Here is a 57,671-nt window from a genome sequence, read left to right on the forward strand (position 1 = left end):
GGTCCGACCGAGTCGACCGTGCATGCCCTCACCCGGCCGCTGGCCGGCGTGGACCGTCCGGTGCTGGGCCGGGTCGTCGCGGGGACGGCCGGGTATGTGCTGGACGAGCACCTGAACCCGGTGCCGCCGGGTGTGGCGGGGGAGTTGTACCTGGCGGGTTCCGGTCTGGCCCGCGGCTACCTGGGCCGTCCCGTCCTGACCGCCGAGCGCTTCGTCGCCAGCCCGTTCGTGGCGGGCGAGAGGATGTACCGCACCGGTGACCTGGTCCGACGTGCCCGTGACGGCGAGCTGGAGTACCTGGGCCGCACCGACGGCCAGGTGAAGATCCGTGGTTTCCGGATCGAACTCGGCGAGATCGAGGCCGTGTTGGCGGCCCACCCGGCCGTCCGCCAGGCCGTGGTGACCGTCCGGGAGAGCGACGACGGGGACCGTCGACTGATCGCCTACTGCGCGGTGGCCGAGGACGCCACCCCCGAACTCGGCAACGTGCTGCGCCGGTTCGCCGCCGAGTCATTGCCCGGCTACATGGTCCCGGCCGCCGTGGTGACGCTCGACGCCCTGCCGCTGACCGCCAACGGCAAGCTGGACCGGGCCGCGCTCCCGGCCCCCGACTTCGCCGCGCTGGCCGGCGGACGGGCTGCCCGGACCCCGCAGGAGGAGATCCTGTGCGGCCTGTTCGCCGAGGTGCTCGGCCTGGACGCGGTCGGGGTGGAGGACGACTTCTTCGCCCTGGGTGGTCACTCGCTGCTCGCCACCCGGCTGCTCAGCCGGGTCCGCTCCACCCTGGGTGCCGAGCTGGCTGTCCGGGACGTCTTCGAGGCGCCGACGCCCGCCGGGCTCGCCGACCGGCTCTCCTCGGACGGCGGCCGGCTCGCGCTGACCGCGTACGCGGAGCGGCCGGAGCGGGTGCCGCTGTCCTTCGCCCAGCAGCGGCTCTGGCTGATCGACCGGATGGAGGGCCCCAGCGCCGTCTACAACCTGCCGCTGGTGCTCCGGGTGGCGGGCGAGCTGGACACCGACGCCCTGGGCTCCGCGCTCGGCGACCTGGTCGACCGGCACGAGAGCCTGCGCACCCTGATCGTGGAGACCGACGGCGAACCGCACCAGCTGATCCGGCCGGCCGGGGCGGCGCCGGTGCCCTTCGAGGTCCGGGACTGCCCGGCCGACGAGGTCGGCGCGTCCGTCGACGAGGCCTCCCGCCGGCCCTTCGCCCTGGCAGACGAACTCCCGCTGCGCGCGCTGCTGTTGCGGGTGTCGGCCGAGGAGCACGTGCTGGTCCTGGTGCTGCACCACATCGCCGGTGACGGTTGGTCGATGGGTCCGTTGCTGCGTGACCTCGCCGCCGCCTACGCGGCGCGGACGGCGGGGAGCACGCCAGGGTGGGCGCCGCTTCCCGTCCAGTACGCCGACTACGCGCTCTGGCAGCGTGAGCTGCTCGGCGAGGAGGACCAGGACGGCCTGCTTGCCCGCCAACTCGACTACTGGCGGCAGACGTTGGCTGACCTTCCGGAGGAGTTGGCGTTGCCGGCGGACCGCCCCCGGGGTGCTGTCGCCAGCCACCGGGGCGGCCGGGTCGTCCTGCCGCTGGGCGTCGAACTCCACCGTTCCTTGGTGATGTTGGCGCGTGAGCAGCGGGTGACGATGTTCATGACCGCCCAGGCGGCTCTGGCGGCTCTGCTCACCCGGCTCGGTGCCGGGACGGACATCCCAATCGGTTCGGTGACGGCGGGGCGCTCGGACGAGGCGCTGGACGAGCTGGTCGGCTTCTTCGTCAACACCTTGGTGTTGCGCACGGACACGTCGGGTGACCCGAGCTTCACGGAGTTGCTGGCCCGGGTCCGGGAGAGCCAACTCGACGCGCACGCGCATCAGGAGGTGCCGTTCGAGCGTCTGGTCGAGGAGATCAACCCGGCCCGCTCGCTGGCCCGGCATCCGCTGTTCCAGGTGATGCTGGTCCTCCAGGGCGGCGGCGACACGGCGCCGCTGGACGCGGCCGGGCTGGATGTCTCCGTGGAGCCGTCGGGTCGTGCGGTGGCCAAGTTCGACCTGAGCGTGGGCATCGGTGAGTCCTTCGGTCCGGATGGTGCGCCGGCCGGTCTGGAGTGTGTGATCGACTTCGCGACCGATCTGTTCGACCGGGAGACGGTCGAGGCGATGGCCATGCGCTTCGGTCGGCTGCTGGCCGCCGTCGCGGCCGGTCCGGATCTGCCGATCGGCCGGGCGGAGCTGCTGTCTCCGGTGGAGCGGGACGAACTGGTGGGCGGGGTCACGCCGTTGGCTGTGGAGCGGCCGCTTGTTCCGGCGGTGTTCGCGGCCCAGGCGGCGGCGACGCCGGGGGCGGTGGCGATGGTCTGCGGCTCGGAGACGCTGACGTACCGGGAGTTGGAGGCGCGGGCGAACCGGCTGGCGCACCGGCTGGTCGGTGCCGGGGTCCTGCCCGGCGCCGTGGTGGCCCTCGCCCTGCCGCGCTCGGTGGAGACGGTGGTCGGGCTGCTGGCGGTGCTCAAGATGGGCGGGGTGTACCTCCCGCTGGACGCCGGCTACCCGGCGGAGCGCACGGCCTACACCCTGGCGGACGCCGCGCCCGCCCTGGTGCTGACCGACGACCGCTGGCCGCTGCCCGAACTGCTCGCAGAGCTCACGATCCTGGACGTCACCGACACCCCCGGTCCGGCGGAGCCTGTGAGGGCCGACCTGCGCGGAGCGGACGCGGCGTATGTGATCTACACGTCCGGTTCGACCGGCCGCCCCAAGGGTGTGGTGGTCTCGCACGGCAGCCTGGCCGCCCTGCTGGCCGGCCACCGGGCGGGCATGATGGCGCGCCAGCCCCGGCGGCGGTTCGCGCTGACGGCCTCGCTCTGCTTCGACGCCTCCTGGGAGGGCCTGCTGTGGATGGTCTCCGGGCATGAACTGCACCTGATCGGGGACGAGGTCCGCCGGGACGCCGGGCAGCTGGTCCGCCACGTCCGCGAGTTCGGGATCGACGTGGTGAACGCCACGCCGTCCTTCGTGGTCCAACTGGTGGAGGAGGGCCTGTTGGAGGCGCCCGCACCGAGCGTCATGCTGGTGGGCGGAGAGGCCGTCGGCCAGGCGCTGTGGACGCGGCTGCGGGAGACCCCGGGCCTGCGGGCGTACAACCTGTACGGCCCGACCGAGTCGACGGTGGACGCCCTGGAGCAGTCGCTCGACGGCGCGGAGCGTCCGGTGCTGGGCCGGGCCATCCCCGGCACCGCCGGGTACGTGCTGGACGAGCACCTGAACGCCGTACCGCCGGGTGTGGCGGGGGAGTTGTACCTCGCGGGTGCCGGTCTGGCCCGGGGCTACCTCAACCGGCCCGCGCTGACCGCGGAGCGCTTCGTCGCCAGCCCGTTCGTGGCGGGCGAGCGGATGTACCGCACCGGTGACCTGGTCCGTCGTGCCCGTGACGGCGAGCTGGAGTACCTGGGCCGCACCGACGACCAGGTGAAGATCCGCGGCTTCCGGATCGAACTCGGCGAGATCGAGGCCGTGTTGGCGGCCCACCCGGCCGTCCGCCAGGCCGTGGTGACCGTCCGGGAGGGTAAGGACGGGGACCGCCGTCTGGTCGCCTACTGCGCGGCCGCCGAGGCCGGCCCCGAACTCGCCCACGCGCTGCGCCGGTTCGTCGCCGACCGGCTGCCCGGCTACATGGTTCCCGCCGCCGTGGTGACGCTCGACGCCCTGCCGTTGACCGGCAGCGGAAAGGTCGACCAGCGCGCCCTGCCCGAACCCGACCCGACGGCCCTCTCGGCTCCCGGCGGCCGGGCCGCCCGGACCCCGCAGGAGGAGATCCTGTGCGGCCTGTTCGCCGAGGTGCTCGGCCTGGACGTGGTCGGGGTGGAGGACGACTTCTTCGCCCTGGGTGGTCACTCGCTGCTCGCCACCCGGCTGCTCAGCCGGGTCCGTTCGACGCTGGGTGCCGAGCTGGCTGTCCGGGACGTCTTCGAGGCGCCGACGCCCGCCGGGCTCGCCGACCGGCTCTCCTCGGACGGCGGCCGGCTCGCGCTGACCGCGTACGCGGAGCGGCCGGAGCGGGTGCCGCTGTCCTTCGCCCAGCAGCGGCTCTGGCTGATCGACCGGATGGAGGGCCCCAGCGCCGTCTACAACCTGCCGCTGGTGCTCCGGGTGGCGGGCGAGCTGGACACCGACGCCCTGGGCTCCGCGCTCGGCGACCTGGTCGACCGGCACGAGAGCCTGCGCACCCTGATCGAGGAGGAGGACGGCACCCCGTACCAGCGCGTCCTGCCGGCCTGGGCGGTCCGGGTGGCCGTGGAGTCGCTGCCGGAGGGCAGCGCGCCGGAGGCCTGCGCCGGGCGCCCGTTCGACCTGGCCGCCGACCTGCCGATCCGGGCCCACCTGATCCAGGCCGGGCCGGCCGAACACCTGCTGGTCCTGGTGCTGCACCACATCGCCGGTGACGGTTGGTCGATGGGTCCGTTGCTGCGTGACCTCGCCGCCGCCTACGCGGCGCGGACGGTGGGCGCCGAGCCGCGGTGGGCGCCGCTTCCCGTCCAGTACGCCGACTACGCGCTCTGGCAGCGCGAGCTGCTCGACGAAGCGGACCAGGAGGGACCGCTCGCACGCCAACTCGGCTACTGGCGCGACAAGCTGGCCGACCTTCCGGAGGAGTTGGCGCTGGCGGCGGACCGCCCCCGGGGCGCTGTCGCCAGCCACCGGGGCGGCCGGGTCGTCCTGCCGCTGGGCGTCGAACTCCACCGCGCGCTGGTGACGTTGGCGCGTGAACAGCGGGTGACGATGTTCATGACCACCCAGGCCGCGCTCGCGGCTCTGCTCACCCGGCTCGGCGCCGGGACGGACATCCCGATCGGCGCGGTGACGGCCGGGCGGTCGGACGAGGCACTGGACCAGCTGGTCGGCTTCTTCGTCAACACCCTGGTGTTGCGCACCGATACCTCGGGTGACCCGAGCTTCACCGAGCTGCTGGCCCGGGTCCGGGAGACCCAGCTCGACGCCCACGCGCATCAGGACGTGCCGTTCGAGCGTCTGGTCGAGGAGCTCAACCCGGCCCGCTCGCTGGCCCGGCACCCGCTGTTCCAGGTGATGCTGGTCCTCCAGGGCGGCGGCGACACGGCGCCGCTGGACGCGGCCGGGCTGGATGTCTCCGTGGAGCCGTCGGGTCGTGCGGTGGCCAAGTTCGACCTGAGTGTCGGCATCGGCGAGTCCTTCGGTGCGGATGGTGCGCCGGCCGGTCTGGAGTGTGTGATCGACTTCGCGACCGATCTGTTCGACCGGGAGACGGTCGAGGCGATGGCCGTGCGCTTCGGTCGGCTGCTGGCCGCCGTGGCGGCCGGTCCGGATCTGCCGATCGGCCGGGCGGAGCTGCTGTCCCGGGCGGAGCGGGACGAACTGGTGCGCGGGGTCACGCCGTTGGCTGCGGAGCGGCCGCTCGTTCCGGCGGTGTTCGCGGCCCAGGCGGCGGCGACGCCGGGGGCGGTGGCGCTGGTCTGCGGCTCGGAGACGCTGACCTACCGGGAGTTGGACGATCGGGCCAACCGGCTGGCGCACCGGCTGATCGGTGCCGGGGTCCTGCCCGGCGAGGTGGTGGCGTTGGCGCTGCCACGCTCGGTGGAGACGGTGGTCGCACTGCTGGCGGTGCTCAAGGCCGGCGCCGTCTACCTCCCCCTGGACGCCGAGTACCCGGCGGAGCGCACGGCCTACACCCTGGCGGACGCCGCGCCCGCCCTGGTGCTGACCGACGACCGCTGGCCGCTGCCCGAACTGCTCGCCGAACTGCCCGTCCTGGACGTCACCGACACCCCCGGCCCGGCCGATGACCCGCGACTCGTCCTGTACCCGGAGGACGCGGCGTACGTGATCCACACGTCGGGTTCGACCGGCCGCCCCAAGGGTGTGGTGGTCTCGCACGGCAGTCTGGCCGCCCTGCTGGCCGGCCACCGGGCGGGCATGATGGCGCGGCAACCCCGGCGGCGGTTCGCGCTGACGGCCTCGCTCTGCTTCGACGCCTCCTGGGAGGGCCTGCTGTGGATGGTCTCCGGGCATGAACTGCACCTGATCGGCGACGACTTGCGCCTCGACGCGGCCGCTCTGGTCCGTCACCTCGGTGGGCACGGCATCGACGTGGTGAACGCCACGCCGTCCTTCGTGGCCCAACTCGTCGAGGAGGGCCTGTTGGAGGAGCCCGCGCCCAGCGTCGTCCTGGTGGGCGGCGAGGCCGTCGGCCAGGCGCTGTGGACGCGGCTGCGGGAGACCCCGGGCCTGCGGGCGTACAACCTGTACGGCCCGACCGAGTCGACGGTGGATGCCCTGGAGCAGTCGCTCGACGGCGCGGACCGCCCGGTGCTGGGCCGGGCCATCCCCGGCACCGCCGGGTACGTGCTGGACGAGCACCTGAACGCCGTACCGCCGGGTGTGGCGGGGGAGTTGTACCTCGCGGGTGCCGGTCTGGCCCGGGGCTACCTCAACCGGCCCGCGCTGACCGCGGAGCGCTTCGTCGCCAGCCCGTTCACCCCCGGAGGGAGGATGTACCGCACCGGTGACCTGGTGCGCCGCACCCGTGACGGCGAGCTGGAGTACCTGGGCCGCACCGACGACCAGGTGAAGATCCGCGGCTTCCGGATCGAACTCGGCGAGATCGAGCAGGTGTTGACGACTCACCCCGAGGTCGCCACGGCCGTCGTCCGGCCGGACGACAGCGGCACCCGGCTGGTGGCCTACCTGGTCACCGACCGCCCGCTCGACCCGGCCGGACTGCGGGCCTTCGCCGCCGGGCGGCTGCCCGCCCACATGGTGCCCGCCGCCTTCGTCGCGCTGCCCGCCCTGCCACTGACCGGCAGCGGAAAGGTCGACCACCGCGCCCTGCCCGCACCGGAGTTCGCCGCCCACCCGGCGGGCCGCCCGGCCCGCACCCCGCGCGAGCAGCTGCTCTGCACCCTGTTCGCCGAGGCCCTCGGCCTGGAGCGGGTCGGTATCGACGACAACTTCTTCGATCTCGGCGGACACTCCCTGCTCGCCATGAAACTCCTCTCGCGCATCCGCACCGCCCTCGGCGTCGACCTCGGCATGCGGGCGCTGTTCGAGGCGCCCACCGTGGCCGGGCTGGACGGCCGGCTCGACCAGGGCCCGGCCGCCGACGCCCTGGACGTGCTGCTGCCCCTGCGCGGCGGCGGCGACCGGCCCCCGCTGTTCTGCGTCCACCCGGCGGCCGGCATCAGCTGGGTCTACTCGGGGCTCCTGCGCCACCTCGACCCCGAGCTGCCGGTGTACGGCCTCCAGGCCCGTGGCCTGCGCGGCGGGGCGCCGGCCAGTGTCGCCGAGATCGCCGAGGACTACGTACGGCAGATCCGCGCCGTCCACCCGTCCGGCCCGTACCACCTGCTGGGCTGGTCCTTCGGCGCGGTGGTCGCCCAGGAGATGGCCGTCCGGCTCCGGGCCGAGGGCGCGCCGGTCGGACTGCTGGCCCTGCTGGACGGCGGCCCGGCGGTCCGCACCGATGCCGCCCCGCCGTCCGAACCCACCGACACGGTGGCCGAGTTGCTGCGGTCGCTGGGCTACGACCCGGCGAACGGCAGCGGCCTGGCCGAGCTGGCGGCGGTGCTCGGCGAGGCCGCGCACATCCTGCCCGAGGTGTTCGACCGGCACCGCAAGCTGATGGCCGAGCACCAGCCCCGGCGCTACCGGGGCGACGCCGTCTTCTTCGGCGCCACCCTCGGCAAGCCGGCCGACTGGCCGTACGAGGAGGTCTGGCGGCCCTACCTGGACGGCCGGATCGAGGGCCACCGGCTGCCCTTCGGCCACGGCGACCTGGCCCGCCCGGAGTCGCTCGCCCGGATCGCCGCCGTGCTCGCCGACGAACTGCGGCCGGAGAGCGTCGGCAACCCCGACAACGCCGAGAAGTTCCAGTACACCGAGAAGCCCGGAGCGTGAGCGCCATGACCACCACCGTCCCGATCGAGTCACCGGCGCAGCCGGACCGGCCGCGCAGCCGGTGGGGCCTGTGGGCCCACGGGGACTTCCGCCGGCTCTGGATCGGTGAGACCACCAGCAACTTCGGCACGGCCGTCGGGAGCGTGGCCCTGTCCCTGGTGGCCGTGGTCACCCTGGGCGCCAGCCCCCTCGCGGTGGGCGTGATCAACGCGGCCGCCTGGCTGCCGTGGCTGTTCCTCGGCCTGCTGGCCGGCGCCTGGGTGGACCGCTGGCCCCGGCTGCGGGTGATGCTGGTCTGCGACCTGCTGCTGCTCGTCCTCTTCGGCAGCGTGCCGGTGGCCGGCTGGCTGGGGGTGCTCTCGCTCACCCAGCTGGTGGTGGTGGCCGTGCTCACCGGCGCGGTGAAGGTGTTCTTCTCCACCGCCTACGGTGCGGTGCTGCCCACCCTGGTCGGCAAGGCCGACCTGCTGGAGGCCAACGTCAAACTGCGCTCCGGCGCCTCGGCGGCCGAGATCGCCGGCCCGGGCGCGGCCGGTCTGCTCTCGCAGGCGTTCGGCGCCGTCAGCGGGATGTTCGCGGACTCGCTCACCTACCTGGTGTCGGCGATCTGCCTGCGGCGGATCAGGACGGAGGAGCACCCCCCGCCGGTGTCCGAGCGGCGCGGCATCCCGCGCGAGATCGGCGAGGGCGTCCGGTTCCTGCTGCGCGATCCGTACCTGCGCACGTTCGCCTGCTTCGCGGCGGTCGGCAACCTGGGGCTGAACGGCATCCAGGCGGTGCAGACGGTGTTCCTGGTGCGCAGCGTGGGGCTCGAACCGGGCGCGGTGGGCGGGGTGTTCGCGCTGGTGAGCGTCGGCGGACTGGCCGGCGCGATGCTGGCCGGACGGGTCGCCCGCAAGCTGGGCAGCGCGCGTGGTCTGCTGGTCTGCGAACTGGCGGTCGCGCCCTTCATCCTGCTGCTGCCGCTGGCGGGCGACCGGCTGCCGCTGGTGGTCAGCGCGCTCGCCTGGGCGGTCGCGGTCTGCGGGGTGGTGGCGGGCAACGTCCTGGCCGGCAGCTTCTCCCAGGGCTACTGCCCGCCCGAGATGATCGGCCGGATCCGGGCCAGCTCCGCGACCCTGAACTACAGCGCGATCCCGGTGGGCGCCCTGCTCGGTGGCTACCTCGGCGAGACGATCGGTGCCCGCAGCACCATCTGGATCATGGCGGGCGTGCTGCTCTCGGCCGGTGCGGTACTGCTGGCCAGCCCGCTGCGCGGTCTGCGAGACTTCCCGACCCGGCCCCCGGTTTCCGCCGTCTGACCGGTCCCTGCTTGTATCGCTCGTACCCGACCCTCACTGGAGCTCCCGATGGCCCGCACCGCGCGCCCGCGCCACTTCCTGATGTGCCGTCCGACCCATTTCGACGTCACCTACGCGATCAATCCGTGGATGGACCCGGACAAGCCGGTGGACACCGATCTCGCCGTCGCCCAGTGGGAGCGGCTGCACGACCTCTACGTCGAACTCGGCCACCGGGTCGACCTGATCGACCCGCTGCCCGGCCTGCCCGACATGGTGTACGCGGCCAACGGCGCCACCGTGGTGGACGGCAGGGTGCTCGGGGCGCGCTTCCGCAACGCCGAGCGGGCCGCCGAGGGCCCGGCCTACCTGGACTGGTTCCGCGCCCGGGGCTTCGAGACGCTCGACCCGGAGCACGTCAACGAGGGCGAGGGGGACCTGCTGGCGACCGCGAGCTACGTGCTGGCCGGGCGGGGCTTCCGCAGCGTGGCCGACGGGCACGCGGAGGCCCAGGAGTTCTTCGGCCGCCCGGTGATAGGCCTGGAGCTGGTCGACCCGCGCTTCTACCACCTGGACACGGCGCTCGCCGTGCTGGACGGCGACGAGATCATGTACAACCCGGAGGCCTTCTCGGCCGGCAGCCGTGCGGTGCTGCGCCGGCTCTTCCCGGACGCGCTGCTGGTGGACGCCGCCGACGCGGCGGTGTTCGGCCTCAACGCGATCAGCGACGGCCTGCACGTGGTGCTGCCGGAGGCGGCCGTGGGCGTGGCCGCGGCGCTGCGCGAGCGGGGCTTCCGGCCGATCGGGATGGACCTCAGCGAGCTGCTCAAGGGCGGCGGAAGCGTGAAGTGCTGCACCCTGGAGATCCGCCCGGCGGCCTGACCGGGCGTCTCTCGCGGGGCCTCACCGAGCACCGGTGGTCGATGGTGACCACCGGTGCTCGGCTGTAGATCGGCCGTTGAACGCGCCCGGCAAGACTGGTGCCACACCACGACGGAACCCCTTCCCACCAGGGAAGCGAGCCCAGGGAGCGCCAGAGATGACGCAGCGTCCGGCCACCACCCCCCGCACCCGCCTCCGGCTGTTCACGGTCGGCCTCGGGGTGGCGATCACCCTGGGCGCGGGCCTCTCCGTGACGGTCGCCGTGGCGGAGGCGGCCGACGCCGGGGTGGTGACGGTGGTGAGCGGCGACGCGACGCCGACGCCCACCCCGACCCCCACCCCGACCGGCGGCGCCGGCGGCGACTGGAACAGCACCGGCTCCTGAGCGCCACGCTCCCGAACGACCGGCTCCCGGACAGCCGGCCCCCGAGCACCCGCGGAACCAGCCGCAGGATCGATTCTTCAGCAGCCCCTCGCGGACGGAACGGACGGCACGGCCGGCACCGAGGGAACGGACGGCACGGACTGAACCACCGTCACCGCCGGAACCGACGCCCCGGCAGCCCCAGCCGGCCCCGCACCCTCCCGGGGCAGCAGCCCCGCCACCTCCTCCGCCTCCGGCAGCCCCAGCCGGACGAAGATCCGGTGCGCCTCCCGCAGCCGGAGCCGCGCCTCGCGCTCCCGCCCGAGGTCCGCCAGCGTCCGGCCCAGCACCACCAGCGCGTGGCCCTGGTCCCGCTCGGCACCCAGTTCCTCGCACAGCTCCAGCGCCTGCCCGGCGTGCTCCAGCGCCTCCTCCGTGCGGCCCAGCGTGCGCAGACTGTCCGCCATCCGGTAGCGGGCGTGCCCGGCCCGGGCCCGCAGACCGGCCGCCGAGGCCACCGCCAGGCACTCGCCGAACCAGGTGACCGCCTCCTCGTGCCGCCCCAGCCCGTGCAGCGCCAGCCCCAGCACGTACAGCGTGTAGGCCCGGCCCGGATCGTCGTGCCGGGTCCGCAGCTCCGCCAGCACCTCGTGGCAGATCGGCACCGCCTCGGCGGCCCGCCCGCTGCGCACCCGGGCCAGCGCCGCATTCACCGTCGTCACCAGCGCCCCGGAGCGGTGGCCGAGCTCGCGGGCCAGCAGCAGCGCCTCGTCGTAGTGCCCGACGGCCTCGTCGTAGCGGCTGAGGAACTGGCAGACCAGGCCGAGGTCGTTCAGTGCCTGGCGCAGGATCACCGTGTCACCCGCCGTGCGGGAGGCGGCCACCGCCAGCCGGGACGCCTCCTCGGCCTCCTCCAGCCGGGTGGCGGCCAGCGCGACGTTGCCGCGCAGGAAGTGCGCCCGACCGGCTGCCCGGTGGTCGGCGCGATGGACCGCGGCGGCGGCCAGGGCCTCGGCGGTGGTGGTCAGTTGACGGCTGGGCGGGGCGAGCGCGAACGGGGTGAGGGCGATCAGCAGGTCGATCGCGGCGCGCAGCGGCTCCGGCCGCGCCCCGGGTGCGCACTCCGTTCCCGGTTCAAGCTCCGTTCCCGGTTCGGGTCGCGTCCCCGGTTCGAGCTCCGCCGCCGGTTCGGGCCGTGTCCCCGGTTCGGGCCGCGCCGCCGCGCCGTCCTCCGCGACCGTCCAGCCCGCCACCTGCGCGGCCAGCGCGATCGCCCCGGTGCTCTCCGCCTCGGCCCACGTCCGCGCCCCGTCCGGGCCGTCCAGGCGGACGCCCGCACTGAGCGCGGGCCCCAGGGCGCCGGCCGCGGGGTCCCCGGGAACGGCGTGCTGGAAGGCCGTGCACGCGGTGGCCAGCAGGTGGTCCAGCATCCGGTCGCGGGCCGCGACGGCCGCGTCGGGGTGGTCCGGACGGCGCCGGGCGTACGCGCGCAGCAGGTCGTGGAAGCGGTAGCGACCGGGGAAGGGCGACTCCATCATCGCCACGTCCACCAGGGCCTCCAGCAGGTCCTCGGCGTCGTACTCGTCCAGGTCCAGCAGCGCCGCCGCCGCCTCCAGCCCGAGGTCCGGGCCGTCCACCGAGGCGGCCAGCCGGAAGGCCCGGGCCTGGGCGGGCGTCAACTGGCGGTAGCTCAGCTCGAAGGCGGCCTCCACCTCCAGGTCGCCGATCCGCAGCTCGTCGATCCGCCGGCGCTCGACGGCCAGCCGGCGGCCCAGCGTCTGCACCGTCCAGCTCGGCCGGGCGGCGAGCCGGGCCGCCACGATCCGCACCGCGAGCGGGAGGTGGCCGCAGACGAGCAGCAGCTCCCGCGCGGCCTCCTCCTCGGCGGCCAGCCGCTCGGCGCCGATGGTGCGGCCCAGCAGTTCGAGCGCCTCCTCGGGTTCGAAGACGCCGAGGTCGGCCTGGACGGCGGCGGGCAGCCCGGACAGCCGGGTGCGGCTGGTGGTGAGCACGGCGCAGCCGACCGCGCCCGGCAGCAGCGGTCTGATCTGCGCGGTGTCGTGGACGTTGTCGAGCACCAGCAGCAGCCGCCGCCCGTCGACCACCGAGCGGAAGAGCGCCGAGCGGGCGTCCAGCCCGTCCGGCACCGCGTCGGCCGGTACGCCGAGCGCCACCAGGAACCCGCTGAGCACCGCCTCCGGATCGGCCGGGGTGGCGTCGGCGCCCCGCAGGTCGGCGTGCAACTGCCCGTCCGGGTAGGCCTCGCGGACCCGGTGGGCGACGTGCAGGGCGAGCGCGGTCTTGCCGACCCCGCCCATACCGACCACGGTCGCGATCACCAGCGCCTGCCGCCCCGGGGCGCCCAGGGCCTGGCCCAGCCGCTCGACCAGGCCCGTACGGCCGGTGAAGTCGGCGGCGTCGGGCGGCAGTTGGGCGGGCCTGGGCGGCGGCGCGGCAGGTGCGGAGGGCGTGGCGGGGGCCTCCGGCGCCGCGCCGGCGGCCGGCGGTTCCGGCGGCTCGGCCTGCGGCTCGGCCGGTTCCGTGAGGCCGAAGCGCAGTGCGACGGGCGGCGCCGGGGCGAGTGCCGGGTCGCCCTCCAGGATCCGCTGGTGCAGCAGATCCAGCTCCGCCCCGGGCGCCACCCCCAGTTCGTCCAGGAACAGCTGGCGCGCGCCGCGGAACACCGCCAGCGCGTCCGCCTGGCGCCCGGCCTGGTACAGGGCGCGCATCAGCAGCCCGTACGCCCGCTCGTGCAGCGGGTGCTCGGTGGTCAGCGAGGTCAGCTCCGGGATGCAGCGGGAGAACCGCCCCAGCGCGAGGTCCAGCGAGATCCGCTCCTCCAGCAGGGTCAGCCGCAGTTCCTCCAGCCGCTGCCGCTGCCGCTGGGCGAACGGGCCGGGGATGCCGGTCAACGGCTCGCCCTGCCACAGCTCCAGCGCCTGGTTCAGCAGGTCGCGCGCCTGCTGCGGCTCCCCGGCGGCCGCCGTCCGCTCGGCCTGCGCCGCCAGCTCCTCCGCCCGCGCCGCGTCCACGGCGTGCTTGGGCAGCACCAGCCGGTAGCCGTCCCCGACCGAGGTCAGCACGTTCGGCGCGTCCGGCCCCTCGCCGTGGAGGATCTTGCGCCACCGCCAGGCGTACGTGCGCACCGTCGTCATCGCGGTGCTCGGCGGCTCCTCGCCCCACAGGGCGTCGATCAGGTCCGTGGCGCTCGCGCCGTGCCCCGGACGGAGCAGCAGCACCGCCAGCATCGCCTGCTGCTGCGGACTGCCGACCTTCAGCACGGTGGAACCGCGCTGCGCCCGCATCAGTCCCAGCACGGAGAACCGGAAATCACCCATCCTGCACCTGCCCGCCTCGTGTGCTCGCCCCCGCACGCGCACGTGCCACCCCCGAAATGATGAGTCCCTATCAACCCACGGCACCAGCCGAGCTGTCGAGGGATCGTCGACCCGACGGTGATCGGGTGTTGATCGACCGTCACCACAATCACTGGTGTGGCACCCGAGTCGGCCCGGCACGATCCGCGGGGCTCGCCACACCCCGGTCGCCCTGCCGCCGTCCGGGCGACCACCACGGCCCTCGGAGACGGAGCCCATGAACACCGACCTGCTCTACCGGCTGCTCGACGTCGACCCGGCCGCCGGACCGGGCGAACTGCTCCACCGCGCCCGCGCCGACCGCGACCTCCCGTACCTGGTGCTCGCCGCGCTGGCCCGGGAGGGCGTCCGGATGGGCCGGCACGCCCGGGCCGAGCTGCGGCGCGCCCGCGACCGGGCCGACTGTTACGCCCGCCTCGCCCGCCGACTCGCCGACGCCACCGGGGTCCGCCCGATCCGCGGCCTCCCGCTGGCCGGCCACTACCCGCCCGAGCTGCCCCGGCCGCTGGGCGAGCTCAGCCTCGTCAGCCCCACCGAGGCCGCGCTCTGGCAGGCCGTGAACCGGCTGGTCACCGAGCACCCGGTGGAGTCCGTGGAGGTCAGCCTGCTCGGCGAGCGCCCCCGGCACACCGCCGTCACCCTGCGCTGGCCGGCCGAGGACCCGCTGCTCGACCCGTGGTACCAGGTGCGGGTCGCCACCGCCGCGCTCACCGGCGACCTCGCCACCGTCCCGGTCCGCCCCTACCTCGCCGCCGACGACCACGTCGAATGCCTGATCGCCCTCGCCGAGGACGGCTTCGGGCGGCCCTTCCGCGCGGCCGACGTGATCGACGTCGCCCAGCTGGCCGGGCAGCCCTTCGAACCCGTCGAGACCGCCGCCGTGGTCGCCGCCTACCGCCTCGCCCCGGAGACCGCCGCGCTCCTCGACCTCGCCGCCGAACACGTGCCGCTCGGCCCCCTGCGGGAGGTGCGCACCGCCCTGGAGAGCGAGATCGAGCCCGAACTCCGCCGCCGCCGCACCTCCGCCGGCCCGCCCCGGCCGCGCCACGGCACCCTGCTGCGCCGCACCGTCACCCGCTACCAGTGGGACGAGGCCCTGCTCCTGCCCGCCGGAGCCGCCACCCTGCTGCTCACCCCGGTCGCCGACTACCTGCTCGCCCCGGAGGGCACCCGGCCGACGGCGCCCGAGCGCACCGCGGCCCTCGCCGCCCTGCACGCCTGGGACGCCACGGCCCCCGGCGGCGCCGGCCAGGACTCCCGGGCCGGCCTGACCGAGCCGCGTCCCCGCTGAAACAGTGCTGGTCAGAGCCGTGGTCAGGGCCGGGGACAGGACCGTGGTCAGGGTCCTGGCCGGCGCACGGTGGAAGGGGCGCCGTTTGGCGAGGCGCCCGGAGCTGGGTATCGTTCGTCGCGAATCATCCAGAGGGGTGGAGGGACCGGCCCTACGAAGCCCCGGCAACTCCCCGATCGACCCGGCGTCCGAAGTACACGCCGTGCCGTCCGGGGTCAGTGCCAACTCCGGCCTGTCGCCAATGTGGCGCGGGAAAAGATGAGGAGACACGGTGCTCTCTGTGCTGTCCTTCGCCCGGGCGCTGACCGCCCCGGCCCTTCCGCGTACCCGTCTCGTGCCCGGCGCAGGCAATCGGCCGACTTCTCCGGCCCGTCCTCGCTGACCACCCCCGGCTCCCGCCGGGAGCCGCCGTGAGCAGGACCACCCACTGCTCGCGGGCACTGAGACTGGAGTACCCATCCATGGAGAACACGAGCGGCGTCGGCGTGCTCGACAAGGTCACCACGATCCTCGGCATCCTGGAGGCCGGCCCGGCCACCCTGGGCGGACTCGTCACCGCCACGGGCATGGCGCGCCCCACCGCCCACCGGCTGGCGGTCGCCCTCGAACACCACCGGCTGGTCACCCGTGACATGCAGGGCCGGTTCGCCCTCGGCCCCCGGCTCACCGAGCTCTCGACGGCGGCCGGCGAGGACCGGCTGCTGGCCGCCGCCGGCTCGGTCCTCACCCACCTGCGCGACATCACCGGGGAGAGCGCCCAGCTCTACCGCCGCCAGGGCGAGGTCCGGATCTGCGTGGCCGCCGCCGAGCGGCTGACCGGCCTGCGCGACACCGTGCCGGTGGGCGTCACGCTGCCGATGAAGGTCGGCTCCGCCGCGCAGATCCTGCTCGCCTGGGAGGAGCCCGAGCGCCTCCACCGGGGGCTGCAGGGCGCCCGGTTCACCGCCACCGCGCTGAGCGGGGTACGGCGCCGGGGCTGGGCCCAGTCCATCGGGGAGCGGGAGCCGGGCGTCGCCTCCGTCTCCGCGCCCGTGCGGGGCCCGTCGAACCGGGTGGTGGCCGCCGTCTCCGTCTCCGGCCCCATCGAACGGCTCACCCGCCACCCGGGCGCCCAGCTCTCCCAGGCCGTCCTGGAGGCGGCCCACCGGCTCACCGAGGCCCTGCGCAACCCCTGACCGGGTCGGCGCGCGGGCGGACCTGCCGGGCGGACCTGCCGGGCGGCCCTCCCGGGCGGCCCGACCGCCGGGCCGCCCGGGCCCGCGGGGACACGAGCGCGCGTCCCGCCCCTCGCATCCGACCTCTGGGCAGTAGCATCGCTTCAAACCTCTTTCGAGCTACTTTCCGGTAATTCAGCGATGGCCCGGACGGGCGCCAACGGGAAGGCCGTCCAACGGCGTTGGGGGAGATGTGACCGTCGTCGCCGCCGTGGTCCGCTCCACCCGGGTCCGGCCGCGCTCCGCCGCGGACCTGCTGGCGGAGGCGGTCGCCCGGGCCGGGCTCTGGGAGCGGCTCGCCGAGCGGGCCGGCGGCGATCCGGCGGCGGTCCCGGTGCTGCTGACCCCGGGCGCCTCCGCCTACGGCGACCCGGCGACCGCCGTCGGCACCGCCCTGGTGGAGCACCTGATCGACCTGCTGTACGACCGCGGCTACCACGACGTCACCGTCGGCGCCGCCCGCTGCGGCCCGGACACCTGGCTGGCCGGCCCCGGGCTCCTCGAAGCGTGCCGCCTGCTCGGCTACCGCGAACGCACCCCGCGCGGCAACGCCTACCGCCTGGTGGACCTCTCCGCCGAGGTCGAGCCGGCCGAGTTCCCCGAATCCGCCGTACTGCACGGCAGCGGGATGGCGCGCAGCTGGCTGGAGGCGGGCTTCCGGATCAACATCGCGAAGAACTGCACCCACCCGGAGTTCGGCTACGCCCTGTGCCTGGCCAACCTGTTCGGCGTGCTCCCGCAGGACGACAAGCACCACCACTACCGCGCCCGCCGCGACGGCGCCGAGGTCCTCGTCGACCTGCTGGGCGCCTACCCGCCGGACTTCCACCTGATCGACGCGGTGGTCAGCAGCCACGGCTGCGCCGGGGCGCAGGTCGGCCGCCCGCTGCGGACGGACACCGTGATCGCCGCACCGGACGGCGTCCTCGCCGACCTGGTCGGCGCGCTGCTGATGGGCGTCGACCCCGTCTCCTCGCCGCTCAACGCCCGGGTGCTCAGCGACCGCGGCCTGCCCGACGCCTACCGGATCGACGGCGACCTGACGCCCTACCCGGGCTGGCGCAACCCACCGCGCTCCCTGGTCGAGGCGGTACGCCGGCTCGCCCCCGACGGGCGCGCCCACCGGCTGTTCAGCATCGCCGCCTGGCAGGTCGCCCCCGGCACGACGGAGGTCACCGACCCGGCGCTCGCCCGGCTCTCCCGCCTCCTCACCGCGCTGATCCGCGCCGCCGACACCAACCCGGCCGCCACCGCCACCCTGTGCGCGATGGTCGGCGCCGCGGCCTCCGCCTCCTCCACCGTCCGCGCCTGGCGGACCGGCAACGCCAAGGACGCCCTGCGGCGCCGGGACGTCTCCCTCGCGGTCGACCCGGCGGCCTACACCCACCAGGACTTCGACCGGATCACCGCCCTGCTGCGGCCGCTGGAGACGGTGATCGACGCGCTGCCCGCCGACGCCTGGCAGATGCGCTGGCAGCACGTCGGCCACTCGATCCTGTTCGGCTGCGAACGCACCGTCAACGCCCCGTACCCGGAGTTCGTCCGGCGGGTCGACATCAGCCGCTCCATCAGCTACATGACCGACTACCTCGGCGGCCGCGTCCACGTGGTGACGCGCGACGACCAGGGCCGGCCGACCCGCCAGATCGAGCGCAACCTCTACCTGGCGCAGCCCAACTACCTGGCGTACTACGGCGGTCCGCCCATCGACGTGTGCAAACTGGAGTCCGTCGACTACGGCGAACGGCGGCAGCGGATCTCCTGGCGCACGGTCCGCAGCCCCAACGGCTCCGCCGCGTACGACGACGGCTCGGTGGTCTTCCTCCCCGCCGACGGCGGCGCCCGCACCCGCATCGTCGTCCGGGTGCGCCAGCGCTTCACCCTCCCGCTGACCTGGCAGGTCTTCCGCCCCGAAACCCGGCCCAAGCTCAGGGACCCGCTGGTCCAGGACTCCTACCAGCGCTTCTTCACCCGCACCCTGGACAACTTCGAGGCCCAGTACGAGGGACGCCCCTACCGGATCGGCCGGCCCTGGGAGGAGTTCGACGACCTGGAGGCCGCCGAACTGCCCACCCAGCGGCTGACCGAGGCCGCCCGGCTGGTGCGCACCGTCGCCTCCCAGGCCCTCACCCAGACCCTGACCGTGCCGACCCCGCCGGGACGCCTGGGCCCGGACGGCTTCTGGCACGTCGCCCCCGGCGACGTCCCGACCCGCTCCCCGCTGCTGGGCGAGTTCCGCGAGGCGCTGCGCCCGGCGGTCACCGGCTTCTGGGCGGGGCTGCGCGAGGCCGCCGCCCGGGACCGGCGATCGAGGCAGGCCCCGTGAGGGCATGCGTGACCGGCGCCAGCGGGCTCGTCGGATCCCAGGTGGTGCGCGCGCTGCGCGCCGCCGGACACGAGCCGCGGGCACAGGTGCGCCGCAGCAGCGACCTGCGCCAACTGCACGGCCTGGACGTGCCGTTGGTGAACGCCGACCTGCGCGACCCGCCCAGCCTGCGGGACGCGTTCGAGGGCTGCGACACCGTGTTCCACTGCGCCGCCGTCTTCTCCTACTGGGACACCAGCCGGGAGGAACTGACCAGGGCCAACGTCGAGGGCACCCGCGAGGTGCTGCGGGCGGCGGCCGAGGCCGGCGTCCGGCGGGTGGTGGTCACCTCCTCCTCCATCACCTGCGGCTCCTCCGGTGGACCGGTGGCCCGGAACGAGGAGGGGATGCCCGGAGACGAATACCTGCCGGACTACTTCGTCACCAAGCTGGAGCAGGAACGCACGGCCTTCACCCTCGGCACCGAACTCGGCCTGGAGGTGGTGGCGGCCTGCCCGACCATCGTCGTCGGCGGGCCGGACTGGCGGCTGGTGCCCAGCAACGCGCTGATCACCCGGTACCTGGCCGACGCGCTGCGCACCACCTACCCGGGCGGCTGCAACATCGTCGCCGTCCGGGACGTCGCGGCCGGCCACGTGCTGCTCGCCGAACGCGGCCTGCCCGGGGAGCGCTACCTGCTCGGCGGTGAGAACTGGGCGTGGCGCACCATCCACCAGACCGTCTCCGAGCTGTGCGGCACCCGGGGACCGTGGGCCACCGCGAGCCACACCGGCGCGTACCTGGCGGCGACGGTGGGGGAGATCCGCGCGGTGCTGACCGCCCGGGCCCCGGCGACCACCCGGGCGGAGGCCCGGACGATGGGGCGCTTCTACTGGTACCGCCACGACAAGGCCGCCGCCCTCGGCTACCGGCCGCGCCCGGCCCGGCAGGCGCTGGTGGAGGCGCTCGGCTGGCTGCTGACCAGCCCGCACGTGCCGGACCGGATCCGGGCCGGGCTGCGGCCGCACCCGGAGGTGACGGGCGCGCGGGAACTGCTGCCCCGGCCGCTGGAGGAGGGTTGAGCCTCAGGGGGCCCTGAACTCGGGCGTGTCGGTGGTCTTCGGGTGGACGTCGCGCGTGTGGTGCGTGCCGCGCCCGCCGCGCCGCCGCCGGCGCCGTCTGCGCTGCCGGTCCGGCCGCGAGGCCCCGTCACGCTCGGTGGTGGGATGGTGGTGGCCGTCCGTGCCGTAGTGGATGTCCGTGGTCTCGTGGGTGTCCGTGGTCCGGTGGACGTCCGCCTCGATGTGCTCGCCCCGCGCGGTCCTGCGGAGGTGGTCCCGCAGGCGCTGCTCGTGCCACCGGGTGACCTCCGCGACCTGCCGGGCGTAGTCGATGCCGAGCCCGCCCAGCTCCAGGGAGAACTTGAGGTCCTCGTCGGCGACGAACTTCCAGTACTCGCTGTAGACCTCCCCCCAGGCCAGCCGGCCGGTGGCCAGCCCGGCCATCAGCTCCGCCGTGTCGCCCCACATCGCGGTCTGGAGTTCGGCGACCGTGATCGCGGTGGACCGGAGGTGCTCCCAGCCCGCCTGGAGTTCGTCGTTCAACTGTTCCGGGGTCTTGGGAGACATGGCCAACTCCTCAGTTGGGACTGCCGGTTGCGGTGCGGTCCGGCAGCGGGCTCAGCAGCGTGCTGTGGTGGAACCCCAGACGGGGATCGGTCCAGACGGGCAGTTCGGGAAGGTGGGCGCGCAGCTCCGGCATCTCGACCCGCAGCCGCACGGTGTTGGCCGGGTAGTCGTACACGGTGATCGTGTTGAGCCCCCGGTTGGCGGTGAACAGGAGACTCTGGTCGGCGGACAGCTGGCAGGCGTAGACCCCGTCGACGAGCGTGCCCCGGGTGACCCGCAGGGCGCCGAGGAAGTGCTTGCTGCTCGGGCCGGGCGACCCCCGGGTGAAGGCGTCGGTGACCTGTTTCGCCGCCTGCCGGGCGGAGCGCAACTGCTCTGCCACGCCCGGGCGTTGGTCGATGACGCGGGAGGAGGCGAAGTCGGCGAGGTCGATCATCACGATGGTGCTGCTGCCGCCGTTGCAGTAGATCAGCTCGCGGTCGGACACACAGACGTCCGAGTTGATGTGCGCGGGGAAGTTCTGGCCGGCCGCCCAGTGGCGCAGGATCTGCCCGGTCTCGGCGTCGATCTCGTACACGTACTCCTTGAAGTAGGCCATCGCCCACTCGTGCCAGTCCCGGCCCTCCTGGGGGAGAACGCGGAAGGAGAGCGCGTAGAAGCGGTCGTCGCTCGGGTGGCAGGCCACGTGCCAGCAGGTCGTGGGCAGGGCGACCCGGCGGGCGACGCGCTTCTCCAGGTCGAAGATGCCCACCTCGGCCGCCTCGCCCCGGCCCGGGTGGTCCATGCCGCCGTAGACGAGGAAGCGGCCGGAGGCGGTGCGCTTCATGGCGTGGGGGAGCTTGAGCCGGTGGTCGCCGATGCGCCGGGCCTCGGTGGGGCGGTCGAGGTCCATCAGCCACAGGCCGTCACCGATCGCGGTGATCCCGTGGGTGCCGTCCAGCCACACCATGTGGGTGCTGCTCTTGATGGCGGCGTCCGGGGGCTCGAAGCGCAGGGCGGACACGCGCTCGCTCTCGTCCAGCGACTGGACGTCGTAGAACAGGAGTTGCTGCCCGGCGTTGCCGAGGAACCCGAACTTGTGGTCCGGGGTGATGCTGACGGCGTGGCCGCCGGCCACCCCGTCGTAGTACTGGATCCGGTACGCGTACTCCCCGCTGTCGGGGTTGTAGCGGAACACGCACACGCCGGCCGCGCCCTCCAGGCCGTTCATGCCGTTCCCGTCCAGGGCGATGTGGAAGGCGTAGGGGTAGGTGACCATCTGGTTCGTGTCCTCCATTGATCATCGTAGGAGGGGCGCGGGTTGATCGCATGCGGGGCCGCTCCGGGGGGTGCGTATGCGACCCATGTGTGCGAACCTGATGAAGGGGCCAGGTAATCGAATCGTTACACTGGGTGGCTGCCTTTCGGTAGCCATGGAAATCGCTCAAGGAAAGGCAGGCTGATCCCTATGATGCCCGCACAACCGACGGCCACGTTGCCGCGCGACGAACCGTTCCAGGCGTCCGGGATTGACGCGAAGACTGTGGTCGTCTCGCAGGAGAGTGCCCCCATCGGTCCGGCTGGCGACCCGGGCTTCCACCTCTTCACGGTCTCGCTGCGTGTGGCTGACCCGAAGGAGGGTCAGTGGGCGAAACAGACCGCGGTGCCGTGCACCTTCAAGGCCCCGACCGGCTGGCAATGGGTCGACTGGGCGAACCACTACTGGTACAACGACAACACATACACGGTCAACGGACTCGTGGTCGTCTCGCCGCCGCCGACGATCAATGGCGACACGCTGACCTTCAGCATGGACATGAGCCTGAACACGACCCCGACGGACAGCGACCGACTGTGCTTCACGCTGCTGATCCAGCCGAAGAGCACGGCCAGCGGCACGCAGAAGGACGGGCTGGCGACCATCGGCGTGAAAGGTGAGAACCTGCTCCCCGTGACATGCCCGCTCTGGGCGATCGTCCCGTCCTAGCGGCCCGCAGGGTCACCGAAGTCAGCCTCGGCGGTGCGGATCCGGATCGGATCCGCACCGCCGAATGTTGTCACTGCGGGGTGGTGTCGAGCTCGATCGGGCCGTAGACCTGGGTCAGGCCCTGGGTGCTGTAGCACTCGAGGGCCGCGTGCTGGAGGGTGAGGGTGATATCGAGGCTCATGAGGTGGCCTGCGAAGGTTCCGGCGGTGATCGTACCGACTGCCCGGATCATGGGTGTCCCCTCTTCCGGAGGGGTGATGCTCGCGTGGCTGAAGGAGACCTCGCTGTACGAGTTGTCGCTCCAGATGAAGACGGCCGTCGCGTCGAACTCGCCCGTGAGACAGCCGAGGATGCCGGAGCCGGAGCCGGAGAAGATGCCCTGGGTGACGCCGGGGCGTGAAGAGGACTCGCACGGTGCCGCGGTGCCGCTGAAGGTCACATCGGTCTGCTGCTTGTGGAACCACGTCAGTCCGGGCGAGAAGTTGACGGTCGCGCTGCCCGCGCAGGTCAGATCAGCGGTCTGGGCCGACGCCTGCGGAGTGGCGGGCAGCCAGGCACTCGCCGCGAGGACGGAGACGGCCAGGGCGCGGGCCGCGAGGGCCTTTCTGGTGCGGGGGAGGGCGAGCTTGGGGGACATCGTGGCGGTGCCTTTCTGGTGTGGTCGCGGCAGCTGGGTGGCGGCCGGAAGTGGGGCCCCCGTGGGGGGTGAGCCGTGTCGGTGGCGCGCACGAGGAGCGCGCCCGGCGGTCTGCGAAGCGCTTCGTTGGTAGCCGAACACATTGCGTGGCGACCCGCTCGCCTAGGGAAGCTGTTCGGATCACCCTCCGTGCGCGGGCGTGATCTTGTTCTGAAGATCATCTTGTTGGAGACTGAGGCATGCCGAACCTGTCGAACCTGCCGACCTTCGTCTTCGTCCACGGAGCCTTCGCGAACTCCTTCTCCTTCGCGCCGCTACAGGCCGAACTCGCCCTGCTCGGGCACCGCTCGGTCGCGGTCGACCTGCCGGGGCACGGCTTCGAGGCGACCTACCCGCTGGGCTACCAGGCCCCCCAGGACCTCGCCTCGATGTCCGCGGAGCCGGGCGCCATCAAGCGAGTCACCCTCGCCGACAACGCCGCCCGGGTGATCGAGGTCCTGGAGCGGGCCAAGCGGAACGGGCCCACCGTCCTCGTCGGCCACAGCCGGGGCGGCATCACGATCACCGCCGTCGCCAACGCCCGGCCCGACCTGGTCGACCGGATCGTGTACGTGTCCGCCTGGTGCCCCGTCGACCTGACCGTGGGCGAGTACTACGCCCAGCCCGAGATGGCGGACGTCGACCCGGCCGCCTTCGCCTCCTCGCTCGTCGGCAACCCGGCCGAACTCGGGCTGCTCCGCGTCAACTTCCGCACCGCCGACCCGGCCGCGCTCGCCGCGTTCAAGGCGGCCTTCGCGGCCGACCTCACGGACGACGAGTTCCGGACCTTCCTCAACACCTTCCAGCCCGACGAGAACCTCGACGTCGGCACGACCGACGACCGCGCCCAGGCGGCGACGTGGGGTCGCGTCCCCAGGGCCTACGTCCGCCTGGCCGCCGACGCCAGCATCCCGCCCGCCGCCGCCGACCGGATGATCCGCGAGGCCGACGCCCTCACCCCGGAGAACCCCTTCGACGTCCACACCCTGGACGGCAGCCACCTGCGCTGGCTCGTCCACCCGCAGCCGGCCGCCGCCCTGCTGGCGGGCCTCGCGGATGACTAGCGGACTGTCAGGTACGTGAGTTCTGGCGGCGCGTGGCCCCTGCTGTGATGGCGCTGGGCTGCCAGCGGCCTGAAGGTCGACCGCTAGCCTGCCCCACCCCAGCGGCGGGTCGATGCCGCTGGGGTGAGGCAGGTGGCACTACGGGCGGGACTTCCTCCGGGGAGTCCCCTTTGGCTCAGCTCGTGGATGCCATGAGTTGCTAACTATCTGCGTCCATCCACGGGGGTACGGGGGTGTTTACGCCGAGGAGGTGGCCAAGGTTGAGTCCCATTTTATTCCATGTGTGCTCTCTGATTCTGAGAAATTCGCCAACGTCGCCCGAAATGCCGTTGCGTATGGCTTCCCCGTGCTGGGTGAGAACGAGGTTCTCTCCCTTCGCGCTGAGCGAGAATCTGATGGTGGATCCGACTGCGTCGAAGTAGTCGGCAGACTCTACGATGAATGTGAAGCTCTCCGGTGTGTCGAATACTACGCGAACCTTTCCGACCTCCTGGCTGACATTGCGATTGAACCCCCTGGTGAAGGGATTGTCATCCCCGAACATCTCGTTCGCGTGCAGCTCGCAGAAGGCTCCGTCCTGAAATACCGGACACCCCTTGATGTTGAACGGGAAGACCGCTCCCGGGTTCTCTCGGAATTTCTTCATTGCCAGCTCCGGCGTAATGCCACGAGCCGATCCGATCAATTCGCTTTGCGTATATGTGCGATCCGGGTCATTCGTGTGCGGCGTCTTCACTGGAGTGCACTTCATCGGCGCATGGCACCGTTCGGCCGGCGTCGGGCCGTTCGAAGGCGACTGGCCCGGCTTGCACCTGTTGACAGCCAGCTGATTCTTGCTGCACGACGACCCCGGCGGAGTGTAGCCGTGGTCGTACGCGCGTGTGATCTCTTCCTGGAGCTGCTTCGTCGTTCCCGCAGAGATGCCGGTTTCGGCGTCCCAGGCCATCAATCCGCTGGGGTCGCTCTTGGCGATGGGGTTGCTGGCCGCGTAGTTGTAGCCGCCGAGTTGCTGGGCGTCAGTCGCCTCGAAGACCGGGTCGAGGCTGATGAACCGGCCGGTGACCGGGTCGTACTGGCGGGCGCCGAGGATGGTGAGGCCGGTGGCCGACGAATTCGGGGCGTTGAGGAAGCCCCGGTTGTCGGGCCACGAAACGGCCGTGCCGCGCGGGCCTCCGTAGGGGGTGAACTGGCGCCAGGTCGGGGTCTGGCAGGAGCGGTCGAGGACCAGGCCGGCGGTGCCGTGCGGGTCCGAGATCTCGAACTGGTAGTTGGCCAGTGAGCCGGTGCGGACGACGGTGCCGCCGCCGGGCAGGGGGATGGAGCGGGTGCCGGTGACGGCGCCCGCGCTGGTGAGGGTGTGCTGCTGGCCCGGCAGGTACAGCACCGTGCTGCCCGGGTCCTTCTGGAGCAGGACCTTGCCGTCGGCGTCGTAGACGTAGCCGGTGTCGCCCGCCGTGCCGCCCTTGATGGACGTCAGCCGGCCCGCGTCGTCCCATGCCAGGGTCTGGGTGCCGTCGGCAGCGGTCACGCGCTTGGTGGTGTTGCCCGCGGTGTCGTACTCCAGGCTCGTGCCACCGGTGGCCGAGGTCAGGGTGTGGGGCTGGTTCTTCCCGTTCCCGTTGTAGGTGTACGTGGTGGTGGTGTCCGCGCCGCCGGTGGTGGAGTGCGCCACCTGGCGGGTGCGGTTGCCGAGGGCGTCGAAGGACCAGTCGGTCCAGTACGCGCCGCCGGTGACGGCGTCGCCGACCTGGGTGTGGGCCGCCGTGGTCGGGGTGGCCGCGCAGGAGTCGGTGGCGGTCCATGCCTGGCTGAGGCGGTCGAGCTGGTCGTAGGTGAAGCACTGGGTCTCGGAGGTGGCGCCGAGGCGGGTGGAGACCTGCCGGGTGACGTTGCCCGCGAGGTCGTAGTCGTAGTGCTGGCGGTCGACGTCGGCCGGGGAGCCCGTGGTGGCGCGCTGGACGAGCTGCTCGTTCAGCCGGCCGGTGTGGACGTCGTAGCTGTTGGCGATGACGCCGTAGCTGCCGGGGCTGCCGATCTGCGATTGGAGCACGCGGCTCCAGGCGTCGTACGCCGTCTCCTGGGTGTACGTGTAGCTACCGGCGGCCAGACCGGACGGCAGGTCGAACTTGGGCGAGTAGGTGTACTGGACGGACTCGGCTGACAGGCCGTTCCCCGTGGGGTAGGTGTCCGTGAAGGGCAGGCCCGTATTGGTGAGGTACGTGTGTGAGAACACGTACGACTTGCCGCCGAGCACCGCGCCTTCGGCCGACGGGATCGTGACGGTCTCGCCGAGGGACGCGCCGAAGACGTTGAAGCCCGAGGACTGCTTCGTGTAGGCGGCGCCGTTGACGTAGGAGGTCGACGTGGTGGTGTGGCCGATCGGATTGGTCATGCCGGCCACGGCGTTGTCGTTGTCGTACACCCAGGACGCGATCCGGTTGGCGTCCGCCTGAGCCGTCAGCGGCGCGGCGAAGGAGGCCGTCTTCCGGTTCAGCTTGTCGTACGTGTAACTGACGGTCTTCGCCCGTGAGTCCGTGGACTGCGCGAGGTTGCCGACCGCGTCGTACTGCATCGTGCCGGCACCGGCGTCGGGGTCGTTCCTGCCGGTGACCTGGCCGAGCAGGTTGTACGTGCTGGTCCAGGTGGAGCCGGCGGCGGTGACGGTGTTCTGCTTGCCGTGGCCGTCGAAGCCGTAGGTGATCGCCTGGCTGGTGCCGCCGCTCACCGTGTAGGTGCCGGTGAAGGTGTCGGCGGGCGCCGTCACGGTGGGCCGTGCGGTGTAGTCGTCGAGTTCGACGGTCCGGCCGAGGGGGTCGGTGACGGTGGTCTTCACGGTGCCGCCGGTGGGCGGGACGACCGTGGTGCGGTCGCCGCCGTAGACGGTGGTCGTGCTCTCCTGGACGACGTTGTTCTTGATCGAGTCCACCCGCACGGCCCGGCCGAGGCCGTCGTAGGTGGCGCGTTCCTGGGTCGGGACCAGTTGGTCCTTGGCGTCGGTGGCGAGTGCCAGCGCCGGGACGTTGGCCGGGTCCCAGAAGGCCTTGTTGGTCTTGCTGACCAGGCCGCGGGAGTCGAAGTACGATTCGGTGATCAGGCGGCCGCCCTGCGGGGTCGGCGACTGGGTCTGGCGGACACGGCCGAGCGAGTCGTAGACCGTAGTCGAAGTCACGTAGCTCAGAGCCTCGTTGAGCTTCGCCGTCGTCGCTCCGGAGAGGCCGGTGTTGGACACGGTGTAGTCGAACTTCAGATTGGCCGGCGCCGACGTCGGACGGGACTGCGTCCACACGCCGGTGAGGCGGCCGAGGGCGTCGGACTGGGTGCCGGCGGTGACGTTGTTGGCGTCGGTCGCAGTGAGGACCATGCCGCGGGTCGGTGAGAGCGTCGTCCTCGCCGTCTGGTTCTTGGCGTTGGTGACGGTGGTGCCGGTGGTCAGGCCGACCGTGTCGACGGTGTACGCCGTCGTGGTGGTGTTGCCGTTGGCGTCCTTCGCGACCAGCGGCCGCCCGTACTTGTCGTACGTGGTCCGCGCGCCGGTCTGCCAGGTGTAGGCGCTTCCGGTGTGGTCGGAGGCGGTCTGCGTCATGGTGACGTTGCCGACGGTCGGAGCGTTGGCCTGCGGGAAGGCCGTGGCGAACTGAGGGTCGTCGTAGAACGTCCGGGTCGCGGACTGCACCTGCGCGGGCCGGTTGACGGTGGCGGGCGCGGTGAGGGTGTTGTAGCCGGCCGGCGCCGAGGCGGTGCCGCCCTGGGTGAAGCCGCCGCAGGCTACCGACACGGTCTCCTGGGAGGCGACCAGGCCCACCAGGTTCAGACCGGTGTTCACCGGCGCGTAGGTGTAGCTGGTGCACTGGTCGTACGCGGCGTCCGCCGGAACGGTGTGCGAGTACGTGGCGGTCAGCAGACCGAAGTTGGCGTCTGCGGGGTTCGCGACGTAGCTGCTGTCGGTCTCGTTCACCCGCCACCCGGTGGGCGTGACGGAGGTCAGCGCCTGACGGCTGTAGCTCTCGGCGGGCTTCACCGCCTTCGCCGTGAGGTCGGGAAGGCCGTTGCGGCCGCGGGTCGCGGTGGCCGCCGACACCCAGTACGAGGTGATGGCCAGGTTCTCGACCGCACCGCCGTCACCCTTGTAGGTGGTGCTCTCCAGCGCCATGCCGGACAGCGGTCCGCTGTCGGCATGGGCGCCGCCCTGGGAGTCCGTCAGGGAGGCGGAGCGGGTGGAGCCGGCCGACAGCCAGTCCCCGTCCATGCCCCGGTAGTAGGCGGTCTTCTGCTTGGTCCGGCGGTCGTTGGTGCCGTCGCCCGCCCGGGTGGTCACGTCGGCGTAGCCGCGGAACTGGCCCCAGGTACGGTACTTGGGCTGCACCACCTCGTTGTCGTCGTAGTGCCAGGCGGCGCCGCCGCCGTACTCGTACGAGGTGGTCTTGGCCAGCGCGCCGCCGGTTCGGTCGGCCTCCTGGATCATGGTGACGGCGTACTTCTGGAACCAGTCGGTGACCGGAGCGGTGTAGAACTTCGGCGTCCAGCTCACCGGGTAGCAGGAGTTGGTGTTGGTGGAGGCGTTGGCCGAGGCCACGTAGGCGGCGGTGCACGGGTTCGGCAGGCCGTAGGTGACGCTGGTCAGGCCACCCAGCTCGCTGGTGACCGAGGTCATCCGGTAGCGGTACATGCCGGGGAAGTTGGCGGTGTTCACCCGGTTCTGCATGGTGGTGCCGCCGAAGACCACGGGCGGGAGGGAGAGGGAGCCCGATCCGCCGGCCGTGGTGTCGCTGCCGGTGCGGGTGACGGAGGCCAGCCAGAGCGTCGGCGAGGTGCCGTCGCCGGTCGGCGGTTCGGTCTGTGCGAAGTCGTAGGTGTCGACCGGGAGGTACTTGGCGGCGGCCGTCGAGTACTGCTTGGTGACGATCTGCTTCAGCCGGACGGTCGAGAAGAACGACGGCGACTGCGAGGTGCAGGTCTTGCCGCTGTCGCAGACCAGGTCGAACGGCACGTCCGGGTACTGAGTCCCGGCGTTGGTGGCCGAGATCGGGTCACAGGTGGCGGCCACGCAGCGCGAGCCGGTGAGGAAGTGCACCTGGTCCGGGACGGTGCCGAAGGCGCCGTTGTCGAGGAACCCGTAGTCGATCCGGGACAGGTACGAGTCGCGGACGTACTTGGTGTTGGTCTTGCCCTTGTTCTGCCCGTAGTAGTTGGTGTCCTGGGTGTACCAGTAGGACATGGCCTGGCCCCGGACGTCCTTGACGTAGTCCAGGTGCCACTTGTAGGCCGTGGTGCAGACCGAGGAGTCGAATCCGGCGGCGTTGTAGCACGGGTCGCCGGCGTGCGAGGAGTAGACCGGCACCGAGTCGACCGAGTTGGTCACCGGCTTGCCGGAGCTCCAGCCGGGCAGCTGGTTGCGGCCGAAGGAGTACACCGTGCCGGAGCGGTCGGTGACGGTCCAGTAGTCGGTGTTGTAGGTGCCGGCGCCGTTGTTGGAGCCCGTGACGTGGGCGATGACCTCGCCGTTGTCGTTCTGCGGCTTCCAGGTGTTCTTGCCGGAGTCCCAGACCAGCGCGGTCGACGAGCCGTTCAGCGACAGGGTGAGGACCGGCCCCGCGTAGCACTGGTCATTGGTCTCGGAGGGCGAGGCGGTGCCGCCGGGCTTGTCGGCGCAGGAGGTGAAGGTCTGCTCGATGAAGGAGTCCGGGGTCGACCAGCCGTCGCCCAGCCAGGAGGCCTGCGCCTGGGTGGAGGCGGTCTTGCCGTCCACCGACCCGGAGTCGTAGCCCAGCGAGATGTTGGGGACCAGGGTGGTGGTGGCGCCGGGGGTCTGGACCGGGTACGCGTAGGTGAAGGATCCGCCGGCGCTGCCGCCCGTCCACGATCCGGCCGGGGAGAGCGCACTGGCCGCGTAGTCGCCGGCCGGGCCGCCGCCCTGGTTGCCGGAGTCGGTCGCGGCGAGGACCTGGAGGCCGGAAGCCGACGCCTTCGCGAGCCCGACCTCCGCGGACACGCTGGACGTCTTCGCGTCGTGCTGGGTCGGGAGCGGGGTCCGCACCCGGCAGTCCGCGACCTCGGGCGTGGTCAGCGCGCAGGCCGGGAGGGTGACGAGGCCGAGCCGGGAGGCGTAGTTGCCGCCGTAGGCCTCGGCGAAGGCCGAGTAGTCGACGCCGACCCGGACCTTGCCCGCGTCGGTGGACGGATCGATCGTGAAGACCACGCCGGAGATGCCCAGTTCGCCGGACTTCTTGTGGTCGAGCACCGTCACGCCGATGTCGGACGGCCCCTGCGGGGCGCCGCTGTCCGGTTTTGCCGCCTGCAACCAGACGGGCGTGCCGACGGCGGTCTGCCGGACGTCGGCGGACCTGTCCGAGGACGCGGCCAGGTGGGCGGCGCCCTTGGCCGCCTTCGGCCAGGTGGTGGCGCGCGGGGTGAAGCCGCGCTGGGTCTGTTCGACCTGCTGGGCGATCTTCGGCTTGAGGTCCTTGACGCCCTTCACGGCGCCCGCGGACGGCGCGTCGGGCTTCCACGGCCGGGCCTGGTCGGCGGCCTGGGCGGGGGTGGTGAGGAGCGCGAAGGCCAGCGCGGCCGAAGTCATCCCCCCCACCCACGGCAAGGTTCTTTGTTGACGAAGTATCAGTTCTGAGTCGGATTCTCCGACTCTTCGCTTCGCTCTGCGGAGCATGACTCGGTCACACCTCTGCGGTCGGCTGCATCGGGGCAGCACTGATTACCCGACGTGATGATCATCGTCGGAAGTGGCGATGACTATGGCAAGAGCGGCCGCCCCCCGTCACTGGCCACCCTTCGCTGACCACCTGATTTTGCCAATTCTTTGCCGCGAGTTGTGGTTGCCATAAGAGGACAAAGCGTCGACAAGTCGCCCAATCCTTTCTGACTGATCACCAGAGACCTATTCAGGTACGGCTCACGCTGTGCGACTCTCCTGCCCGACGCCGGTGCTACGCCGCCGTCCGAACCGAAGAACGAAAGGGTGGGGGCTCCTCGTGCCACCTTCCACGTCAAGACGCGTGCTCAGCGCAGCGCTGGGTGCGACGCTGACCGCACTGACACTCACCGCGGCGATACCCGCGCACGCGGACACCGCTCCGCCGCAGCCGGCCGGCACGGCGCAGTCGTCCGCCGCGCAGGCCGCGAGCCCGCTGACGGCCGAGCAGGCGTCCGCCAAGGCCTGGTCCACCAAGAAGGCCGTCGTCGTCCAGGCCGCCACCACGCCGACCGACGAGCTGACCGCCAACCCGGACGGCAGCTTCACCCTCCAGCAGTCCGTCACCCCCGTCCGCGCCTACCGGGACGGTGGCTGGAAGGCGCTGGACGCCACCCTGGTGAAGCGCGCCGACGGCTCGGTCGCGCCGAAGGTGAGCAGCAGCGCCCTGACCCTCTCCGGCGGCGGCTCCGGCCCGCTGGCGGAGATGAGGAACGGCAACCGCGCGCTCTCGCTGTCGCTCCCGGCCGCGCTGGTGAAGAACCTGCCGGCCCCGGCGCTGGACGGCCCCACCGCGACCTACGCCCTGCTGCCCGGCGTCGACCTGAAGGTCACCGCCGACGCGCAGGGCGGCTTCTCCGAGGTCCTGGTGGTCAAGGACGCCGCCGCGGCCGCCAATCCGGCCCTCAGGAAGCTCGCCTTCACCACCCGGACGACCGGCGTGGACCTGGAGACCGACGCGGCCGGCAACATCACCGCCAAGGACAAGCACGGCCAGGTCGCGTTCTCCGCGCCCGCGCCGGTCCGCGGCGTCTGGGACTCGGCGGCGGACGCCTCCGTGCCGACCGTCACCGACCCGACCGACGGCAAGGTGCTGGACGCCCGCAGCGGCAGCCCGGCCCGCTCCAGCGTCGCCGGACCGGGTGCCACCGCGCACACCGCGCCGCTGAAGGCGGAGGCCAAGGACGGGGCCATCACCCTCACCCCCGACTCCGCGCTGCTCTCCGGCGCCAACACCGTCTGGCCGCTGTACATCGACCCGTCCTACGCCGCCGCCGGTGGCAGCCGACTCGGCTGGACGTACGTCAGCTCGGCGTTCACGGGAACCAGTTACTGGAACACCAGCGACACCGCGGGCCTGCGGGTCGGTTACAACAACTGGGAGTCGCCCTACTACGTCGGCCGGGCCTTCGTGCGGATGTCCGTGCCCAACAACATCTACGGCGCGCAGGTCGTCTCGTCCACGTTCTACGCCACCGAGACCTGGTCGCCGTCGTGCAGCGGACGTGATGTCGAGCTGTGGAGGACCGACGCCATCTCGTCCTCGACCACGTGGAACAACCAGCCCGGCTGGATCACCAGGAGCGACACCAAGAACGTCGCCAACGGGTACAGCAGCGGCTGCCCCGCCGCCTCGGTCGGCTTCGACACCACCGGCGTGATGCAGAGCGCGGCCAACGGCAACTGGGGTGACATCACCCTGGGCCTGCGGGCGACCAGTGAGTCCGACGGCTACGGCTGGAAGAAGTTCCAGCCCAGCTCGATGACCATGACGACGCAGTACAACCACGTGCCGAACACGCCCACCACGCTGACCACCTCGCCGGCGACCTCCTGCACCGCGGCCACCCCGACCGTGATCGGCAACGGTGACGTCGTGCTGCGCGCCGCCGTCGCCGACGCCGACGGCGGCCAGCTCGGCGTCGCCTTCCGCCTGGTCAAGACGGCCACCGGTGCGGTGGTGGCCTCGTCCACCACCGACCTGAAGGCTGACTCTGGCACCACGGCTCAGCTCGTGGTCGGCCGACAGGCCCTGGTGACCGCGGCCGGCGGTGCGGCGACGACGTTCTCCTGGAACGTCTACACCAACGACGGTTTCGCCAACAGCGGTACCAGCGCCACCTGCCGGTTCACCTTCGATCCGACCGCTCCGGGCAAGCCGACGGCGAACACCGGCAGCGGCCCGTTCACGGTCGGCGCCCTGACCCAGGTGACCATCGCTCCCAACCCGGTGGGGACCGTCCCGGCGAGCTACGTCTACCAGATGAACGGTGCCGCGCCCAGTACGGTCGCCGCCGTCTCCGGTGCCGCCACCGTCAGCGTGAAGCCGGCCCGTGCGCACAACGTGCTGACCATCACCGCGGTCTCGGCCGGTGGCAACCCCAGCGGTGACAGCGAGGTCGTGGAGATCAACGCGGCGGCGCCGGCGACCGCCGTGGAGAACGACCTCACCGGCGACGGCCGGGCCGACCTCGTCGCGGTCGGTGGCAAGTCCGGCCTGCCGGGCGGTCTCTGGCTCGCGAGCGGTGCCACCGACAAGTCGCTGAACACCGCCGCGGACAACATCGGTTCCGAGGGGCTCGCGGGCACCAACCCGACCCCGGCGGACTGGAACGGCACCCAGGCGATCGTCGGGCACTTCCGTTCCGGCGCCGGCTTCAACGACGTCCTCCAGTACAACCCGACCACCGGCACCGGCCTGGTCCTCTTCGGCAACGGTGACGGTTCCGCGCTGTCGCCGCTGATCGGCAAGGGCGTCCCGTCGGTCGCCTTCACGTCGCCCACCACGAAGGCGACGGCCACCTGGGTGGCCAACGCCGGGAAGCTCTACACGACCGCCGCCCAAGGCGAGCCGAACCCGTTCCCCTCGCTGCTGAGCATCCTGGACGGCTCGCTCTACCTCCAGCCGACCACGGCCCAGTCCGGCGGCTTCTTCCCCGCCGAGGTCGACCTCTCCGACACCAACCCGACCGGCACCGGCACCTGGGCCGGCTGGACGATCGTCACCGCGCTCGGCACCGACGGCATGCCGGGCATGTTCGCCCGGTCCGACGCCGGCGGCCAGCTGTACTACTACAGCCCGGCGAACCTGCTGGCCCTGACCCTCGGCAACAGCGCCACCCCCGTCCTCGTCGCCCCGACGGGCTGGACCAAGGCCGCCAGGCCCACCCTCCAGGCCGCGGACATCGACCGCAACGGCACCCTCGACCTCTGGTCGGTGGACGCCAACGGCAGCGCCTCCGCGAACCTGTTCAACGGCACTGCCATCAGTGCCCAGGCCGCCCAAGCGCTGGTCACCGCCACCCACAGCTGGGCGCTCAACGACAACGCCACCGAGGGCGCGGCGGTCACCACCGCCGCCGACCGCACCGGAAGCCTGCCCCTCACCGGCCAGGCCGGTACGACCTGGAGCAGCAAGGACCTGTTCAGCCCCGACGTGCGCCTCAACGGCACCGCCAACGGTGTCCTGAGCACCGCCTCGCCGGCGGTGGACGTGTCGAAGAGCTTCACCGTCTCGGTGTGGGCCAAGCCTGACGCCACGGGCAGCGTCCTGCTCTCGCAGGACGGCAACAACACGTCCGGCTTCTTCCTCCATGCGAACAACAACCTCAACCAGTGGGAGTTCTGCATGGCCGTGCAGGACTCCGGCTGGTCGTACGACTGCGTGCACCCGGGCGCCGGCAGCCAGTACATCCAGACGGGGGCGTGGACGCACCTGACGGCGACGTACAACAGCGCCACCAGCAGGATGGCGCTGTACATCAACGGCATCGTGGTCAACACGACCGGGCACACCGCGGTTCCGGGTTTCAGCAACAAGGGCCTCCGGGTCGGCGACTACCTCAACACCGGCACCCACCAGCTCTTCTTCAAGGGTTCCGTCTCCAACGTCCAGACCTGGGCCGGCACGGCGCTGACGCCCAGTCAGGCAGCGCTGCTGTCGGGCACGCCCGGGTACGTGCTGTTCCCGAGTGACGACACCAACTACCCCAGCGGCAGCACCTGGTCCGCGGGCAACGCCCGGATGCGCTTCGACGGCGGTCAGCTCGTCGTCAACAACCCGGGCTACGGCACCTGGACGCTCGGCAGCGGCGGCAAGCCCGACGCCGTCCTCAGCCTCCAGGCCGACGGCAATCTGGTCAGCTACCCGCAGGCGGCCCACACCGCCGGCACCGCCCTGTGGGGCAGCGGCACCGCCTCGGCGCCCGGGGGCGTGATGTTCTTCCAGCCCGACGGCAACCTGGTCATCTACAAGCCGGACGGCAGCGCGATCTGGTCCTCCGGAACCTACAGCTACGGCCGCCGCTCGGCCGGCACCGAGTCCGGTGGCGACGGCAAGGTCCGCTGGGGCGACTTCGACGGCGACGGCCGGGCGGACGCGATCATCGTCAACGACGACGGGTCGGTGAACGTCAAGCTGAACAACGGTGGTGACGGCCACGGTGGTTGGACCGACCTCGGCAAGGTCGCGCTCGGCCTGACCAGTGACCGGACGAAGGTCCGCTTCGCGGACTGGGACGGTGACGGCAAGGTCGACTACCTGTACTTCACCGGCGGCGCGGTCACCGTCTACCTGAACAACGGCGGTGACGGCCGCGGCGGTTGGACGAACCTCGGCCAGGTCACCCAGGGCATCACCGGCGACGCCGACCACGTGCGGTTCGCCGACTTCGACGGCGACGGCAAGGCCGACTACGTCACGATCAGCGACAGCGGCGCGATCACCGTCTACCTCAACCGGGGCGGTGACGGCCGTGGCGGGTTCACCGCGATCGGCCAGGTGGCGTGGGGCGTCACGGGCGACCGCAGCCGGATCCGCTTCGCGGACATGGACGGCGACGGCAAGGCCGACTACAGCATCGTCAACCCCGACGGCTCCGTCACCACGTACATCAACCGGGGCGGTGACGTCGGCGGCGGCTGGTACCTCCGCCCGAGGATCATCCTCGGTGCGGCCACCAACCAGAACCAGGTGAGCTTCGCCGACATCAACGGCGACAGGCGGCCGGACTACCTGGTCACCAACGGCGCCACCACGGCCCGGCTCTCCAACGGCGGCGACGACTTCGCCACCCCGGGCTGGTTCGACTGGGGCCAGATCCTGGGCACCGTCTGATCCCATAGCGGGCGTTCCGAGGGAAGGGCGCCGCCGCCCCGTTCGGTAGCCACCGGCTGCCGGACGGGGCGGCTTCTGCTTGGGCAGGAGCAACTGGGCTTCGTTGCACGGCTGTTGCCGCCCGTAGGCGCTACCGATCCGCCGTGGCGGGAACAAGCGGGGGAGAAGCGGTGCGGGGGAGGCACGGATGAGACGGACGGCGTGGGCGGCGGGGTGTGCGGCGGCGGTGCTGGCCCTGGGGGCCGCGGCCTGTACGGGGCAGGGCGGCGGCTGGGCCCTGGAGTGGGGTGTCGGCGTGGTGCCGGAGCCGACGGTGCTCGTACGGGCGGCGCCGGCGGGGAACGGGGTGGCGCTGTCGCAGGCGGCTCCGGCGTCGGCGCAGTGGATCGTTGGCGAACTGTCCGAGCGGGACGCGATCCCGGACGGCTGTCCGGTGCCCACGCTGTCGGACATGATCGTGCTCGACAACACGGTGGGGCACAACCGCGCGTTCGTGGTGTGGCTGAAGGACGACGACATGCAGTGCGTGGCCTCGCTCAGGGAGAGCGGCGGCTTCCGCATAGTCAGCCTCGGCACCCGGCTCGATCGCCAGGCGGAGCAGTGGAGCCCGGTGTGGTTCGAGGGGTGGGCGATCTTCACCGTCTTCCCGGGCGACGCGGGGAAGGTCGTGATCAAGGGCGACGACGACCACGTCTTCGGGCCGCCGCACCAGCGGGTGGTGGACTTCGGAGACGGTCGGGAGCTCACGGTCGTCGAGTACGCCTACCTCCTCGCGGGCCCGGAAAAGCCGGGCCTCTCCGCCCGGGCACAGGTGTGTCCCGGCACCGGCCAGTGCCGCCCGGCCCGCTGGATCGAACCTCCACAGCCCACGGCGATGCCGGCCGGGTTCGGTCCCGCCGGATAGTCCCGCCCGCCCCATTACGTCGGTGGTCGGCCCGCCGGCGGTCGGTCCGCCCGTAGCAGTCGGCCCTCGCCGCCGGTGAACTCGACGCCCTGGAAGGAGGCGCCGGAGGCCACTTCGCCGAATCCGAGGTCCCGGTGCAGATCGAGCGAGGCGCGGTTCGCGGCGGAGACGAAGCACCAGAGCGCCGAGCCCCGCTCCCAGGCCCATGCCATCCGCCACCGGGTCAGCAGCGTCGCGATGCCGTGGCGCCGCCAGTCGGGATCGACCGTGACACCGGTCAGGTAGTAGCCGGCCGGGGCGCCGTCCCCGGCGTGCTCGGGCAGGTACGTCGCGTTCGCGTAGCCGACGGCCGTGCCGTGCACCTTCGCGGTGATCACCAGGTCGCGCTCGGCGCGGAGCGCCCGGTGGATGCGGCCTGCCCACTCGTCCGCCGAGCCGCCGCGTGCCCGGGCCTGGAGCGCGGCCAGGGCCGGCACGTCGTCCTCGGCCGCCTCCGCCACCACCACGGCGCCGGTCACCGGAGCGGGCCGCGCGGCCGGGCTCGGGGCGTAGGCGGCGAACCCCGGGTCCGTGCCCGTCATGTCGCTTCACCCCCGTGTTCGTCCCGAAACCCCTGTGATCGTCCCGAACCGCCACGCTAGTGCGGCCGCCGTGCTCCCCGCCACCCGGGCGGGCGGGTGCGCGGCGGCCTCCCGCCCTGGTTGCTGGGCATGTGCCGACGGCGCAGGCTGGAAGGACCCAAGAGGTCCGGTTCCGCCCCGGGCCGGGAGGCGAGGTTCGCGATGAGCAGGCTTGAGGAACAGATCACCATCGACGCCCCCGCGCAGGAGGTCTGGGGCCGGCTGCACGACATCGAGGGCTATTCGACGTTCATGGACAGCGTCCAACGCGCTTATGCGCCCAGCAGCGACCGCGCCCATCTGGACGTGCGGGCCGGCGAGGTGCAGCGGGGGTTCGACGCCGTCCTCACCGACCACGGAGCCGAGCAGGTCCTCGCCTGGGAGACGCAGGGCAGTCCGGAGCTGAAGGGCTCGCTCTCGGTGCGGTCGCTGGACCGCGACCACAGCGAGTTGCAGGTGCACGTGGAGTACGAGCCGCAGGCCATCCACGACACCTTCGGCGGTCCGAAGGGCATGGCCCAGGTGCACCGGATCGAGAACACCGTCCGGGGCGGTCTGGAGCAGTTCAAGAGCCTGGTGGAATCGGAGCGGTAGCAGGCCGGGGCCAGTAGGTGGTCGGCCCCGACCACCCGTGCGGTCGGGGCCCGTGCGCGATGGCGTGGTCAGGCCCTGGTGGGGGTGGGGAGTGTCGGGCCGGGGCTGGTCGGGGGCTCGGACGGGCGGGGCATGCAGGGCTGGGTCGAGGCCGGGGCGGCGGTGGGGACGGGCACCGGGGTGCACTCGCTGGGGTACATCGGGCCGATCATCTCGACGTGCCTGACCTGGTACGGGGCCTGCCCGTACCAGCCGTGGAAGGTGACGGTGACCTCGCGGACGTCGCCGACGGCGAACGTCGTGCCCAGGGACTTCCAGCTCGGCCCGTCGGCCCAGAAGGTCAGCTCCCCGGTGCCCGTTCCGGTGCCGGAGATGGTGGCGAAGGTGTACGCGCCGGACATGTAGGCCGAGAAGGAGTACCTGGTGCCGGCCTCGACCGGCACGATCTGCCGACAGCCGGCGTAGTCCTGCCCGCCCGGGCGGCCCTCGACGACCTGGCCGGTCTGGACGAACTCGCCATCGCAGTGCCAGCCCCGGTCGAGCGGGTCGCGGAAGTCCCCGTTCTTGATCCAGTCCAGCGGCGCGGGCTGGGCGGTGGCGGAGCCGTTCACGGCGAGGGCGGTCGCGGCGGCCAGGAGGAGGGCGCCGAGGGCGGCGCCGAGCGGACGGCCGCCGTGGGCGTGGCGAGGGCGAGGGCGCGGGCGTCTTGGGGGACGGTGCGGACGCATGGCATCTCCGATGTGGGGGAGTTCGGGGGGTGCTCAGGGGGCGGAACCGGGGCTGCTCAGGGGATGTCAGGGGATGTACGTGCGCTGGCAGGTGGGGGAGGGCGACGCGGACGGGGTGCCGTCGGTCGCGGTCGGTGCCGGGGTGGTCGGCTCGCCGCACGGGCGCGGTTCGAGACCGGGGCCGACGAAGGACACCCGCCGTACGTCGTAGGCGCTCTGTTCGTACCAGCCGTGGAAGTACACGGTCAGCTCGGTGGTGTCCGGCCCGGTGGTGACCTGGGTGGACAGGTCGTTCCAGCCGCTCTGGCTCGACCAGGCGGAGGCGTTCTCGCCGCCCGCCCCGGTGACGCCGACGAAGGCGAACCGGCCGCGCACGGTGGCGGAGAGCGTGTACGCGGAGTTCGGCTGGACCCGCACCCGCTGGGCGCACCGCGCGGTGCTGTCGGCGGTGGGGTTGCCGGACACGTAGTGGTCGTGCGGGATGTGGCTGAGCTGGACGTTCGGCTCGCAGGTCCAGATCCACGGGTACGAGTCGAAGGCGCCGTTGACGATCAGGTCGACCCTCGGGAGCGGGTCCGCCGAGCCGGTGGCCAGGCCGACGGTGGAGGCTGCCGCGGCGACGGTGAGGGCGAGGCTGACGGGCAGGCCGAGGCGTCTGCTCCGGCGGATGGGGCGCGTGGGGCTCGCAGCACTTGCGGGGCTCGCAGGACTGGCGGGGCTCGCAGGACTGGCAGGACTTTTGGGGCGGGGGTGGCCGAGTGCACGCATGCCGTCTCCGGGTGGGGGGAGTGCCGATGGGGCAGCGGTGCGAGGGAGTGGAGGACACCATGGTGGATGCGGCCCGCCGCCGTCAAGGTGGGCGGCAGGCCGGTGAGTTGACGCCGGAGCGCGGGCGGAGGGGGTCGGTCCGCCGCCCTCAGCCGGTCGTCGGCGAGGGTTCCACGGGCGGCGGATCGGGCGAGTAGCGGGCCCCGCGGGCGTTGGAGTGGGCGAGGTGGTAGGTGGCGCCGTCGAGGTGCAGTTCCAGGGGCGGAGGATCGGTGACCAGGTGGGTCCGGTGTCCGTCGCCGTCCACCCGGGCCTCCGTCTTCGGCGTGTTCAGGGACCGCGCCCAGCTCTCCGCCTGTTCCCGGGGCCACAGGAAGCGGGCGGCGAACTCGTGCTCCTCGCCGGGCTCCGCCTGCGTCAACGCGCGCACCAGCGCCGGGCTGTAGACGTCCTTGACCCGGAAGTTCTCCAGGAACCGGATCTGGATCACGATCCGGATGTAGCGACGGCTGTTGCCCCGGTGACGCCCGGCCACGATGACGTTCTCGCCGCCGTCTCCCCAGGCCGGCGGGGCGATCCACACCTTCGCCCCCGGTGCGAAGTGCCGCAGCCCCTCGCGGATCTCCAGCCCGCCTTCGCCGTGGCTGGTCTCCTGGGCGACGTTGGCCACGAGGCACACGCCCAGTGGCTTCGGTTCGGTTGCGTCGGTCATGGCTGCCATGATCGCTTGAGACGGGCGTGATGGCCCGGGATTTTTCCGCGGACCGCTCCCGACGGGTTTGCCCTGCGGCCTGTGCCGTGTGGCCTGCGACCTGTGGCCTCTGACCTGCGGCCATGTGCCGTGACGCCTGAACAGGGAAAATGCGGTGCTCAGCCGTTCGGTGCCGTGAGAGGCTGGGCCGGTGCCTACGACCCTCCGTCCCCTGGACGCCCGCCACTTCCCCGCCTGGCTCGAACGCAGTCGGGACGAGTACGCCAAGGATCTCGTCGCTCTGGGGCAGACGTCCGAGGACGCCCACCGGAACGCGGGCGAGAGCATGGCCGAGTCCTTTCCGTCCGGGAGGCCGACCCCGGGGCACGCGGTCTTCGAGGTGGTCGACGATGCCGGGGTGGCCGTCGGCTACCTCTGGATCGGACCGGACTCGAGCGACGACGCCGGCGCCTGGTGGATCTGGGACATCGCGATCGACGCCGACAAACGCGGTCGCGGCCTGGGGCGAACGGCCATGCTCCTCGGAGAGGAGTACGCCCGGGCGCAGGGCGCCCACACGCTGGGTCTCAACGTCTTCGGGTTCAACGCGGGCGCGCGTGGCCTCTACGAGTCGCTCGGTTACGAGACGACCTCGGTGAAGATGCGCAAGCGGCTCGACTGAGCCTCAGGCGGCGACGCACAGGAGGTCGGCGGGGCCGACTTCCCGCGCGCGGCCCGTTCGCGCGGGAGGTCAGACCCGGTCGAGGGGCCGGTGCGGCTCGGCCGGGAGCTCCACGGTGATCGCGTCGCCGGGGCGGACCACGCCACCCGCCTGGACGACGCCCATGATTCCGGCCTTGCGCACGATGTTCCCGGCCTCGTCGCGGTGGACGACCTGCTTCAGCAGCCCCTGCTGGAAGTTGTCGATCTGCAGGCAGGGGTTGCGCAGGCCGGTGACCTCCACGACGGCCTCGCCGCCGATGCGCAGCAGGGCGCCGACGGGCAGGCCGAGCAGGTCGATGCCGCGCGTGGTGATGTTCTCGCCGAGGTCGCCGGGCGCCACGTCGAAGCCCCCTCCTCGCCGACCTCGGCGAAGAGCTCCTCGTGGATGAGGTGGACCTGGCGCAGGTTCGGCTGGGCGGGGTCCTGTGCGACCCGCGAGCGGTGCTTGACCGTGACGCCCGCGTGCACGTCCCCCTCGACCCCGAGCCCGGTGAGCAAGGTGATGTCGGCCCGGTTGGGCTTGGTGAAGGAGTACTCGCCGTTGCTGCTGACCGCCGTGACCGTCCCGCTCATCCCGTGGACCCCCCTTGTTCGGTGGACATGGTTCATTTGCGAGCCTAGTCCACCGTCCCTCGGCGCACGGCGCCCTACTGCTGCCGCGGAGCGGGGAGCGGGGAGCGGGGGACGTCGGTGTGGGGTCGACTTCCTGGGTGCGGGTGGTGGCTCGGGTGCGGCGCGGGCGGGGGCGGGCCGGTGGTCAGAGTCCTTCCGGGCAGGGGGTGTCGTCGCGCGGACAGGTGAGGAGGGCGCGGGACACGTACTGGCTGGTGTTCGGGTACCAGCCCCAGACGACGTCACTGGCGGCGTCCTGGGCGAGGGTGTCCCGGACGAACTGTAAGCGTGTCTCGTCGGTGCTGCCGTAGGACGCCGGGTGGGGGAACTGGCGTAGCTCGCCTGCCATCCAGGCCACGGCGTCCTCGACGGTGTGGAAGGTGCCCCGGATCAGCCGTGGCGGTTTCCGGAGCCACTTCCCGACCTCCATCGGCGGGAGGTCGTCGTCGCGGGACTTGCTCTCCGCGCGCTCCCGGCCGGTCCATCCGTGTGCGTGCCAGTGCTTCGCCATGACGTTCCTTCGGTTGTGTGCCGGACTCCTGCGCCGGCGAAAGGGGCTGCTCAGGCTAGCGATCCGGATCACGTGGTCGGGGCCGTCCGCGGAGTCGGGTGGCCGGGTGATCGATGGTGGTCGGCTTCGGGCGATCTCGGCCATCCTGGGTGCATGGGTGATCGTGCGAACTTCGTTGTTGTCCGGGAGAGCGGTGAGTACGAGCTGTACCTCTCCCGGTTCGGGGCGGCGGGGATCGACCTCGACCTGATGGCCGGGCCGGCGCGGGCGCTCGCGATGGTGGAGCGGCCGGGCGCGTCCGTAGGCGGGTCGTGGGGACTGCCGGGATGCACAGGAAGTCGCTCGGCCGACTTCCTGTGCGGGGGTGAGCTGAATCAGGGATCACGTTCCCAGAACAGCGTCCTTGGCTGCCAGCGCCAGAGCGCTCTGGGTCGGGTAACGGAGTCCGATCCGGTTCCAGTGGAAGATGACGTGATGGGCAATGACCGCGCGCACACCTCGGGTGAGTCGCCCCTCGGACCACAGCAGGTGCAGCATCCGGCCCGCCTGCTCGAAGGCGTCCAGCCAGGTCGTGGTGAGGTCCGAGGTTCCGTCGGGCACCGAGGTGAGTCCTGACCGGGGGTCGGCGACGAGGAGTCGGGCCACGGCGTCCCGGAGCTTGCGTACCTGCTCCTCCGACGTTTCGCCGGTGCCCGGTCGGCTCCCCGCCACGCGGGCCCAGACGTCGCCTTGTTCGTACCAGTCGAGACCGGCACAGCGCATCATCGCCGCGCACAGCAGTACCGACAGCTCCCGGCGACGGTCGGGGCCGGGCAGCCGGAGGTAGTCCAGGACGTGTTGGCTGTCCTGATGGAAGAGCCGGTGGGCGGCGTCCATCGCCTGCCGGCCGCCGAAGGCGTGGACCTCCGGCTCGTAGATCTTTTCCACCCAGCCTTCGACGGCGCCGTGGTCCCGCAGGGCGGCCAGCGCGACCGTCACCACCCTCCTGGCTGCGGCGGTGGAGTCCTGGTTCGTGGAGTTGTAGCGCAGTCGCCACTCGTCCTTGCGGATGAAGAACCAGGACTCCACCGGGCCGGTGCCCGTCACCCGCAGGGCATCCCCGAGGTGGTCGGCAGCGGCCTGTTCGGCGCGGTGCCGGTTCACGAACCGGATGTCCGACTGCTGCCACAGCTCGTATCCGTCGTCCATCTCGATCCCCTTCTTCGGCCTGTCAGTTGAGCAGGAGGCAGCTGTCCCAGCCGGTGGCCGGGGCCGTGCCGGTCGCGGTGTGCAGGGCCAGCGCGAGCCCGGCCGAACCGTCCAGGAGCCCGGAGTGGGGCGCTTGTGGGCCGCCGACCAGGTGCGGCAGTAGGAAGTTCAGCTGCTCGGTGATCTCGGGGTCGTGTGCGTCGCCGTCGATGCGCCATGCGGTCTGAAGCAGCCCGGCCCAGCCGTGACACAGGCCGCCGTCGGTGATCCGTGCCAGTTGGGCCGGGTCGGTGAGGCAGCCGAGTAGCGCGGTCTCGGCGAGCCGCCGGCGGGCATCGTCGCCGGTGGCCTGTCCGGCGAGTTGCTGGGCGCGGGCCAGTCCCGGGGTGCCGTAGCACCAGGACGGACGCATGGGCCCCTGCTGGTGGACGGTGCCGGTGCGGTGCTCCTCCAAGGTGATCCACTCCGGCCACCACGCTCCCGTGGTGGTGCACTGCTGCCACTGGTCGAGCCAGTCGCAGATCCGGTCGATCGCCTGGGTGTGGCCGTCGACGGTGATCCCGCGTTTCATGGCCAGGCTCAGCAGCGCGAGGGGTCCGGCGATGCCGTGGGCCATGCCGTGGTTCGCGTGGCCGTCAGGGAACTGCGTGGAGAGTTCACCGGAGGGTGCCAGGTCGGTCCACCAGCCGGGCAGGTCGCACGAGGGCGGGCCGATCGGTTCGGTCAGGCGCACCAGATAGGCGAGCACATCGCGAAGCACCTGGCCGTGCGGGAATCGGCGCAGGTGGTGCGAGCCAAGACCTGTCAGGCCGTAGACCAGATCGAACTCGGCGAGGGCGGGCCGCTCGCGGCGGTCGATGCGGGCGTGAGCCGCCTCCAACCGCTCCCGGGTCACGGCGGTGGTGGCGGCATCCAGCACGGTGAGCGCCCGGTCGTAGCGACCGGGGTGGGCGGCGCCGTGGAAGGTGAAAGCGAGGGCCGGGGCGCCGTAGAAGACCGTGGCGTGCTTGCCGGTCTCCGCGCCTTCGCGGGTCGCTACCGCCAGCCAGTGGTGCGCGGTGTCCCAGCTGCCCCGGCCGGCGGCGGCGCGTTCGACAGCCAGCAGCGCGAGGGCGGCGGCACCGCGGATCAGCGACTGCGGATCGAGTCGGCGACGAACACCCTCTCGGCCGCCGTCATCGCCTCGCCGCCGAAGCGGCCGTACTCCGGAACGTAGGTGTCGAGCTGGAGGCGTCCGACCAGGCCCAGCCCGCGCAGCCGCGCGGCCCAGGCGCCGACCCGGGCGGCGGCGGGTCCGAAGTCCCCGGGGCCGCCGAGTCGCAGCCGCAGCCGCAGGTGGTGCTCGGGGTCGGCGTAGCGCAGGAACCACCATGGGGGCCGCTCGTCGAAGTCGTCCAGCAGCTCGGGCAGATGGGTGGTGAGGATCTGCGGCTGGCGGGCGGGGTGGCCGTACACCTTGGCGTAGAGCCACGTCGAGTGGCCGGGCAGGTGATCTCGGACGGTCCCGGTCGCCTGCCGGTGGACGCGGCGCGGGCGACTGGGCGGCGTGGTGGCACTCAGCGGCAGGACGATCTCGTGCGTCCGGCCGTCCAGCCAGCCGTCGTCGTTCGGTCCGCCGGCCTCGGTCAGCACGGCTGTTCCTCGTTGGTCGAGGTGGGCACGGAGCAACGCGAGGTGGGCGGGCTCGTCGAGGTCCAGCCGCAGTCGGAGGCCGTTCTCGTCCAGCTGCACGAGCTTGGGCACCCGCAGCCGCGCCCGCCGGCCGTCCACCGCGGCGGCCCAGTGTGGCCATGCTTCGCGGTGGTCGGGTAGCTCGGCATGGGTGAGGGTCCAACGAGCGGGGGAGAGGACGGTCCGGCCGTAGCGGATTCGCGGCAGGAACGGCAGTTCGTCGCCCGCGCCCCAGTAGAACGCCTGGAAGGTGGCGGCGCGGGAGCGAACCAGTTCGCACAGGAACCGGGCGATGGGTTGGGTGTGGTGGAGGAAGTCCACCGCGTTCATCACGGTGGGCTCGACCGAGCGGCCGGTCGAGAGGGAGACGAGCCGCAGCCGGGAGCCGTCGCTGGTGACCGCCAGGTCGTCCAGGGGGATCGTCCGATGGTCCACGGGGGCGTGCTCGGCGAGCGGGATCACGGTGGGCAGGACGGCGGGGGCGCGGTGGACGTTGCCGGTGCGCACGTACATCGGCGGACCGGACACCTGGGCCGGCACCGCGCCCTCGTCCATGGTCGCCAGCCGTCCGTAGGCGAGGGCCATGCGCTGCCGGTCCGTCGGGTCGAGCAGATGCAGGAAACGGCCGGCGGCCGCCCCGGCGGCCCGCAACGCACCGACCACGACCAGCCGGAACGCCCCGCTGTCCAGGGCCGCGCGGGAGGGGGCCTGGAGGTGGAACGACACCTCGACGTGGGGCGTCGGCTGGGTGTTCTCGCTGACGTCGGCGGCGAGTTCGGCCACCGCCTGGTCGTCCAACACCACTTCGCTCCGGCCGTCGATCGCGGCGCGCTGCGCCAGGGCCAGGAGCCGGCGGTCGCGGCGGGACACATCCGATGCGGGCTTCCTGAGGAGCGAGCCACGGTAGGTCGCGGGGAAGCCGAGCCCGGTGTCGGCGTGGACCAGGTCGGCCACCGGGATCAGCGCGCCGGGGCCGTAACGCTCCACGAACTGCTGGTGGTAGGCCCCCCACGCCGGGCTGCCGAACGGGTACGGTGTCAGCCTCGCCAGAGCCCCCGCCGCGGCTGCGGCCTCGCGGGCGACATCCTCCGGGAGCGTGATCGCGCAGTCCAGCCGGAGGTCCGTCATCAACGGCTGCGCCACCGTCCCGCACGTGGACCGCATGCGGGCGTCGGCGTCTCTCCGGGCGGCGCGGCGCCGGTCGGCATCGGTTGCGGTGTTGTGCGCGGCCAGGGCTTCATTGATCGCGCGGAGTTCGCCCAGCAGGAGCTGGACCTGCGGCAGTTCCTCGGCGCCGGCGCGCTCCAGCTGGTCCATGAGGTGGGTGAGCGGATCGGTGACGGTGGCCGGTGCGTGCAGGGCGGTGATCAGGAACCGCTGGTGGATGAGCCCGGCCAGCAGGTCGGCGATGGTAGCGGTCGGCGCGTCGGGGAATCCGGCCGTCAGCAGTTTGCCGAGCGCACGTACCGTCAGCCGGGTTCGGGCGGCTGTCATCACCGCCTGGACGGGCCGGCTGTGGCGTACGGCGACCTCGGACGGGCTGATGTCATCGCTGCCGGCGGTGCTGGGTTGGACCGGCAGCACCAGGCGACCGTCCCTGACGAAGCACAGGTTGTTCGCCAACACCGTCAGCCGATCGTGCAGTTCGGGTATCGCCTCCAGGCGCCTGATCACCTCGTCCAGCCAGACCGCGTCCGGCCTCGCCGAGGCGCGGTGCTCACCGCCCCAGCGGGTAACGCTGTGCGGGCCGATGCGGACCGGCCCGACCCCGGCGAACAGGCCGAACGGGGTGGCGCGGCCGGTGAGCCTGAGCAGGTATCGGACAGTGGACAGGACGGTCCGCTGAAGGTGCCGTTCTTCCAGGGGGTGACCATCGCAGACCCGTTGGAGGCGATCGGCCAGCCCGGGGCTGGCCACCTCGATGGCCTCGGCGACCGTGGGAAGCTCCCAGACCTGGCGCAGCCAGTCCCGCCGCAGATCGGTTCGGCTGGGCGTCCGCTCCTCGCCCAGACTCGGCCACGGCGGCAGTCGCAGACCGGCGGGGTGGGCGACGGCCCGGATCAGGGCCGCATCGACGTGTTCGTACAACGTGCCACCTCGGGATTCTCCGCAGCCCCGGCCCGGTGCTCGCAGACGCACCGGGCCGGGACGTGATCACTCGGTACAGGCTGTTCAGGCGATGATCAGACCGCCCTCGCCCCCGCCGCCACCCTCGCCGCCGCCACCCCCGCCGCCGTTGCCGCCCCCACCACCGGCGCCGCTGGCGCACGCCGGGCAGGTGCTGCCGCAGCCGTCGTCGGTGCTGCGCATGATCGCCGTCAGCACGTCGGCGTTGCGGACGATCGACACGTCGAGGTCGAACTCGGTCGTGCTGTCCGTGACCTTGTAGGCCATTGTTGATCCCCTTCTTGCATAGTGGTGATCTCGAACGCCTGGCCCTTCATCGGGACCAGGAGACGGTGAACCGGGTGTGCTTCTTGTCGATGACCAGGCCCCCGGCAAGCTGGTCGGCGGGAGTGCCCATCGGGTGGGCGAGGATGACCGGGGCCGGCCCGCCGCGGTGGCTGCTCTGCCAGGTGTTGATCTGCTCGACCACCCTGGCCGCCAGGGCTTCCGCGCCCGAACCGTGCCCGTACACGCCGAACTCATGGCTGTCCGGGCCCAGTTGCCGCAACACGACGTAGGCGAAGGCGCCGCCGTCGACCACCGCAGAGCTGCCCCACGGCCGCGCCTGGACGATCCCGGCCGCCACGGCGGATTCGTGCGCTGTCAGCAGACAGAAGCCCGGCATGGAGGTCGCCAGGAACATGTCCAGGTCGTCGAAGGGCTCCTGGTCGCCCACCGTGACCCCGGACCACAGTTCCACCCTGGGCTGCTTCAGTGCGGCGGCCAGAAGGACCCCATCGGCCTGCTGCCCGTCGTCGACCCGAAGCGCCACCGTGTCGCCGTGCAGGTAGACCACCTCTTCACCGAAGGCGCCGGCTCCTTGCATCGCGACGAATCCGGCCCGCTCGATCGACCGACTGACCAGGTGTTCGCCTTCCAGCTGGAAGGCCACCGAGCGGTTGAGGCTGCGGACTCGGATCGGCACGACGATCCGGCCACCCGGCGACAGCTGCTCCCACCATGCGGGCGGGATGTCCCAGGCCCCGACGGTGACCACGATGCGGTCGTACGGTGCGTGCTCGGGGACACCGAACTCGCCGTCGGCGAGCACCACGTTCACGTGCTCGTACCCGGCTTCCGGGAGGAATCGCATGGCACGGTCGACGACGAACGGGTCGATGTCCATGGTGGTGACCTCGCCGCCCTCGCCGACCAGCTCCGCGATGTATGCGGCGTTCACTCCGCCCGAGCCGATCTCCAGAACCCGCATGCCCGGCTGGATGTCGGCCTGCTCCAGCATGAACGCCTGGATGCGGGGTGCGGAGACCGTACTGATCGCCAGGCCCCGCTCATCGCGCTTGGTCACGATGGGCTGATTCGAGTAGACCTCCGCCACGGGGGCCTCGGGGGCGAAGAGGTGGCGGGGAACGGCTCGGAAGGCATCCGCCACCCGGCCGGTGCGGATCGCGTTCAATCCACGCAGCTGGTCGACAAGGGCCGCGCACAGCGACTGGACGGGAGTGACGATCTTGTCACTGTCGGTGGTCATGTTCGGGAGCATAGACACTGCTGCCCCCTCGATCGGGCACATACAGGAAATCCCTTATCGAGAACGGTGCGTGAGGTGTGGCGCGAGATGTCTCGGGGTGTGCAGCACGACCACTTGTCGATGCAGGCCGGGCGCGCTCGTAGGCGGGCGCTTCAGGTGCGGGTGGCTTGGGTGCGGCAGTGGGTGAGGGCGTAGGTGAGGCGGGGGTCGGGGTTGGGGGTGGTGGTGAGGAGTTCGCCGGCGGTGGTGAGGGTGGTCCAGTAGAGGGTGGGGTCGTCGGTGCGGGGGAGGGGGTTGGTGGTGGCGAGGGAGAGGTAGGCGGTGGTGAGGTTGCCGGTGGTGAACCAGCGTTGGAGGCCGTGGTGGTGGCCGGGGCGGAGGTTTCCGTGGGCGTTGACGGCGGTGGTGAGGAGGGCGATGACGGTGTGCTGGGTGGGGGTGAGGGTGGCGGGGACGTCGAAGACGCCGAGGGCTTCGAGGACTTCGCCGGTGTCGGCTTCGGTGTTGGGGCGGGGGTTGGCGAGGAGGGCGTCGTGGCACTCGTCGAGGCGGCGGGTGATGTCGGGGAGGGGGATGTCGAGGGCGAGGCAGACGGCTTGGGCGCAGGGCACCGGCTTGTGGCCGAGGCGGGCGAGGAGGGCGTAGGTGGCGGCGGGGGTGGCGCCGCGCGAGAGGGTGTGGCGGGCGAGGGTGGAGAGCTGCATGGGTGGGATTCGGGCTTTCAGGCGGTGACGAAGGTGGGCGTGGTGGCGGGGGCGATGACGGCCCAGATGAGCTTGCCGATCCCGCCGGGGCGGGGCGCGCAGCCCCAGCGTTCGGCGAGCTGGTTGACGAGATAGAGGCCGCGTCCGTGTTCGTCGGCGGGGGTGGGGGTGCGGAGCGTGGGGCGGGTGGAGTCGGCGTCGTGGACTTCGATGCGCAGGTGGCCGTGGACGGCGGCGAAACGGACCTCGATGTGGCAGTCGTCGGGGGCGTTGGAGTGCTGGACGGCGTTGCCGAAGAGTTCGCTGAGGAGGAGTTCGGCGGTGTCGGCGTAGCGGTCGCCGGAGGGGAGGCCGGAGAGGTAGGCGCGCAGCAAGTAGCGCGCCAGGGGAGCGGATTCGACACAGGAGTCGAGACGGGCGACGAACATGCGGGGGCGGCGACGGGTGGTGGGCATGGGGGGACCTCGGGGGCGTGAGGGGGGCGTGCGAATGGAGCGCACATTCACGCTGTGCAAGCAGGTGATTGCGTTCCGGTGACAATCATCGAGGTGCGGGAGTTACGGTGGCGACCGAAACACTGTGTGGAGACTCACGGCACCTGAGGGGGAGTTACGTGGCACATCGGCGCCTTGAGGCCGGACCGACGAAGAGCCCGGCAGAGTTGTTCGGCGAAGCGGTGCGCTTCGCGCGTGAGCGAGCCGGCTACACGCAGGGGCAGTTGGGCAAGCTGCTGCACCTCGACCGGACGGTGATCACTCGGTTCGAGAGTGGCAGTAGGTCGATGGATCGGGAGACCGTGGAGAGGCTCGACGAGCTCCTGGCCATGGGGGGTCTGCTGGTCCGGCTGTGGGAGCGGGTGGACTGGCAGGCGGATATCGAAAGCCCGAACTGGTTCGAGAAGTTCACGGACCTGGAGGGTGAAGCGGTGGCGATTCGGGTGATTCAGTTCAACCGGATCAATGGCCTCTTGCAGTGCGAGGAATATGTTCACGCGATGATTGGCACCGGAAGAGCGCGCAACAACCCGAAGCTGTACACCGAACTGGTCGACGGTCGGTTGAACAGGCAGGGCCGTTTCCTGGTTCCTGATGGCCCGACACTCATGGTGGTGCTCGATGAGAGTGCCATCCGTACCGTCATCGGCGGCCCCGGCGTGATGCGGCGACAGATGGAGCACCTGCTCGCGGTGACCGAGCGCTCGAACATCGTTGTCGAGGTGCTGCCGTTCGGCCGCCCGCTGCCGACAACTCCGTCGACATCCATGCTGTTGATGTTGCTGCCGGACGGGAGGGAGTGGGTGTACTCGGAGAGCCTGTACCGTGGGCACTTCAGCGACGCCCCGGAGGTTGTCGAGAAGTCCAGGCGGGACTTCGACGTGGTGCGCTCCGCTGTGCATTCACCAGGGGAGTCCCGCGCCCTGATCGCCGATGCGATGGAGGAGTACCGCTTTGCGGAACGTCGATCTGAGAACGGCCACCTGGCGCAAGAGCACCTACAGCGGGGACGATGGGGCCGAGTGCATCGAGGTGGCCCTCGGATTCCTTTCCGACTCCGTCCCGGTCCGTGACTCCAAGGACCCCAGCGGCCCGGCCCTCGTCTTTCCGGCCTCCGCGTGGGGCTCCTTCATCTCCGCAGTCCGGGGAGCCGAGTTCCCGGTCTGAAGCCGGACCGGCGGGCCACTCGCCCAGCCGCGTGGCAGCTGGGCGGGCAGCCCGCCGGCTTCGATCAGTCGGACGGAACTCCTAGCAGCGGTACTCGGTGGTGCCCTGGAAGGTCGAGCCGGCGGAGGTCCAGGAGTAGATGTCGTAGACCCCGTACAGAAGGCTGTTGGGGGCGACGAACGTCCTCGTCAGCCGCTGGCTCCAGCCGCTCGTGCCACCGGTGGCCGAGTTGTAGTTGGTGTACGAGCTCGGGCAGCCCATCCCGGTCAGGTTGGTCGGGCCGGTGTCGGCCGACGCCGTGCCGGTGAAGCCGAGCAGCAGTGCGCCGCCCATGGCGGCGCTGGCCGCGATCTTCGCAATCTTGCGCATGGTTCCTTGCCCTTTCGATCGACGGAAGGTTCACAGGAGGTGCGAGTCGCGGGGCTTGCGATGCTCCCGTGACCAACGACGATCCTCTGGTCTCACCAGGCACGCGTCAATGGTCTGATCCAAAGTGGTCTGGACCAATTGGAGGGAAAATCTTCGTACAGGTACGGGAATATGACGGCTGATCAGCACTGTTCGTGCCGCGCCGGGTCGCGGTCCGTCGCCCTGTTGTTGGCCGATTTCCGACCCGGGTCGGTACGGTGCGGGCATGACCGCACTCGCGCAGGTGGCACGTCTGTCGACCGACGGTGGGCAGCCCGTTGACCGGCTCGTCGTTCACCCCCGGCTTCCCTTGGCGGCCGGGGCGGCCAAGGGGGGCCGGGTGGTGCGGATCTGGGGCTGGGACGGCGAGGGGCTGCGCGAGGTCGGTTCCGTCGAGCTGGGGCCGGCGGCCGAGTGGGGGGCTGCCGACCAGTGGCGCGCGGGGGCCGTCCCCCCGATGGCCTGGCATCCGGAGCGGGCGGTGCTGGTGGTGGCGGACGCGGGCTCGTTGGCGTGGTGGGAGCCCGATGGGCCGCCGGTCCGTGAGCGGGTGGCGGCCACGTACCACCACCTGGCGTTCAGCCCCGACGGGCACGCGTTGTGGGCGAAGCCGGCCGGAGAGGTGTCGGACGGCCGCGACCTCGGGAGCGGCGCCGTCGTCCGGGGCCCGTACTGGGACACGGGGGTCGGCGTCCATCCGTCCGGCGACCTGGTGGCCACGCTGGTCAGCGACCAGTCCGCCACGTTCTGCGTGTTCGCCAGGCCCGGCACGGTGATGCGGCAGGTGCGGCACGCGCTGGTCCTCGTGGCCGACGGGTACGACACTCCGCTGTTCAGCGCGGACGGCCGGCACCTCGCCGTACGGGGGAACGCCTACGCCGACTCGCTGGACGTCTTCGCGTTCCCGTCCCTGCGAAGGGTGCTGACGCGGACGCTCGCCGAGGACCCGTCCGAGGCGTGGCCGTGCGACAACCTCGCCTGGGACGCCGCCCGGTCCGGCGTGATGTGGATCGGCACGTCCACCGGCTCGCTGCTCGAACTCGACGTCGAGACGCGGGAGACCACCGAGCATCCGTCCCCGACCGGCGCGCCGATCTCGCTGCTGGCCGCCGTCGCGGACGGCGAATTGCTGGTGGCCGATGCGAACGGCGGGCTCGCCCTGCTGGCGCTCACGCGTGCGGCCGAGGTGCCGGCCGGGTCGACCGGGCCGGCCGATGACGTCGCGGAGTTCCTGGCGGGGACGGAGGAGTTGCCGTCGGCGGGCGAGTTGGAAGACCTCCTGGTGTTCGCCGACGGCAACGGAGCCTGGGAGTCGGAGGAGCGTGACTCTGGCGGCGAGGCTGCTCCGTAAGGCGGTCAGGCCTGCGGCGCTTCGGGCACCTCGTAGAGGTACTCCTCGACGGAGGCGATCAGCCCGTCCTCGAAGCGGAAGTGCGCGGTGGCGTGAACCCGGCTCCGGACGCCGTCGGTCCCCACCAGGTGCAGCACGTGCTGCTGGAGCACCTCATCGGGCTTGTGGAAGCGGCGTACCACCTCGAAGCGCACGCTCTCGATGCCGGCGAAGAACTCGGCGATGTGCTCGATCCGCTTCTCGATCGTCCGCGTGCCCGCGCCGTCGTTCTGCCACACCGTGGCGTCCGCCGCACACAGCGCCCGGAGCCCGGCCAGGTCGCCCGCCTCCATCACCCGCAGGGTCGCATCCACCTTCTCGCCGAGGTCCACCACAGTCTCCATTCCGTAGGTCAGAGCAAACCGAGGCCGCGCAGGTCGCTGACGTACTTGGCGACCAGCGTGGGAGCCAGCCGGGGCACATCCCCGATCCCCGCTCCGCGCACGGCCTCCCGGAAGCGCGGCGCCGGGGCCGGGCCGCCCTCGCCCGGCTGCTCGAAGGCGTGCAGCAACGGCAGTACCGAGTGGGTGCGCTGTCGTTCCGGCAGTGCGCGGACCGCCGTGGTGAACCGGCCGAACCACTCCTGGTAGTCGTCGATGCGCCGGATCGGGTGGCCCGCTTCGATGAGCCAGTCCACGAAGGTGTCCAGTGACGCACCGTCCTCGTGCGGGTTCGACGCGTTGAACGTACGGTAGCCGTCCGGCGAAGAGGTGCCAAGAGCGGTGACCGCCTCGGCGAGGAAGTCGACCGGGAGGCCGTCATAGTGCGCGGGAGCACCGCGCTGGAAGGAGCGCGGCGCGAGCCCCGTGGCCACCAGGCTGAGCAGCAGCCGGGTCAGCACGTCGGGCACGTTCAGCTGCCCCGCGTACCGGCTGTGCGCGAGGATCATGCCCGAGCGGAACGAGGTGACCGGAAGGCCGTACCGCTCGTGCGCCTCCCGCAGCAGCACCTCGCCGGCCCACTTGGCGGCGGCGTACCCGTCGGCGTAGCCGCCGCCGACGCTCCGGCGGGGGAACGCCTCGCGGACGTCGGCGTCCTCGTCGAGCGCGGAGGGCCCGGCCGCGCCGCGCACGGCCACGGTGGACAGGTAACTCACGGGCTTGAGCCGCTCGGTGAGCGCCAGCCGGACCACCTCGGCGGTGCCCGCGACGTTCGGCCCGAACAGCTCGCCGTACGGCAGCACGTGGTTGACCAGGGCGGCCGGGTGGACGATCTGGTCCACCGACTCGGCCAGCCCCTGCCAGACCGCCTGGTCCAGGCCCAGGCGCGGTTCGGCGAGGTCCCCGGCCAGGACGGTGAGCGTCCCGGCCGACAACTCCCGGTACAGCAGGGCTGGTTCGGTGCCGGCGGAGCCGAAGGACCGGGCGAGCCGCTCGGCCGCGTCCGCCGGGCTGCCGCCCCGGACCAGGCAGATCAACCGCCCGCCGGACGGGCTCAGACGGCGCAACCACTCCAGGCACAGGAACCGCCCGAGGAACCCGTTGGCTCCCGTGAGCAGCACGGTCCGGGGTGATGTCTCGGGGCCCGGCAGGGCGGTCGCGGCGGCCAGGAGCGGGACGTCGAGGAACCGGTCGAGGGTGAGGTCGCGGGCGCGCAGCTCGGCGGCGCCGGCGCCGTGCACCGAGGCGGCGGTGGGCCGGGTGGCGGTGCCGGTGGCGGTGGCCGTGGCGGCCCTCCGGGCCTCGATGTACGCGGCCACCCCGGCCAGGTCGGTGGCCGGGGCGATGACGACGCCGACCGGCACCTCGACGTCCAGGACCTCCCGGAGGAGGGTGGTGAAGGTCAGCGCGGAGAGCGAGTCGCCGCCCAGGTCGGTGAACCGGACGCCCCCGCCGGCTCCGGCGATGGTCCCGGCCCGGCCGAGGACGGCGCTCACCGCCCGCTCCACCGTCTCCCGGACCGGACGGTCCGCGCCCGTGCGGCGCAACTCCCGCATCTGCCGGTCCTGTTCGTCGGCGAGTTCGGCGTAGCGCCGCTCCAGGACCGGGCCGTAGCGCTCCACCAGCCTGGGGCGCAGCAGCTTGTGGCTGTCGGAGAGCAGGCCGTTCGCCGGGCTGAAGGGCTCGGTCTCGATCAGCACGTCGCGCGGCACCTCGTACGGGTGGAGCCCGTTCTCCCGTGCCGTGCGCCGGAGTTCGACGTCGATCAGCCGCCTGAGCGCCGCCGGGTCGCCGTCGGAGCGGGCGAGCGCGTTCGCCGACGGCACCACCACGGCGAGCAGGTGGGAGCGCTCGCTGTTGCCGTACACGAAGACCTGCCGGACCAGCGGGCTGCCGAGGAAGACGCCCTCCAGGTGGGAGATGGTCACGAACTCGCCCTGGGAGAGCTTGAGCACGTCCTTGGTGCGGCCGACGTAGACCAGGCGGTCCGGCCCGACCTCGGCCATGATGTCGCCGGTGTGGTAGTAGCCGTCCTCGTCGAAGACGGTGGCCGTCAGTTCGGGCCGCCGGTAGTAGCCGGGGATGGCGGCACTGGTGCGCAGCAGCAACTCCCCGCGCGGGTACGGCCGGTCGGTTCGGTAGCAGCCCAACTCCGGGACGTCGGCGAGTTTGTAGTCCAGCACCGGCGGGCGCTGCACCACCGTGTCGAGCAGCACCCCGCCGGCCTCGGTGGAGCCGTAGCCGGTGTACAGGTGCAGGCCCAGGCAGGATTCGACGAACTGCGCGACCTCGGCGGACAGCGGGGCCGTCCCGCAGAAGGCCTTCGCCACCCGCCCGCCGAGGAAGGTCTCCCGCAGCTGCTTCTTCACCGCCGCGTCCGCGTCGCCGGGTTCGCCCGTCCAGCGGGCGAGTTCGAGCCGGTACTGCTGGAAGAGCATGTCCGCGACCCGGGGGACCATGGTCAGCTCGGTGGGCCGGACCAGCGCGATGTCCTCGAACAGGCAGGACAGGTCGCTGCGGGCGGTGAAGCAGCCCAGGCCGCCCCTGGCCAGCGTGCCCAGGACGGACATCCGGCCGGCGTTGTGGCTCTGCGGCATGTAGTGCACCACGACCGACGGCAGGTCGGCGGGCCCGTAGACGAATCCCCACCAGGCGTTGCGGGCCAGCCGCTGCGGGTACATCGCGCCCTTCGGGGCTCCGGTGCTGCCGGAGGTGTAGAGCAGCAGGGCGAGCGGGTCTTCGCCCGGGGCGGGGGTGTGCAGCGGGGCGGGCGGCAGCAGGGCGCCGCGTTCGACGGCCGCGTCGAGGGTGTCGAGGGTGGCGGCGTCGTCGGACTCGGCCAGCTGCCGCCCGGCGGCCTCGAACGCCTCGCGGTGGTCCGGGAGTTCGGGGTGGTAGTCGAAGACCACGAGCCGGCGGACGGACGGCTGGGCGAGCGCCAGGGCGACGGCGGTGTCCAGCCGCTCCAGGCTGGTGGCGAGGACCAGCGGTTCGGTCTTCTCGACGATCGGCGCCAGCTGGGCGAGCGGTGCGCTCGCGTGCAGGGGCACCGAGACCAGGCCCAGGTGGACGCAGGCGAGGTCGAGCACGGCGTAGTCGGTGCTGCTGAAGCCGAGCGCGCAGACCCGGTCGCCGGGGGTCAGCCGGTAGCCGCTCTCGTGCGCCCAGGTGCCGGCGAGCGAGCGTATCCGCGCCCACAACTCCCGGTAGCTGATGGTCTCGAAGCTCGGCAGCGGTTCCCCGGTGGCCCGGTCGCGGGCGCGTTCACCGAGGGCGGGCCGGTCCCCGTACGCCGCCATGACGGTGGCCATGATCTCGGCGGGGCCGGTCGCCGGATCGGCGAGCGCGGCCCGGACGGCCTCCGACTGGCCGCTGCCGTCCGAGTCCTGACGGTCCGTCGGCACGGGGGCGGCCGTCACCAGGCGACCGGCAGGGCCTCGGCCCCGCGGATGAGGCGTTCCGTCCGCCAGTCGATCCGCTCGGGCGCGACGGCCAGGCGCAGGCCCGGCAGCCGGCGGACCAGCGAGTCGATCGCGGTGCGCAGCTCCATCCTGGCGAGCTGGGCGCCCAGGCAGTGGTGGATGCCGTGCCCGAAGGTGACGTGCGGGGCGGCGGTGCGGTGGAAGTCGATCAGGTGGGGCTCCTCGAACACCTCCGGATCCCGGTTGGCCAGCCCGAGTTCGGCGACCACCGCGTCGCCCGCGCGGATCGTCTGGCCGCCGAGCTCCACGTCCTCCAGGGCGATCCGGGTGAACCCGGCGGTGGCGCTGATCGGGACGACGCGGGAGAGCTCCTCCACCGCGTCGGGGATCAGGCCGGGGTCGGCCACCAGCTGCCGCCACAGCTCCGGCCGGGCGAGCAGGGTGTAGACGAAGTTGCCGATCTGGTTGGCGGTGGCCTCCTGGCCGGCGGACAGCAGGCTGACCCCGAGGCCGACCAGCTCCTCGTCGGTGAGCCGGTTCTCCTCGTCCTCGACGGAGGCGAGTTCGCCGAGCAGGTCGGAGGTGGGGTGGGCGCGCCGCTGGGCGATCAGACCGGCCAGGTAGTCGTTGAGGTGGCCGCGGTCGCGGGCGGAGAGCTCGGGGTCGGAGAGCGTCAGCAGGCCGTCCACCCAGGAGTTGAAGCGGTCACGGTCGGAGACCGGCACCCCGAGGAGCTCGCAGATCATCGTGACCGGGAGCGGCCAGGTCAGCGCCTTGGTGAGGTCGGCCGGCGAGCCCGAGTCGATCATGGCGTCCAGCAGGTCGTCGACGATCTCCTGGGCGCGCGGCCGCAGCGCCTCGACCCGGCGGACGGTGAACGGGTTGGCCACCCGGCGCCGGAGCCGGGTGTGGTCGGGCGGGTCCATGCTCAGCATCGAGGTGCGGGGGAGCCCGGCCGAGACCGTGCGGGGCACGTGGTCGCCCACCGCCTCGGCCCGGCTGAACCGGGGGTCGGCCAGCACGGTGCGGACGTCGGCGTGGCGGGTGACCAGCCAGCCGTCCCCGCCGAACGGCAGACGGACCCTCAGGACGGGCTGCCGGCCACACACCGCGGCCAGCTCGGGGTCGATGTCGAGCCGGTGCGTGGGGCCGAACGGATAGGCCCGGGGCCCGTCGTCCGTGGCGGTCATGGTGTCAGTCCTTCCGGTCCCGGGGGCGGTCACAGTGCCGCGATCCGCCCGCCGTCGATGAC

General features: G+C 72.2%; 39 protein-coding genes, 1 pseudogene and 1 riboswitch (1 of these 41 running past the window's edge). Of the genes and pseudogenes, 17 read left to right on the forward strand and 23 right to left on the reverse strand.

Translation table 11 applies throughout. From position 1 onward, the window contains the following. From ACFRAR_RS19865 to ACFRAR_RS19880, 4 genes are all read left to right on the forward strand, one after another. A partial coding sequence (locus ACFRAR_RS19865; RefSeq protein WP_380699420.1) for an amino acid adenylation domain-containing protein occupies window positions 1-7,923 on the forward strand: 7,923 nt, incomplete at its 5' end. 5 nt (window positions 7,924-7,928) lie between these two features. After that, window positions 7,929-9,224 (forward strand): MFS transporter, encoded by a 1,296-nt coding sequence (locus ACFRAR_RS19870; RefSeq protein WP_380699421.1) that lies wholly within the window; start codon window positions 7,929-7,931, stop codon window positions 9,222-9,224. 48 nt (window positions 9,225-9,272) lie between these two features. Continuing rightward, window positions 9,273-10,085, forward strand: coding sequence for a dimethylargininase (gene ddaH, locus ACFRAR_RS19875; RefSeq protein ID WP_380699422.1), 813 nt, complete (start codon window positions 9,273-9,275; stop codon window positions 10,083-10,085). A gap of 157 nt (window positions 10,086-10,242) precedes the next feature. Next, complete coding sequence (locus ACFRAR_RS19880; protein ID WP_380699423.1) at window positions 10,243-10,470, forward strand: hypothetical protein; 228 nt, start codon at window positions 10,243-10,245, stop codon at window positions 10,468-10,470. A 77-nt stretch (window positions 10,471-10,547) separates the two neighbouring features. On the opposite strand, the gene ACFRAR_RS19885 is transcribed toward ACFRAR_RS19880, so the two are convergent. Further along, the gene (locus ACFRAR_RS19885) at window positions 10,548-13,787 is read right to left on the reverse strand and encodes a BTAD domain-containing putative transcriptional regulator (protein WP_380699424.1); all 3,240 of its coding nucleotides are present in this window, start codon (window positions 13,785-13,787) and stop codon (window positions 10,548-10,550) included. A gap of 256 nt (window positions 13,788-14,043) precedes the next feature. On the opposite strand from ACFRAR_RS19885, the gene ACFRAR_RS19890 reads away from it, so the two are divergent. The 4 genes from ACFRAR_RS19890 to ACFRAR_RS19905 all read left to right on the forward strand — a co-directional run bounded on the left by ACFRAR_RS19890 (window position 14,044) and on the right by ACFRAR_RS19905 (window position 19,718). Next, the gene (locus ACFRAR_RS19890) at window positions 14,044-15,117 is read left to right on the forward strand and encodes a hypothetical protein (RefSeq protein ID WP_380699425.1); all 1,074 of its coding nucleotides are present in this window, start codon (window positions 14,044-14,046) and stop codon (window positions 15,115-15,117) included. Window positions 15,118-15,238: 121 nt separating this feature from the next. Next, a riboswitch (SAM riboswitch) is annotated at window positions 15,239-15,382 on the forward strand. Window positions 15,383-15,578: 196 nt separating this feature from the next. After that, window positions 15,579-16,292 carry an IclR family transcriptional regulator gene (locus ACFRAR_RS19895; protein WP_380699426.1) on the forward strand — a complete coding sequence of 238 codons (714 nt, stop codon included), beginning with the start codon at window positions 15,579-15,581 and terminating at the stop codon, window positions 16,290-16,292. Window positions 16,293-16,524: 232 nt separating this feature from the next. Further along, a complete protein-coding gene (locus ACFRAR_RS19900) occupies window positions 16,525-18,657 on the forward strand; it encodes a DUF362 domain-containing protein (RefSeq protein WP_380699427.1) in 2,133 nt (710 codons plus the stop codon). Window positions 18,658-18,665: 8 nt separating this feature from the next. Further along, complete coding sequence (locus ACFRAR_RS19905) at window positions 18,666-19,718, forward strand: NAD-dependent epimerase/dehydratase family protein (protein ID WP_380699428.1); 1,053 nt, start codon at window positions 18,666-18,668, stop codon at window positions 19,716-19,718. Between the two features lie 3 nt (window positions 19,719-19,721). Here ACFRAR_RS19905 and ACFRAR_RS19910 read toward each other — a convergent pair whose 3' ends face one another. Both ACFRAR_RS19910 and ACFRAR_RS19915 read right to left on the reverse strand, forming a co-directional pair. Next, window positions 19,722-20,264 carry a hypothetical protein gene (locus ACFRAR_RS19910; protein WP_380699429.1) on the reverse strand — a complete coding sequence of 181 codons (543 nt, stop codon included), beginning with the start codon at window positions 20,262-20,264 and terminating at the stop codon, window positions 19,722-19,724. A 10-nt stretch (window positions 20,265-20,274) separates the two neighbouring features. After that, the gene (locus ACFRAR_RS19915; RefSeq protein WP_380699430.1) at window positions 20,275-21,540 is read right to left on the reverse strand and encodes a hypothetical protein; all 1,266 of its coding nucleotides are present in this window, start codon (window positions 21,538-21,540) and stop codon (window positions 20,275-20,277) included. A 171-nt stretch (window positions 21,541-21,711) separates the two neighbouring features. Between ACFRAR_RS19915 and ACFRAR_RS19920 the strand changes: the two genes are divergently transcribed. Continuing rightward, a complete protein-coding gene (locus ACFRAR_RS19920) occupies window positions 21,712-22,230 on the forward strand; it encodes a hypothetical protein (protein WP_380699431.1) in 519 nt (172 codons plus the stop codon). A 70-nt stretch (window positions 22,231-22,300) separates the two neighbouring features. Here ACFRAR_RS19920 and ACFRAR_RS19925 read toward each other — a convergent pair whose 3' ends face one another. Next, complete coding sequence (locus tag ACFRAR_RS19925) at window positions 22,301-22,867, reverse strand: hypothetical protein (protein WP_380699432.1); 567 nt, start codon at window positions 22,865-22,867, stop codon at window positions 22,301-22,303. A 248-nt stretch (window positions 22,868-23,115) separates the two neighbouring features. Here ACFRAR_RS19925 and ACFRAR_RS19930 point away from each other — a divergent pair, with 248 nt between their 5' ends. After that, window positions 23,116-23,970 carry an alpha/beta fold hydrolase gene (locus ACFRAR_RS19930; RefSeq protein WP_380699458.1) on the forward strand — a complete coding sequence of 285 codons (855 nt, stop codon included), beginning with the start codon at window positions 23,116-23,118 and terminating at the stop codon, window positions 23,968-23,970. Between the two features lie 199 nt (window positions 23,971-24,169). Here ACFRAR_RS19930 and ACFRAR_RS19935 read toward each other — a convergent pair whose 3' ends face one another. Continuing rightward, window positions 24,170-30,544 (reverse strand): RHS repeat-associated core domain-containing protein, encoded by a 6,375-nt coding sequence (locus tag ACFRAR_RS19935; RefSeq protein ID WP_380699433.1) that lies wholly within the window; start codon window positions 30,542-30,544, stop codon window positions 24,170-24,172. Window positions 30,545-30,977: 433 nt separating this feature from the next. Here ACFRAR_RS19935 and ACFRAR_RS19940 point away from each other — a divergent pair, with 433 nt between their 5' ends. Together ACFRAR_RS19940 and ACFRAR_RS19945 are read left to right on the forward strand one after the other, a co-directional pair. After that, window positions 30,978-35,789: an FG-GAP-like repeat-containing protein gene (locus ACFRAR_RS19940; protein WP_380699434.1), complete on the forward strand. Its 4,812-nt coding sequence runs from the start codon at window positions 30,978-30,980 to the stop codon at window positions 35,787-35,789. A gap of 187 nt (window positions 35,790-35,976) precedes the next feature. Further along, window positions 35,977-36,693 carry a hypothetical protein gene (locus tag ACFRAR_RS19945; RefSeq protein ID WP_380699435.1) on the forward strand — a complete coding sequence of 239 codons (717 nt, stop codon included), beginning with the start codon at window positions 35,977-35,979 and terminating at the stop codon, window positions 36,691-36,693. 14 nt (window positions 36,694-36,707) lie between these two features. On the opposite strand, the gene ACFRAR_RS19950 is transcribed toward ACFRAR_RS19945, so the two are convergent. Beyond that, window positions 36,708-37,274: a GNAT family N-acetyltransferase gene (locus tag ACFRAR_RS19950; protein WP_380699436.1), complete on the reverse strand. Its 567-nt coding sequence runs from the start codon at window positions 37,272-37,274 to the stop codon at window positions 36,708-36,710. A gap of 201 nt (window positions 37,275-37,475) precedes the next feature. Here ACFRAR_RS19950 and ACFRAR_RS19955 point away from each other — a divergent pair, with 201 nt between their 5' ends. Then, complete coding sequence (locus ACFRAR_RS19955; protein WP_380699437.1) at window positions 37,476-37,907, forward strand: SRPBCC family protein; 432 nt, start codon at window positions 37,476-37,478, stop codon at window positions 37,905-37,907. Between the two features lie 68 nt (window positions 37,908-37,975). On the opposite strand, the gene ACFRAR_RS19960 is transcribed toward ACFRAR_RS19955, so the two are convergent. From ACFRAR_RS19960 to ACFRAR_RS19970, 3 genes are all read right to left on the reverse strand, one after another. Then, a complete protein-coding gene (locus ACFRAR_RS19960) occupies window positions 37,976-38,635 on the reverse strand; it encodes a hypothetical protein (RefSeq protein WP_380699438.1) in 660 nt (219 codons plus the stop codon). A 66-nt stretch (window positions 38,636-38,701) separates the two neighbouring features. After that, a complete protein-coding gene (locus ACFRAR_RS19965; RefSeq protein ID WP_380699439.1) occupies window positions 38,702-39,403 on the reverse strand; it encodes a hypothetical protein in 702 nt (233 codons plus the stop codon). 148 nt (window positions 39,404-39,551) lie between these two features. After that, window positions 39,552-40,115 (reverse strand): hypothetical protein, encoded by a 564-nt coding sequence (locus tag ACFRAR_RS19970; protein ID WP_380699440.1) that lies wholly within the window; start codon window positions 40,113-40,115, stop codon window positions 39,552-39,554. Between the two features lie 190 nt (window positions 40,116-40,305). Between ACFRAR_RS19970 and ACFRAR_RS19975 the strand changes: the two genes are divergently transcribed. Continuing rightward, entirely contained in the window at window positions 40,306-40,776 is a 471-nt protein-coding gene (locus ACFRAR_RS19975) for a GNAT family N-acetyltransferase (protein WP_380699441.1), read from the forward strand. 69 nt (window positions 40,777-40,845) lie between these two features. Here ACFRAR_RS19975 and ACFRAR_RS19980 read toward each other — a convergent pair. The 9 genes and pseudogenes from ACFRAR_RS19980 to ACFRAR_RS20020 form a co-directional block, all read right to left on the reverse strand. Next, a pseudogene (locus tag ACFRAR_RS19980) lies at window positions 40,846-41,390 on the reverse strand (MOSC domain-containing protein). A 184-nt stretch (window positions 41,391-41,574) separates the two neighbouring features. Further along, window positions 41,575-41,940 (reverse strand): hypothetical protein, encoded by a 366-nt coding sequence (locus ACFRAR_RS19985; RefSeq protein WP_380699442.1) that lies wholly within the window; start codon window positions 41,938-41,940, stop codon window positions 41,575-41,577. A 381-nt stretch (window positions 41,941-42,321) separates the two neighbouring features. After that, window positions 42,322-43,128 carry a thiopeptide-type bacteriocin biosynthesis protein gene (locus tag ACFRAR_RS19990; protein WP_380699443.1) on the reverse strand — a complete coding sequence of 269 codons (807 nt, stop codon included), beginning with the start codon at window positions 43,126-43,128 and terminating at the stop codon, window positions 42,322-42,324. A 22-nt stretch (window positions 43,129-43,150) separates the two neighbouring features. Next, window positions 43,151-44,260 carry a lanthionine synthetase C family protein gene (locus ACFRAR_RS19995; protein WP_380699459.1) on the reverse strand — a complete coding sequence of 370 codons (1,110 nt, stop codon included), beginning with the start codon at window positions 44,258-44,260 and terminating at the stop codon, window positions 43,151-43,153. Beyond that, complete coding sequence (locus tag ACFRAR_RS20000; protein WP_380699444.1) at window positions 44,257-46,887, reverse strand: lantibiotic dehydratase; 2,631 nt, start codon at window positions 46,885-46,887, stop codon at window positions 44,257-44,259. Before ACFRAR_RS20000 ends, ACFRAR_RS19995 begins: the two co-directional genes overlap by 4 nt. 84 nt (window positions 46,888-46,971) lie before the next feature. Next, complete coding sequence (locus ACFRAR_RS20005) at window positions 46,972-47,193, reverse strand: FxLD family lanthipeptide (protein WP_380699445.1); 222 nt, start codon at window positions 47,191-47,193, stop codon at window positions 46,972-46,974. A 46-nt stretch (window positions 47,194-47,239) separates the two neighbouring features. Continuing rightward, window positions 47,240-48,454, reverse strand: a complete 1,215-nt coding sequence (gene fxlM / locus ACFRAR_RS20010; RefSeq protein ID WP_380699446.1) for a methyltransferase, FxLD system — start codon at window positions 48,452-48,454, stop codon at window positions 47,240-47,242. Between the two features lie 152 nt (window positions 48,455-48,606). After that, the gene (locus ACFRAR_RS20015; RefSeq protein WP_380699447.1) at window positions 48,607-49,158 is read right to left on the reverse strand and encodes a hypothetical protein; all 552 of its coding nucleotides are present in this window, start codon (window positions 49,156-49,158) and stop codon (window positions 48,607-48,609) included. 17 nt (window positions 49,159-49,175) lie between these two features. Next, window positions 49,176-49,613, reverse strand: a complete 438-nt coding sequence (locus tag ACFRAR_RS20020) for an ATP-binding protein (RefSeq protein WP_380699448.1) — start codon at window positions 49,611-49,613, stop codon at window positions 49,176-49,178. 158 nt (window positions 49,614-49,771) lie between these two features. On the opposite strand from ACFRAR_RS20020, the gene ACFRAR_RS20025 reads away from it, so the two are divergent. Then, window positions 49,772-50,725, forward strand: coding sequence for a Scr1 family TA system antitoxin-like transcriptional regulator (locus ACFRAR_RS20025; protein ID WP_380699449.1), 954 nt, complete (start codon window positions 49,772-49,774; stop codon window positions 50,723-50,725). Further along, entirely contained in the window at window positions 50,685-50,819 is a 135-nt protein-coding gene (locus ACFRAR_RS20030) for a DUF397 domain-containing protein (RefSeq protein WP_380699450.1), read from the forward strand. Before ACFRAR_RS20025 ends, ACFRAR_RS20030 begins: the two co-directional genes overlap by 41 nt. An 81-nt stretch (window positions 50,820-50,900) precedes the next feature. Here ACFRAR_RS20030 and ACFRAR_RS20035 read toward each other — a convergent pair whose 3' ends face one another. Continuing rightward, on the reverse strand, window positions 50,901-51,188 hold the full coding sequence (locus tag ACFRAR_RS20035) for a hypothetical protein (protein WP_380699451.1): 288 nt from the start codon (window positions 51,186-51,188) through the stop codon (window positions 50,901-50,903). A 265-nt stretch (window positions 51,189-51,453) separates the two neighbouring features. Here ACFRAR_RS20035 and ACFRAR_RS20040 point away from each other — a divergent pair, with 265 nt between their 5' ends. Continuing rightward, the gene (locus ACFRAR_RS20040; RefSeq protein WP_380699452.1) at window positions 51,454-52,578 is read left to right on the forward strand and encodes a hypothetical protein; all 1,125 of its coding nucleotides are present in this window, start codon (window positions 51,454-51,456) and stop codon (window positions 52,576-52,578) included. Between the two features lie 5 nt (window positions 52,579-52,583). Here the strand turns inward: ACFRAR_RS20040 and ACFRAR_RS20045 are convergent, their stop codons facing one another. The 4 genes in view from ACFRAR_RS20045 to ACFRAR_RS20060 are tightly spaced (at most 29 nt apart) and all read right to left on the reverse strand, a layout consistent with a single transcriptional unit that may run on beyond the window. Next, window positions 52,584-52,961: a nuclear transport factor 2 family protein gene (locus ACFRAR_RS20045; RefSeq protein ID WP_380699453.1), complete on the reverse strand. Its 378-nt coding sequence runs from the start codon at window positions 52,959-52,961 to the stop codon at window positions 52,584-52,586. An 8-nt stretch (window positions 52,962-52,969) separates the two neighbouring features. Further along, window positions 52,970-56,401, reverse strand: a complete 3,432-nt coding sequence (car, locus tag ACFRAR_RS20050) for a carboxylic acid reductase (RefSeq protein ID WP_380699454.1) — start codon at window positions 56,399-56,401, stop codon at window positions 52,970-52,972. Between the two features lie 11 nt (window positions 56,402-56,412). Continuing rightward, window positions 56,413-57,609 carry a cytochrome P450 gene (locus tag ACFRAR_RS20055; RefSeq protein WP_380699455.1) on the reverse strand — a complete coding sequence of 399 codons (1,197 nt, stop codon included), beginning with the start codon at window positions 57,607-57,609 and terminating at the stop codon, window positions 56,413-56,415. 29 nt (window positions 57,610-57,638) lie between these two features. Next, window positions 57,639-57,671, reverse strand: the end of a protein-coding gene (locus ACFRAR_RS20060) for an oxidoreductase (RefSeq protein ID WP_380699456.1). 705 nt of this gene lie beyond the right edge of the window; 33 of the gene's 738 nt are visible here — the last part of the coding sequence; its start codon lies beyond the right edge, outside the window; its stop codon occupies window positions 57,639-57,641.

The organism is Kitasatospora sp. NPDC056651, assembly GCF_042792155.1.
In the GTDB taxonomy this organism is placed as follows: domain Bacteria; phylum Actinomycetota; class Actinomycetes; order Streptomycetales; family Streptomycetaceae; genus Kitasatospora.

What these genes read in the sequence shown, in the direction of transcription:
- ACFRAR_RS20020 (WP_380699448.1), bottom strand. Translation starts at nt 49,613, where the DNA reads ATGCCCACCACCCGTCGCCGCCCCCGCATGTTCGTCGCCCGTCTCGAC.
- fxlM (WP_380699446.1), bottom strand. Translation starts at nt 48,454, where the DNA reads ATGACCACCGACAGTGACAAGATCGTCACTCCCGTCCAGTCGCTGTGC.
- ACFRAR_RS19880 (WP_380699423.1), top strand. Translation starts at nt 10,243, where the DNA reads ATGACGCAGCGTCCGGCCACCACCCCCCGCACCCGCCTCCGGCTGTTC.
- ACFRAR_RS20040 (WP_380699452.1), top strand. Translation starts at nt 51,454, where the DNA reads ATGACCGCACTCGCGCAGGTGGCACGTCTGTCGACCGACGGTGGGCAG.
- ACFRAR_RS19910 (WP_380699429.1), bottom strand. Translation starts at nt 20,264, where the DNA reads ATGTCTCCCAAGACCCCGGAACAGTTGAACGACGAACTCCAGGCGGGC.
- ACFRAR_RS20005 (WP_380699445.1), bottom strand. Translation starts at nt 47,193, where the DNA reads ATGGCCTACAAGGTCACGGACAGCACGACCGAGTTCGACCTCGACGTG.
- ACFRAR_RS19990 (WP_380699443.1), bottom strand. Translation starts at nt 43,128, where the DNA reads ATGGACGACGGATACGAGCTGTGGCAGCAGTCGGACATCCGGTTCGTG.
- ACFRAR_RS19920 (WP_380699431.1), top strand. Translation starts at nt 21,712, where the DNA reads ATGATGCCCGCACAACCGACGGCCACGTTGCCGCGCGACGAACCGTTC.
- ACFRAR_RS19965 (WP_380699439.1), bottom strand. Translation starts at nt 39,403, where the DNA reads ATGCGTGCACTCGGCCACCCCCGCCCCAAAAGTCCTGCCAGTCCTGCG.
- ACFRAR_RS20055 (WP_380699455.1), bottom strand. Translation starts at nt 57,609, where the DNA reads ATGACCGCCACGGACGACGGGCCCCGGGCCTATCCGTTCGGCCCCACG.
- ACFRAR_RS19955 (WP_380699437.1), top strand. Translation starts at nt 37,476, where the DNA reads ATGAGCAGGCTTGAGGAACAGATCACCATCGACGCCCCCGCGCAGGAG.
- ACFRAR_RS19945 (WP_380699435.1), top strand. Translation starts at nt 35,977, where the DNA reads ATGAGACGGACGGCGTGGGCGGCGGGGTGTGCGGCGGCGGTGCTGGCC.
- ACFRAR_RS19890 (WP_380699425.1), top strand. Translation starts at nt 14,044, where the DNA reads ATGAACACCGACCTGCTCTACCGGCTGCTCGACGTCGACCCGGCCGCC.
- ACFRAR_RS19895 (WP_380699426.1), top strand. Translation starts at nt 15,579, where the DNA reads ATGGAGAACACGAGCGGCGTCGGCGTGCTCGACAAGGTCACCACGATC.
- ACFRAR_RS19915 (WP_380699430.1), bottom strand. Translation starts at nt 21,540, where the DNA reads ATGGAGGACACGAACCAGATGGTCACCTACCCCTACGCCTTCCACATC.
- ACFRAR_RS19960 (WP_380699438.1), bottom strand. Translation starts at nt 38,635, where the DNA reads ATGCGTCCGCACCGTCCCCCAAGACGCCCGCGCCCTCGCCCTCGCCAC.
- ACFRAR_RS20045 (WP_380699453.1), bottom strand. Translation starts at nt 52,961, where the DNA reads ATGGAGACTGTGGTGGACCTCGGCGAGAAGGTGGATGCGACCCTGCGG.
- ACFRAR_RS19950 (WP_380699436.1), bottom strand. Translation starts at nt 37,274, where the DNA reads ATGACGGGCACGGACCCGGGGTTCGCCGCCTACGCCCCGAGCCCGGCC.
- ACFRAR_RS19970 (WP_380699440.1), bottom strand. Translation starts at nt 40,115, where the DNA reads ATGACCGACGCAACCGAACCGAAGCCACTGGGCGTGTGCCTCGTGGCC.
- ACFRAR_RS19885 (WP_380699424.1), bottom strand. Translation starts at nt 13,787, where the DNA reads ATGGGTGATTTCCGGTTCTCCGTGCTGGGACTGATGCGGGCGCAGCGC.
- ACFRAR_RS19925 (WP_380699432.1), bottom strand. Translation starts at nt 22,867, where the DNA reads ATGTCCCCCAAGCTCGCCCTCCCCCGCACCAGAAAGGCCCTCGCGGCC.
- ACFRAR_RS20015 (WP_380699447.1), bottom strand. Translation starts at nt 49,158, where the DNA reads ATGCAGCTCTCCACCCTCGCCCGCCACACCCTCTCGCGCGGCGCCACC.
- ACFRAR_RS20035 (WP_380699451.1), bottom strand. Translation starts at nt 51,188, where the DNA reads ATGCGCAAGATTGCGAAGATCGCGGCCAGCGCCGCCATGGGCGGCGCA.
- ACFRAR_RS19935 (WP_380699433.1), bottom strand. Translation starts at nt 30,544, where the DNA reads ATGACTTCGGCCGCGCTGGCCTTCGCGCTCCTCACCACCCCCGCCCAG.
- ACFRAR_RS19870 (WP_380699421.1), top strand. Translation starts at nt 7,929, where the DNA reads ATGACCACCACCGTCCCGATCGAGTCACCGGCGCAGCCGGACCGGCCG.
- ACFRAR_RS19985 (WP_380699442.1), bottom strand. Translation starts at nt 41,940, where the DNA reads ATGGCGAAGCACTGGCACGCACACGGATGGACCGGCCGGGAGCGCGCG.
- ddaH (WP_380699422.1), top strand. Translation starts at nt 9,273, where the DNA reads ATGGCCCGCACCGCGCGCCCGCGCCACTTCCTGATGTGCCGTCCGACC.